General features: G+C 43.8%; 48 protein-coding genes (2 of these 48 cut by a window edge). 14 read left to right on the forward strand and 34 right to left on the reverse strand.

Annotation, left to right across the window (positions count from 1 at the left end):
• Together R7070_RS15785 and R7070_RS15790 are read right to left on the reverse strand one after the other, a co-directional pair.
• A protein-coding gene (locus R7070_RS15785) for a 3'-5' exonuclease (protein WP_213891665.1) crosses the window boundary here: on the reverse strand, nt 1–203 show its start. Its footprint begins 328 nt before the window's first position; the window shows 203 of its 531 coding nt (coding positions 1–203); the start codon lies at nt 201–203; its stop codon lies off the left edge, out of view.
• A gap of 83 nt (nt 204–286) precedes the next feature.
• The gene (locus R7070_RS15790; RefSeq protein ID WP_005377686.1) at nt 287–1828 is read right to left on the reverse strand and encodes a sensor domain-containing diguanylate cyclase; all 1542 of its coding nucleotides are present in this window, start codon (nt 1826–1828) and stop codon (nt 287–289) included.
• 291 nt (nt 1829–2119) lie between these two features.
• On the opposite strand from R7070_RS15790, the gene R7070_RS15795 reads away from it, so the two are divergent.
• Genes R7070_RS15795 through R7070_RS15805 form a run of 3 tightly spaced genes read left to right on the forward strand, consistent with a single transcriptional unit; the run spans nt 2120 to nt 7582 of the window.
• Complete coding sequence (locus R7070_RS15795; RefSeq protein WP_017634945.1) at nt 2120–2752, forward strand: DUF2760 domain-containing protein; 633 nt, start codon at nt 2120–2122, stop codon at nt 2750–2752.
• Nucleotides 2752–4716: an Hsp70 family protein gene (locus tag R7070_RS15800; protein ID WP_256900577.1), complete on the forward strand. Its 1965-nt coding sequence runs from the start codon at nt 2752–2754 to the stop codon at nt 4714–4716. Before R7070_RS15795 ends, R7070_RS15800 begins: the two co-directional genes overlap by 1 nt.
• Before the next feature lie 55 nt (nt 4717–4771).
• On the forward strand, nt 4772–7582 hold the full coding sequence (locus R7070_RS15805) for an Hsp70 family protein (RefSeq protein ID WP_213909935.1): 2811 nt from the start codon (nt 4772–4774) through the stop codon (nt 7580–7582).
• A gap of 85 nt (nt 7583–7667) precedes the next feature.
• Here R7070_RS15805 and R7070_RS15810 read toward each other — a convergent pair whose 3' ends face one another.
• Nucleotides 7668–7862, reverse strand: a complete 195-nt coding sequence (locus tag R7070_RS15810) for a hypothetical protein (RefSeq protein WP_005377692.1) — start codon at nt 7860–7862, stop codon at nt 7668–7670.
• An 86-nt stretch (nt 7863–7948) separates the two neighbouring features.
• On the opposite strand from R7070_RS15810, the gene R7070_RS15815 reads away from it, so the two are divergent.
• Nucleotides 7949–8635, forward strand: coding sequence for a DNA-3-methyladenine glycosylase I (locus R7070_RS15815; protein ID WP_005377694.1), 687 nt, complete (start codon nt 7949–7951; stop codon nt 8633–8635).
• An 84-nt stretch (nt 8636–8719) separates the two neighbouring features.
• Here the strand turns inward: R7070_RS15815 and R7070_RS15820 are convergent, their stop codons facing one another.
• Nucleotides 8720–9697: a Gfo/Idh/MocA family protein gene (locus R7070_RS15820; protein ID WP_149191810.1), complete on the reverse strand. Its 978-nt coding sequence runs from the start codon at nt 9695–9697 to the stop codon at nt 8720–8722.
• An 11-nt stretch (nt 9698–9708) separates the two neighbouring features.
• Nucleotides 9709–9996 carry a putative quinol monooxygenase gene (locus R7070_RS15825; protein ID WP_005389066.1) on the reverse strand — a complete coding sequence of 96 codons (288 nt, stop codon included), beginning with the start codon at nt 9994–9996 and terminating at the stop codon, nt 9709–9711.
• Between the two features lie 103 nt (nt 9997–10099).
• Between R7070_RS15825 and R7070_RS15830 the strand changes: the two genes are divergently transcribed.
• The 6 genes from R7070_RS15830 (at nt 10100) to R7070_RS15855 (ending at nt 18032) form a co-directional block, all read left to right on the forward strand.
• Complete coding sequence (locus tag R7070_RS15830; protein ID WP_054579469.1) at nt 10100–10978, forward strand: LysR family transcriptional regulator; 879 nt, start codon at nt 10100–10102, stop codon at nt 10976–10978.
• Between the two features lie 425 nt (nt 10979–11403).
• Nucleotides 11404–12747: a sodium/glutamate symporter gene (locus R7070_RS15835; protein ID WP_086046743.1), complete on the forward strand. Its 1344-nt coding sequence runs from the start codon at nt 11404–11406 to the stop codon at nt 12745–12747.
• A gap of 204 nt (nt 12748–12951) precedes the next feature.
• Nucleotides 12952–13443, forward strand: coding sequence for a type II secretion system protein (locus tag R7070_RS15840; RefSeq protein WP_005377704.1), 492 nt, complete (start codon nt 12952–12954; stop codon nt 13441–13443).
• Between the two features lie 271 nt (nt 13444–13714).
• Nucleotides 13715–15454, forward strand: a complete 1740-nt coding sequence (locus tag R7070_RS15845) for an ABC transporter transmembrane domain-containing protein (protein ID WP_132936644.1) — start codon at nt 13715–13717, stop codon at nt 15452–15454.
• Nucleotides 15455–15457: 3 nt separating this feature from the next.
• Nucleotides 15458–17233 carry an ABC transporter transmembrane domain-containing protein gene (locus R7070_RS15850; RefSeq protein ID WP_256900578.1) on the forward strand — a complete coding sequence of 592 codons (1776 nt, stop codon included), beginning with the start codon at nt 15458–15460 and terminating at the stop codon, nt 17231–17233.
• Between the two features lie 250 nt (nt 17234–17483).
• Nucleotides 17484–18032 carry a hypothetical protein gene (locus R7070_RS15855; protein WP_017820633.1) on the forward strand — a complete coding sequence of 183 codons (549 nt, stop codon included), beginning with the start codon at nt 17484–17486 and terminating at the stop codon, nt 18030–18032.
• Nucleotides 18033–18074: 42 nt separating this feature from the next.
• On the opposite strand, the gene R7070_RS15860 is transcribed toward R7070_RS15855, so the two are convergent.
• From R7070_RS15860 to R7070_RS15895, 8 genes are all read right to left on the reverse strand, one after another.
• The gene (locus tag R7070_RS15860; protein ID WP_256900579.1) at nt 18075–20297 is read right to left on the reverse strand and encodes a TonB-dependent siderophore receptor; all 2223 of its coding nucleotides are present in this window, start codon (nt 20295–20297) and stop codon (nt 18075–18077) included.
• 199 nt (nt 20298–20496) lie between these two features.
• On the reverse strand, nt 20497–22473 hold the full coding sequence (gene fhuB / locus R7070_RS15865; RefSeq protein WP_005389078.1) for a Fe(3+)-hydroxamate ABC transporter permease FhuB: 1977 nt from the start codon (nt 22471–22473) through the stop codon (nt 20497–20499).
• Nucleotides 22470–23354: an iron-siderophore ABC transporter substrate-binding protein gene (locus tag R7070_RS15870; protein ID WP_005377718.1), complete on the reverse strand. Its 885-nt coding sequence runs from the start codon at nt 23352–23354 to the stop codon at nt 22470–22472. The genes fhuB and R7070_RS15870 overlap by 4 nt, the downstream gene beginning before the upstream one ends.
• An 11-nt stretch (nt 23355–23365) precedes the next feature.
• Nucleotides 23366–24130 (reverse strand): ABC transporter ATP-binding protein, encoded by a 765-nt coding sequence (locus R7070_RS15875; protein WP_005377721.1) that lies wholly within the window; start codon nt 24128–24130, stop codon nt 23366–23368.
• 324 nt (nt 24131–24454) lie between these two features.
• Nucleotides 24455–24673, reverse strand: a complete 219-nt coding sequence (locus tag R7070_RS15880; RefSeq protein ID WP_256900580.1) for a hypothetical protein — start codon at nt 24671–24673, stop codon at nt 24455–24457.
• Between the two features lie 87 nt (nt 24674–24760).
• Nucleotides 24761–25885, reverse strand: coding sequence for an HD-GYP domain-containing protein (locus R7070_RS15885; protein ID WP_064368381.1), 1125 nt, complete (start codon nt 25883–25885; stop codon nt 24761–24763).
• 274 nt (nt 25886–26159) lie between these two features.
• A complete protein-coding gene (locus R7070_RS15890; protein WP_256900581.1) occupies nt 26160–27365 on the reverse strand; it encodes an aromatic amino acid transport family protein in 1206 nt (401 codons plus the stop codon).
• 161 nt (nt 27366–27526) lie between these two features.
• Complete coding sequence (locus R7070_RS15895) at nt 27527–28720, reverse strand: iron-containing alcohol dehydrogenase (protein WP_170890611.1); 1194 nt, start codon at nt 28718–28720, stop codon at nt 27527–27529.
• Nucleotides 28721–29349: 629 nt separating this feature from the next.
• On the opposite strand from R7070_RS15895, the gene R7070_RS15900 reads away from it, so the two are divergent.
• Nucleotides 29350–30615, forward strand: a complete 1266-nt coding sequence (locus R7070_RS15900; protein ID WP_256900583.1) for an HD domain-containing phosphohydrolase — start codon at nt 29350–29352, stop codon at nt 30613–30615.
• A 54-nt stretch (nt 30616–30669) separates the two neighbouring features.
• On the opposite strand, the gene R7070_RS15905 is transcribed toward R7070_RS15900, so the two are convergent.
• Entirely contained in the window at nt 30670–31272 is a 603-nt protein-coding gene (locus R7070_RS15905; RefSeq protein ID WP_005377733.1) for a 2OG-Fe(II) oxygenase, read from the reverse strand.
• 160 nt (nt 31273–31432) lie between these two features.
• Complete coding sequence (locus tag R7070_RS15910) at nt 31433–32203, reverse strand: TerC family protein (RefSeq protein WP_005377734.1); 771 nt, start codon at nt 32201–32203, stop codon at nt 31433–31435.
• Between the two features lie 411 nt (nt 32204–32614).
• Here R7070_RS15910 and R7070_RS15915 point away from each other — a divergent pair, with 411 nt between their 5' ends.
• Nucleotides 32615–33553 carry a LysR family transcriptional regulator gene (locus R7070_RS15915; RefSeq protein ID WP_005377737.1) on the forward strand — a complete coding sequence of 313 codons (939 nt, stop codon included), beginning with the start codon at nt 32615–32617 and terminating at the stop codon, nt 33551–33553.
• Between the two features lie 19 nt (nt 33554–33572).
• Here R7070_RS15915 and R7070_RS15920 read toward each other — a convergent pair whose 3' ends face one another.
• The 4 genes from R7070_RS15920 to R7070_RS15935 form a co-directional block, all read right to left on the reverse strand.
• Nucleotides 33573–34454: a YjjW family glycine radical enzyme activase gene (locus R7070_RS15920; protein WP_213886717.1), complete on the reverse strand. Its 882-nt coding sequence runs from the start codon at nt 34452–34454 to the stop codon at nt 33573–33575.
• Between the two features lie 22 nt (nt 34455–34476).
• Nucleotides 34477–36021, reverse strand: a complete 1545-nt coding sequence (locus R7070_RS15925) for a YjjI family glycine radical enzyme (protein WP_256900584.1) — start codon at nt 36019–36021, stop codon at nt 34477–34479.
• Nucleotides 36022–36233: 212 nt separating this feature from the next.
• Nucleotides 36234–36857 carry a LysE family translocator gene (locus R7070_RS15930; RefSeq protein ID WP_017634019.1) on the reverse strand — a complete coding sequence of 208 codons (624 nt, stop codon included), beginning with the start codon at nt 36855–36857 and terminating at the stop codon, nt 36234–36236.
• A 202-nt stretch (nt 36858–37059) separates the two neighbouring features.
• Nucleotides 37060–38277: an HD-GYP domain-containing protein gene (locus R7070_RS15935; protein ID WP_025766705.1), complete on the reverse strand. Its 1218-nt coding sequence runs from the start codon at nt 38275–38277 to the stop codon at nt 37060–37062.
• Nucleotides 38278–38764: 487 nt separating this feature from the next.
• Between R7070_RS15935 and R7070_RS15940 the strand changes: the two genes are divergently transcribed.
• Nucleotides 38765–40468 (forward strand): putative bifunctional diguanylate cyclase/phosphodiesterase, encoded by a 1704-nt coding sequence (locus tag R7070_RS15940; protein ID WP_005377743.1) that lies wholly within the window; start codon nt 38765–38767, stop codon nt 40466–40468.
• A gap of 107 nt (nt 40469–40575) precedes the next feature.
• On the opposite strand, the gene R7070_RS15945 is transcribed toward R7070_RS15940, so the two are convergent.
• The 5 genes from R7070_RS15945 to R7070_RS15965 form a co-directional block, all read right to left on the reverse strand.
• Nucleotides 40576–41049 (reverse strand): response regulator, encoded by a 474-nt coding sequence (locus R7070_RS15945; RefSeq protein ID WP_053303110.1) that lies wholly within the window; start codon nt 41047–41049, stop codon nt 40576–40578.
• Nucleotides 41036–42373 (reverse strand): ATP-binding protein, encoded by a 1338-nt coding sequence (locus R7070_RS15950; protein ID WP_256900585.1) that lies wholly within the window; start codon nt 42371–42373, stop codon nt 41036–41038. Before R7070_RS15950 ends, R7070_RS15945 begins: the two co-directional genes overlap by 14 nt.
• Before the next feature lie 3 nt (nt 42374–42376).
• Nucleotides 42377–43795 carry an SLC13 family permease gene (locus tag R7070_RS15955; RefSeq protein WP_017634015.1) on the reverse strand — a complete coding sequence of 473 codons (1419 nt, stop codon included), beginning with the start codon at nt 43793–43795 and terminating at the stop codon, nt 42377–42379.
• A 249-nt stretch (nt 43796–44044) separates the two neighbouring features.
• Nucleotides 44045–44509: a GNAT family N-acetyltransferase gene (locus R7070_RS15960; protein WP_017820619.1), complete on the reverse strand. Its 465-nt coding sequence runs from the start codon at nt 44507–44509 to the stop codon at nt 44045–44047.
• A gap of 35 nt (nt 44510–44544) precedes the next feature.
• Nucleotides 44545–44907 (reverse strand): hypothetical protein, encoded by a 363-nt coding sequence (locus R7070_RS15965; protein ID WP_017634013.1) that lies wholly within the window; start codon nt 44905–44907, stop codon nt 44545–44547.
• Nucleotides 44908–45386: 479 nt separating this feature from the next.
• Here R7070_RS15965 and R7070_RS15970 point away from each other — a divergent pair, with 479 nt between their 5' ends.
• A complete protein-coding gene (locus R7070_RS15970) occupies nt 45387–45944 on the forward strand; it encodes a DUF3750 domain-containing protein (protein WP_064353879.1) in 558 nt (185 codons plus the stop codon).
• A gap of 51 nt (nt 45945–45995) precedes the next feature.
• Here R7070_RS15970 and R7070_RS15975 read toward each other — a convergent pair whose 3' ends face one another.
• The 10 genes from R7070_RS15975 to R7070_RS16020 all read right to left on the reverse strand — a co-directional run.
• Nucleotides 45996–47573: a sensor domain-containing diguanylate cyclase gene (locus R7070_RS15975; RefSeq protein WP_256900586.1), complete on the reverse strand. Its 1578-nt coding sequence runs from the start codon at nt 47571–47573 to the stop codon at nt 45996–45998.
• Nucleotides 47574–47757: 184 nt separating this feature from the next.
• The gene (locus R7070_RS15980; RefSeq protein WP_005389124.1) at nt 47758–48228 is read right to left on the reverse strand and encodes a heme-degrading domain-containing protein; all 471 of its coding nucleotides are present in this window, start codon (nt 48226–48228) and stop codon (nt 47758–47760) included.
• Nucleotides 48225–49265 (reverse strand): oxidoreductase, encoded by a 1041-nt coding sequence (locus tag R7070_RS15985; RefSeq protein ID WP_005377752.1) that lies wholly within the window; start codon nt 49263–49265, stop codon nt 48225–48227. The genes R7070_RS15980 and R7070_RS15985 overlap by 4 nt, the downstream gene beginning before the upstream one ends.
• A gap of 11 nt (nt 49266–49276) precedes the next feature.
• Nucleotides 49277–50050: a DeoR/GlpR family DNA-binding transcription regulator gene (locus R7070_RS15990; protein ID WP_253656898.1), complete on the reverse strand. Its 774-nt coding sequence runs from the start codon at nt 50048–50050 to the stop codon at nt 49277–49279.
• A gap of 178 nt (nt 50051–50228) precedes the next feature.
• Nucleotides 50229–51071, reverse strand: coding sequence for a phosphate ABC transporter substrate-binding protein (locus tag R7070_RS15995; protein ID WP_256900587.1), 843 nt, complete (start codon nt 51069–51071; stop codon nt 50229–50231).
• Nucleotides 51061–51681, reverse strand: a complete 621-nt coding sequence (locus R7070_RS16000) for an OmpA family protein (protein WP_053303115.1) — start codon at nt 51679–51681, stop codon at nt 51061–51063. Before R7070_RS16000 ends, R7070_RS15995 begins: the two co-directional genes overlap by 11 nt.
• The gene (locus R7070_RS16005) at nt 51674–52951 is read right to left on the reverse strand and encodes a TolC family outer membrane protein (protein WP_318141247.1); all 1278 of its coding nucleotides are present in this window, start codon (nt 52949–52951) and stop codon (nt 51674–51676) included. Before R7070_RS16005 ends, R7070_RS16000 begins: the two co-directional genes overlap by 8 nt.
• 15 nt (nt 52952–52966) lie before the next feature.
• A complete protein-coding gene (locus R7070_RS16010) occupies nt 52967–54280 on the reverse strand; it encodes an HlyD family type I secretion periplasmic adaptor subunit (RefSeq protein ID WP_172563288.1) in 1314 nt (437 codons plus the stop codon).
• Complete coding sequence (locus tag R7070_RS16015) at nt 54277–56448, reverse strand: type I secretion system permease/ATPase (RefSeq protein WP_151514743.1); 2172 nt, start codon at nt 56446–56448, stop codon at nt 54277–54279. The genes R7070_RS16010 and R7070_RS16015 overlap by 4 nt, the downstream gene beginning before the upstream one ends.
• Nucleotides 56445–57671, reverse strand: partial view of an Ig-like domain-containing protein gene (locus tag R7070_RS16020; RefSeq protein WP_318141248.1) — the 3' portion only. The gene runs 8076 nt beyond the window's last position; the window shows 1227 of its 9303 coding nt (coding positions 8077–9303); its start codon lies off the right edge, out of view; it ends in the stop codon at nt 56445–56447. The genes R7070_RS16015 and R7070_RS16020 overlap by 4 nt, the downstream gene beginning before the upstream one ends.

Here is a 57671-nt window from a genome sequence, read left to right on the forward strand (position 1 = left end):
GTGATGCCCGTTAACTCAGCGCAAAATAGAGAGACTTCATCGTGTTCTGGTTTCACGTAGTATTGAGCACGCTTGACTATCTCACCTTTAGACAAATCTATTTCAGCTAACCCCACTTCGATAATTTCACCCGTGCTGCCGACGCCATTTTCGTTCCAGCAACACATTTCTAAATCGAAGCATACAATACGGTTATGGTTCATAGTTTGCCTTGGTTCCTAACATAAAAATTTAAAGCGTGCGATTCTATCGTAACACGGCGTAAAACTCGAATTTGTGCGCCCATTTAATCGCCGATCGACACATTATTACGGCCGTTTTTTTTACTCAAATAGAGTTGACTATCCATTTTGTGATACAAGCTCTCAGGATCTTCTTCTTTATGGATAACCGCACCGATACTCAACGTACAGATAATTGACGCATCACCATAATCAAAAGCCGTACTTGCCACAACACTCCGTAATTTTTCTAGGTAAGCTTCTAGCACTGCTCTATCAATGACTTTAGAAATAATACAAAACTCGTCACCACCAGCTCGGTAAAACTTATCTCCCGGTTTTAAATTAGCACTGACCAGCTTAGTGACATGTTGTAACGCTTCATCTCCACCTAAATGGCCGTGTTTGTCATTAATCACTTTGAAGTGGTCGATATCAAAACCAACCAAGGCGAAGTTAACACCTTTGTTTATCTGATTAAGCAAATGATCGTTGAATGCTCGGCGATTCAGTAGTTGAGTTAGAGGGTCTCGCTCTGCCATTCTTTTTAATTCAACGGTTTTGAGCTCCAACATGACCGCTAAGCGCTCTTTTTCTCGAGACTGTAAATTCACAATCCAACTGATCAAAAAGGCGATTACCAATCCGGCTAGTGTCGTGCCCGCTAAAATAGAACGCTCCCAAGCTGAGACTGCGTCAGAAAGCTTAAAGTCAATACGCCATTCACGGTTAGGCAGTTGAATGGTCCGGCTTATAACCGTTCCTCGAATGTTGTCCCAGCTCGCACTTTGAAAGAGAACAGGGTCATCTGCTGCGTCGAATCCCAAATCTTCTACGCGCACCGACATATCGAGCTCCGTCGCGGTTTTCGTAATCAAATCCTCAAAGTAAACCGTACTTCGGATAACACCGGTCACTACTCCTAATAAATATTTGTTCTCGAAGTCGAACACTGGATGGAACACCAGCAACCCAGTCTTAGGTATGGACTTGTCATAACCATCTTGCAGTAAGCGAACTTTATCCGAGACATTCGCTCGCCCATTTTCGGAAATATCATCCAAGATTAAATCGAAGCGTTTGCGCGAAAAATAGAAACCCAATAGAGAAAGGTTTTCCGGTGTTCTTGGGTAGATATCCGACGCGATGAAAATTGGCTCATTGTGTTCAAAAATGTACCCGTAGGTTTTGGGACCATCTTTAGGAACGGTAAACGGTTGGAAGTTTGGAAATTTTTGACGGGTCTTTAAAATATGTTCATCAAGATCTTCAAATTCGACCTTTTGCATCCATTGAAGTCCAATGAGACTTCGCGAGCTATTAATCACTTGTTCCGCATACATGGGAAACGATGGCCAATAGCTTCGCTCAATCGAATGGAAAAAGTTTGCGCCCGCACCAATGAACTTTAGATCATTCTCGACGTTTGCTTTAAGTGATTCTGCTTGTCGGTCGGCTAAAGTATCAAACGTCGTCTGTGTATACCGTTGCTGCATTGTATAAGCAGCACCGACTACACCAGCAGTGACACATAAAGTCGCCAAAAAAGCTAAAATAGAGTCTGAATGTCGTTTTATAAAGCTCTTATGAGCGGTGCTTTGTGTCATATCGTAATTTTTGATACTTCCGTAAGTTAAACTTCGGGATCTATTGAAATACCGCGTTAGCAATGCACAAACATCAAGCAACAACCTATATTGGGGAGTCTGATCGTCGATTTTTCACTCTGTTCGTACGGTATAGTCACGAATTATTACAGCCTTAAGCCTTGAATATGCTACCATCCGTCATCATTTTAATGTCTAAACTTGGTGCAAGATCGCAAAGACGATCGTTTTAGTGAACAAATATGAGCCAATACTGAGCACCAATAAATCAATAGAAAGAGAAAAAACGTCATGAACATTGATTTGAACCTAATTCCTCAAACGTTCGATATGCTTCACGCAGGCCTAACCGCATCGAGCGTTTTGCTTCTTCTAGTTGCAGTGTCGCGCAAATCAAAAGTGGTCGAGAAAGTGGTAGAAAAACCAGTCGAGAAAATCGTCGAGGTTGAGAAACCAGTTGAGAAGATCGTTGAAGTAGAAAAAGTAGTGGAAGTAGAGAAAGTCGTAGAGCGTGTTGTAGAAGTTGAATCAAAACTTGCAACCGCATCAACGGACTCTGCAATGCAGCTGCTTTCTATCATGCAACAAGAAGCACGTCTGATTGACTTCCTAAAAGAAGACCTAACGTCATTCTCTGATGAAGAAGTAGGCGCAGCCGCTCGCGTAATCCACACTGGCGGTCAGAAAGTACTGAACGACTACGTGACGCTAGCGCACGTTCGTAACGAAGACGAAGAAACTCGCATTACGGTTGAAGAAGGCTTCAACCCACAAGAAATCCGCCTAACTGGCAACGTAACAGGCAGCGCGCCATTCAACGGCACGCTAGTTCACAAAGGTTGGAAAGCAACATCAATGACGTTGCCTAAACTGGCTGAGAACTACGATGCATCTGTGATCGCTCCAGCTGAGGTTGAGCTGTAATGGAACACATGAACCAAGAAAACCATTCTCAAGAAGCGTCTGTTGAAACTCAACAGACACCTAAATTCAGTGTTGGTATCGACTTAGGTACAACACACTGTGTCATGTCTTTTGTTGATACACACAACGAAGACGCTCGCGTTGAAGTGATGCCAATCCCGCAGTTAACTGCGCCGGGTACGGTAGAGACTCGTAGCCAATTAGGCTCTTTCCTTTACCAACCACACGAACACGAAATGAACCCGCAATCACGCGTTCTTCCGTGGTCGAGCGAGCCAAAAGCTCTGGTTGGTGCGATTGCACGTAACCTAGGTTCGAAAACGCCAATTCGTCTTGTTGCAAGTGCGAAATCTTGGCTTTGCCACGCTGGTGTAAACCGTCGTGATGCTTTCCTGCCAGCAGGTAGCCCAGAAGAAGTGGAAAAAGTATCCCCTCTTCGCGCGACAGAGCTTTACCTAGAGCATCTAAAAGACGCTTGGAATCACGCGAATCCAAATCACAACCTTGCCGATCAAGACGTAACTATTACGGTTCCTGCTTCTTTTGATCCTGCTGCTCGCGATCTAACTGCAGAAGCTGCACGCAACGTTGGTTTTGTGCACCTAACGCTTCTAGAAGAGCCACAAGCTGCGCTTTACAACTGGATTGATAACAGCAACGACAAATGGCGCGACGAAGTTGAAGTTGGCGACATCGTGCTTGTGGTCGATATCGGTGGTGGTACAACCGACCTTTCTTTGGTTGAAGTAACTGAAGACGACGGCAACCTAACTCTGAACCGCATCGCGGTAGGTGAACACATCCTACTTGGCGGTGACAACATGGATCTTGCACTTGCGTACCGCTTGAAAATGAAGCTAGCGCAAGAAGGCAAAGAGCTACAGCCATGGCAAGTTCAGGCAATGACACACGCATGTCGTGACGCGAAAGAAGCGTTATTGAACGACAGCGAACTTCAGTCAGTGCCAATCGTAGTACCAAGCCGTGGTTCTAAACTGCTTGGCGCAACGCTGAAAACAGAACTGACTCAAGAAGAAGTACAACAAACACTGGTTGATGGCTTCTTCCCTCAAGTTGCAATTACTGACCACCCTGTTCAACGTAACCGTGGTGCACTAACGCAAATGGGTCTGCCTTACGCACAAGATGCAGGCATTACTCGTCACATTGCAGCGTTCTTGTCTAAACAAGCCAATGCACTTTCTGCTTCAGGAAGTGGCGCAGAAGCAGCAGCTCAAGATTTCAACCCGTTCGCTAACATGCCTGGTATGCCAGGTGCGGATGCAGCGCAATCAGCTGACTTCATCAAGCCAACCGCAATCCTATTCAACGGTGGTGTTCTGAAATCGAAACTTCTAGCAACTCGTCTAGAAGACACGATCAACGAATGGCTAATTGAAGCAGATGCAGAAATGGCGAAGCGCCTAACAGGTGTGGATTTAGACCTTGCAGTTGCTAGCGGTGCGGCTTACTACGGCTCTGTACGTCGTGGTCAAGGCGTTCGTATCCGTGGTGGTATTGCTTCGGCTTACTACGTAGGTATCGAAAGTGCAATGCCTGCGATTCCGGGCATGGCGCCGCCAATGGAAGCACTTTGTGTTGCACCATTTGGTATGGAAGAAGGCTCAAGCGTTGACGTACCAAGCCAAGAGTTTGGTTTGATCATCGGTCAGCCTGTTAACTTCCAATTCTTCGGCTCAACGGTTCGTCGTGATGACCTAGCAGGTACTCACCTAGACTACTGGGCACCAGAAGAGCTTGAAGAGCTTCCAGAAATCCAAGTAACGCTACCTGTATCTGAAGGTCGTCGTGAAGGTGAAGTGGTTCCGGTAACCCTAGCCTCTCGCGTCACAGAGCTTGGTACGCTTTACTTAGAAGCCATTGCCGCTGATAACGGTCAAAAATGGCATGTTGAGTTCGATGTGCGCGAAGACGCGAAAAGCAACTCAAACGAAGAAGAATAAATAGAAATCAAACGGCATCCAATCGGGTGCCGTTTTTAAATACACGAAGGTTTGTATGGCATCTCCTCGTTTTCTTGTTGGTATTGACCTTGGCACCACAAACACTGTGGTGGCGTATTGTGAAATCACCGACAACCTTGAACAATCCGAAGTATCCCTATTTGACATCGACCAACTGATTGGTCCCGGTGAAGTGGTTCGTAAACCATTGCTGCCCTCTTTCCGCTATCACCCTGCGGTTGGTCAAATCTCCCCTTCTGACCTAACACTCCCTTGGGAAAACGAACCTGTCTCTGGCGACATTAGTAATGTGATCGTGGGTGAATGGGCTCGTGAATTAGGCGCTAAGGTGGAAGGACGTCAGGTATCCAGTGCTAAAAGCTGGCTATCGCACCAAGCAGTGGATCGTAGTTCAGACATTCTTCCTTGGGCCGGTGCGCAAGACGTAGATAAAGTCTCACCCGTTATTGCCAGCGCAAGCTACCTCAACCACATTCGTCAAGCATGGAACTACCGTCATCCTAGCAATAAGTTAGAAGACCAAGATGTGGTTGTGACCGTTCCAGCTTCGTTCGATGAAACCGCTCGTAAGCTCACGCTTGAAGCGGCACAGCTAGCTGGTTTAAAGAAAATCGTCCTGCTCGAAGAACCACAAGCCGTATGTTACGACTGGTACGCACGCCACCAGCAAACCGCAGCTGATGAACTCAAAGAGTTACCGCTGATTCTGGTGTGTGATGTGGGCGGTGGTACTACCGACTTGAGCTTGATTGAAGCCAGTTTCTCTTCTCAAGATGAGCTAGCCCTTGACCGCATTGGCGTTGGCGAACACTTGATGCTTGGTGGTGATAACCTCGATTTAGCATTAGCACACCTTGCAGAAAGCCGCTTCAACCAAAGTAAGAAGCTCACTGCCGCAAGCCTGACTAAGTTGATTCAGCAAACGCGTAAAGCGAAAGAAAACCTGCTTTCAGCGAATGCACCTGAAGAAGTGAAAATCACCATGCTGGGCAGCGGCTCGAAACTTCTTGGCGGAACAAAGAGTATTGGGCTGAGCAAACAAGAAGTGCACCAAATCGCTTTAGATGGCTTCTTCCCGCTTTCTGATTTCAGTGAAGTACCAGATAAACGCCGCAGCGCGGTTGTCGAGTTTGGTCTTCCATACGTTGCCGACCCAGCAGTGAGCAAACACGTTGCCGAGTTCTTAACGACGCATCAGCAAGTCTCTCGTGCCGCACTTGGCATTGAAGACGACAAACAAAATGCCATTCCAGTCGGTTTGCTACTCAATGGTGGTGTGTTCAACAGTGAGCTTGTGACTGAGCGTGTCACTACCCTACTTTCCGATTGGCGCGGCGCACCAGTTACGGTATTAGACAACCCACATCCAGACTGGTCGGTTGCACTGGGTGCTGTTGCATTTGGTAAAGCGCGTCGTGGCGCACAACTTAAAATTGGTGGTGGCGCAGCGCGTTCTTACTTCTTGCATCTTCAAGAAAAGAACAAGATGGGCAAAGCTCTCTGTTTGCTTGCAAAAGGCACAGAAGAAGGACACGAGATCCGATTAAGTGGTCGCCGCTTCTCGCTTACCCTAGGTGAGCCCGTTCGCTTTAACCTGCTGACTTCTACCCACGACACCTTAACCAATAACACCGCCATTCAAAACGGTGTAATGGTTGACGTTGATCCGGACTTGTTTGCTCCCCTGCCGCCTTATATCACCACCCTTGAAGGTGAAGGTGCCGAACTGCAAGCCAACCAGAAAGAGCGCGTAGAAGTGCAACTGGCGTGTCAGTTGACTGAAGTCGGCACACTTAAGATGGAATGTGTCAGCGCAGAAGATGACAGCAAACGTTGGGAGCTGGAATTCGAAGTTCGTAACAAGCAAACCGACGACAGTGAACAAGTTAAACTTCACCCTAAGTTGAACGAATGTAAGGAGCTGATCGCTCGCCTTTACAGCGGTAACAAGAAAAGCGCAGAAGGCAAAGAGATCAAAACCTTAGCCAAAGACCTTGAGAAGAAGCTCGGCAAACGTGACGCATGGGACTTCACCACACTCCGTCAACTTTTCGATACTTTTGCACAAGGTCGTAAGCGTCGCCGTCGTTCTGAACAGCACGAGAAAAACTGGCTTCGTTTGGCGGGCTTTGCACTGCGTCCGGGCTTTGGCGATCCAACAGACTCTTGGCGTATTGAGCAAGTTTGGGGACTGTATCAACAAAATATTCAGTTCAAAAACCATCAAGGTTGGACAGACTGGTGGGTATTCTGGCGACGTATCGCAGGTGGTTTGAGCCAAGAGCAACAAGAGACCATCTTGGCGGACATCGCGAAATACCTACACCCTGGCGCGATGAAAAACCCACAATCCGCCAAAGCAGCGCAAGATATGGGTTACGAGTCAATGGTGCGCTTGTCTGCCTCTCTGGAGCATTTAGAAGTCGAAGACAAAGTTCTATTGGTAACGTGGTTCTTGAGCAAAGCCATCAACCAAAACCAGTTTGAACAAGCGCACTGGTGGGCATTGGGACGCTTGGCATCGCGAACGCCACTTTATGGCAGCCAGCACAACGTCATTCCTCGTGAACAAGCGGAACAGTGGCTACCTAAATTACTGGAACAAAACTGGCAGAAAGAACCAATGATCGCGTTCGCAGCCGTAATGATTTGTCGTAAGACGGGCGACCGCCTATTTGATATCTCAGACGACTACCGTGAGCAGGTACTGGCTAAGTTGAAGCAAAGCAAGGTGCCTGAATCTTGGGTATCACTGGTTGAAGAAGTCAAAGAGCTATCTGAGAGCGAATCGAAGCGTATCTTCGGTGATGCACTCCCAAGCGGCCTGACGCTGGTAAATAACTAAGCTCCCATGCTCATAAAAGCAACAAAGCCCTTCTCGTGAAGGGCTTTGTTTTATCTGGTTCTAATAGCTGACGATAGTCGACTCGTTAGTTCATTTCCGTATTGATTACCACATCACGCGTTTCATTATCCATATCACTGATGCCGACCACTGAGATTTCACGGTCAGATAAATTCTCAATCATGCTGTCTTCTAACCCACCATCCGTCATCCACGCATAGAATTTTTCTGCAATACGATCCGAACCTTCTCCGACAAACGTTAATGTGACCTTCTTCATTTGTGACACTCCATCAATTTACGATTCAGCCACTTAAGCGTAGTATGTTTCACAAATATCGACATAAACTAGGACTAACTTCTTTTATGAGTATCGAAAAATTTGACGCGATTTATCAGCGCGCTGCCGAGCGTAAAGGTGGTGAAGATCAACTTGAAGCGCTTTTGTCTCATCCACTAAGCAAAGAAGAATTGGCAGCGATTCCCGACGACCGTTGGCTAGCCGCTTTTTCGATGAAGGTATTCCAAAGTGGGATTTCGTGGAGCGTGGTTCGCAACAAGTGGCCGAACTTCGAAGAAGTGTTCTTTGGGTTTAAGATTGAGCCGCTATTGATGCTGTCAGATGAGCAATGGGAAACCAAAGCAACCGACAAACGCATCATTCGCCACCTCACTAAAGTCATGTCGATTCCTGCCAACGCTCGTATGATCCACGAAGCAAAAATCGAATATGGCTCGTTTGGCAAAATGGTTGCTGATTGGCCGCAAGAGAAAATCACCGACCTATGGGCGTATTTGAAGAAACGCGGCAATCGCCTAGGCGGAAATACTGGCCCTTACACACTTCGTCAAATGGGCGTTGATACCTTTATCTTGTCTAGCGACGTGGAAGCTTACCTGCGTAATTGCAAGATCATTGAAGGTGGCAAAGATACGAAAAAATCGCTCGATGCAACCAACAAAGCGTTTGTTCAATGGCAGCAAGAAAGTGGTAGAAGCCTGTCTGAGATCAGCCAAATCATTGCGTTCAGTACCGGCGATAATCGCATTTAATCCAGACTGAACCCAAAATACAAACGGTGCACTGATCATTGGATTTAGTGCGCCGTTTTTATGTTCATTGGTTCAAGTACACACTTACTTTGAAGCCAGTGATTCCCACTCAGTCAGTAGCTGCATAATACGGTGAGAGTCTTCCCATGTTGCACAAGGGTTTTCTAACGAGGTACGCCCCTCTTCAACCGCTTGGCGAATATTGCGCACTTGATAGAAGAAAGCGTCCCCAGTTGCCGGTACAGACACTTCCCGCTTCGACGTCTCGTAAATTTCCACACTAAACTGGTTATCTTGCGTTGGTAGCCATGGGTTTGAATCTAAGGTAATACAGCCTTTGCTACCCAGAATGGTGAACTGGTGTTTCAATCCATGATCTTCGGCAGTATGTACGCTCACCGTTTGTTGCTCACCAAATTGCATCATCAAGCTCGACTCGCAGATATTCCCATCATTACCTCGTCGGCCAATCGCTTTCATTGAACGGTTCTCAAAGGTTTGTTCACCCAACATGGTTTTAACCACCAAATGCACTAATGACATTGGATAGCAACCTAAGTTATACAAAGCACCTTTGCTGTCTGGATTAACAAACTGCGCAATCGACGCAATATAAGACGTATGGATGGAGCGAAGTTCACCAATCTCTCCCGATTCAAGCACCGAAACCAACTCGCTGATCAACGGGTGATGTAAATACATTAAGCCTTCAGCAAAGAACACCTTGTGTGCTTCTACTGCTTGAAGTGCCAGCTCGGTTTTTTCCATATCGACAGAAAGCGACTTTTCACACAGAATCGCTTTGCCCTGCTCAGCCGCTTTGACGATAAAGTCATGATGAAGGTGATTTGGCAATGCGATGTAAATAATGTCGACTTGCTCATCGGCAATCAACGCATCGTAATCGTTGAACGTATTCTCGATGCCATATTGCTCAGTGAATGTCTTTAAGTTCTGCTCCGAACGCCCAGCAACCGCGTACAGTTCACTCTTGTCATCGCCTTGGATTGCCTCAGCCATGACACCTGAGATAAAGCTTGTGCCTAAAATACCCCATTTCATGTTCGCCTCTCCTATTGAGCTTGGGTTTCGAATGCTTGAACTAACTCCGCCATTTCAGCCGCAATAAACGCTTGTGTATGCGGCATAGCAAAATGCGCTTCAATCGCGGCTCGGTTTTCATATCGCTCCCAAAGAATCACACGTTGTGGGTCTTTCGAATCGTAGGTCGCATTCGCTTGCAAGCACCCCGCTTCGCTTTGCATATCAAGGCAAAATTGTTCAATGGCTTCAACCACTTGTTGTCTTGGCTTATCAGCATTCATTTTCAGTTCGGCGGTAACAAAAATCGTCTCGCTCATGATGGCTCTCTTTCTCCATTCTTAATCATACGCCCACTGTAATTAACCTCATTTGATTGATAAACTCTGCTTTAGTTCTTTCTTTATCAACTCTGGGTGTGCAATGGATAAATTAACAAGCATGAAAGTTTTCGCTTACGTGGTCGAACACGGCAGCTTTCGTAATGCAGCACACCACTTTGATATTTCACCGACCATGGTTGGCAAGCACATGAGCTTTCTTGAGCAAAGCTTAGGTACGCAGCTGATTCATCGCACCACGCGCAAACAGTCCTTGACCGAAGCTGGCAGACTCTACTATCAAGAGTGCCACCGCATTATTGAAGACATCACCAACGCAGAGAACCTAATCCAGACGCTGATCAACCGCCCAACTGGAACAGTAAAAGTTAACTGCCCAGTTACCTATGGTAAAAAGGTGATTGCGCCCATCGTGGCTGACTTCTTAGCAGAATTTCCCGAACTGAACGTTGAGTTAATGTTGGATAACAGTTTGATTGACCCATATCGAAGCGAAGCAGACGTGATTATTCGTATTGGTGAGTTGGTCGATTCATCGTTAGTTGCAAGAAAACTCGGGCAATACGACATGACTTACTGCGCCTCACCCTCTTATCTTAAGCTGCATGCCCCTATCCAATCGCTTGATGACCTTGAACATCATCATTGTTTGGGATTTCAGTACCACCAAGGGGAAAGCCAACAGGTGGTGAACATGCCATCTAATACCTTTGGAAACAGCAACACCCGATTAACGTCTAATAATGGTGATGTGCTTAAGTTTGCCGCGTTAAAAGGCTCTGGTGTTCTTCTTCAACCAAAGATCTTAGTTGAACAGGAAATTCAATCTGGTGCCTTGGTAGAAATTCTCCAGCAACATACTCCCAAGCCAAAACCGATCCACCTGCTTTACCGTTCAAAACAGCTTTCCCTTAAAAACCGCACCTTGGTTGATTTTGTTCTTTCGCATGTGAATCCGTAACACCACCTCATAAAGCGGCGACAATTTAACCACTCAATCAACTTTTATTGTCGATATGACAAATATTATTGCTTGTTAATTGTCTTTATTTTTCAGGCCGTTAGTATAGAACGCTCACTTAGTGAACACTATTTGTTGATTCCCATCAATTGCATTGCTCTGACAAAGTGACTAGGATTGCCGCCTTTCCTGAGTGAACTATCAAAAAATATCGAGAAATTTAATCTAATTTCTCTTCCTGTTCGTGTGCAATCACAACATTTACACTCATTTCAAATTGCATAAGCACATTCCTTTGCTTATGAAAACGACATTGATTTCTCAACGCTTTTAGTCACGTATGTGGCTTTTTGGCTTGAGAGAGATTTTTATTCAAGGTAGGTCACAAGGACGCTACCCCTTGACTGCATTTACTGGAGGATAAGATGCCTAAAGGTCTAATGCTGACTGACTTAGCCATCGCTGGCTTACTATTGATTTTGGCAAAAGTCATTCGCGTTCACGCGCCATTACTACAGCGTATGTACATTCCATCGGCGGTTCTCGCAGGATTATTCGGTCTAATTTTTGGACCAGCCCTGTTAGACGTACTGCCTTGGACCGATACGTTTACCGCTAACGCAAGCCTATTAACTGCTGCACTTTTTTCTGCGTTAGGTCTGGCAACGGATGTTCCATCACCTAAAACCGTCGCACAGCGTGCTGGCTCATTGTGGGCGTTTAACCAAATCGCTTCTGTTTCTCAGTGGTTGTTTGCGGCAATGTTTGGTCTAGTTCTCACAACCTTCTTCTGGCCAGAGATTAATCCCGGCTTTGGTGTGACAATGTCTGCGGGCTTTATGGGTGGTCACGGGTCTGCCTCTGTTGTTGGTGAAATCTTCACGGGGCTTGGCTGGGAAGATGGCTTCACACTTGGCTTAACATTCGCAACCGTGGGTATTTTCATTTCAATTTCTGTCGGCATGCTCATGCTGCAATTCGCATTGAAGATGGGTTGGATTCGTAGCTTTACGACCTTCGATAGCATGGATGAACACGAACGCAAGGGGCTCGTTAAGCCTGATGATCAAGCGCCGGTAATGAAAGACACCATGTCTTCCCTGTCGGTTGATTCTTTTGCGATTCACGCGGCGTTGGTTGTAGTGGTAACGGCTTTCTCGTATGTAGCGGCTAACTACTTATCTTCTTTCCACGATAAGGTACAAATTCCTACGTTCGTAACCGGCTTCCTTGGCGGCATGCTTGTGCGAATCATCGCGAAACAAACGAAGGCTTCACGCTATCTTTGTGACGGTGCATTCAAACACGCTGCGGGCATCAGTACCGATTATTTGATTATCTTTGGTATCTCAGCCATCAAGATTACCGTCTTAGCCCAGTATTTAATGCCGATGGTAGTGCTTGCAATCGGCGGTATCGCCTTCACACTATGGCTAATCTTCTGGGTTGCCCCACGTATCATGGGAGAAGATTGGTTCGAGAAAGGCATTTTCTCTTGGGGTTGGTTAACCGGTACGGTTGCCATGGGTATTGCGTTGCTTCGTATTGTTGATCCAAAAATGCGTAGCAAGGTGCTTGATGATTACGCCATCGCTTATGTCCCTGGCTCAATCACTGACATCTTCATCATCTCTTTGATGCCAATCGCGATGTATAACGGCATGCACTGGCAAGCGCTTGGGGTAGGATTAGGTTACATCGCAATTGTCTTATTTATTTGGCGATTCATTTTTAAACGTAACCGCAGTGCTCTGACACACGAATCTTAGTCGCTTTACTCGGGAGGATTTTATCCTCTCGAGTTCATTCCTTGGTTTTTATCAAAATCACTCCTCATTCCGAAAATAAGCAACTTGTTTTATATTTGAGATTTGCAATCCCGATCTCTTACTATCATTCTTTTTTAATACTTGACCTGAAAGTTTCTATATCAGAATAGCCGCCTATTCGTTTCTAAAACATGGAGAAAAGCTGTGCGTCGCTCTCAAGGATTTACTCTTATTGAACTCATTGTGTGCATCATCATTCTTGGTATTGTAAGCGTCGTTGCATTTCCTAAATTTCTTGGCTTACAAAAAGATGCCAGAGTGGCGGTTCTATATGGAGCCAGAGAAGCACTCATGACCGCCAACAACTTTGTCTACACCAAAGCAGTGATTCAATCTCAAGAGACAGTAGATGGCGGCATACAATATAACATTGATCTAGATAATGACGGCCATAACGACCTAATTGGTTACTTTGGATTTATCAAAAATGTTATTCCAGCAAAAGAGCTAGCAGGCTTTGATCCGCAACTCACTATCAACACTTGGTATGGGGTAGACAGCCCAGACGAGCCCTACTTCCTTATTGGTTTTGCAAACAAGCCTGTTGGTCCAGAACATATGTGTTATGTCGAAGTTTACTACCCAGAAACTCCAGGTGGCCAAGTGAAATACAAAATACAAACTGACGATTGCTAATTCCCATATAGAGTGGCAGTAACACTTTTACTTTTGGTGTCTTCATCGTTATTGCAAGGTAATGGCTCCAAAACAACCATTAACAACTATTTCACATAATGTCGTCGCACAGTTAGCTCATAGAGATAAAACCAGTAATTTGCGCCGACACATGGCTATAATTGAAACAATCTATCGTTTTTAAACCCGCCTATAACTTGTGCTTGTAAACTCATCATTTCGCTCAATAATAGTTCTATAACAAATTCAATAATTTAAAGCGGGAGGCGTAATGAGAATATTCTGGCAGCTACGTTGGTATTTCCAACAAAAGTGGAGGCACTATGTCGGATCCATTCTGCTTTTCGCTGTGATATCAGCACTACAGCTTGTTCCGCCCAAAGCAGTTGGCATCATAGTTGACGGCGTCGTAGACAACACTTTAGATACAAATACGCTGATTCTATGGCTCTCAGGGTTAACTGTACTGATCTTTACCATTTATGGGTGTCGCATCTTATGGCGAATTTGGCTTTTCGGCGCAAGCTGGGAGCTCGGGACCATTCTACGTAACCGTCTATATAGGCATTTATCGACACAGCCACCTCGTTTTTTTGAACGTTACAAGACGGGGGATCTGATGGCTCGTGGCACTAATGATGTGCGTAATATCGTTATGACAGCCGGCGAAGGGGTTTTAACCGCCGCAGACTCTTTGATCACTGGTATTGCGGTTTTAATCATTATGGTAACGCAAGTAAGCTGGAAGCTCACCGTAATGGCGCTTCTTCCAATGCCATTTCTTGCCATCATCATCTTCTTTATTGTGCGCATCCTACATCAACGCTTTCGTGTCGCTCAGGAAGCCTTTTCTACCATGTCAGACATGACACAAGAGTCACTTAATGGCGTGCGAATGCTGCGTGCTTTCGGATTAGAAAACCAAGAGCAGCAACGTTTTGAAGAGGTTGTGGATGATACTGGCGAAAAGAACATCGCTGTTGCAAGAGTCGATGCTAGATTTGACCCGGCAATTCAGTTAACCATCGGTCTTTCTTTCCTTCTTAGTGTCGCTGCTGGTGCTTACCTTGTTGATAAAGGTGAGATCACGCTTGGTGATCTGACCGCATTTACGATGTATTTAGGGTTGATGATATGGCCGATGCTGGCATTCGCATTCCTATTTAACATTTTAGAAAGAGGCTCTGCTGCATGGAACCGATTACAAGAGATCTTTGATGAAAAGCCAGCAATTATCAGTGGCAATAAGCCAATAGAAAATAAACCACTTCCGTTGAAAATTGATATCGACGATTTCCATTGGTCTAGTGATTTACCGCCCGCTTTGACGGAAGTAAACATCGAACTGGAACCCGGAAAAATGTTGGGAGTTGCAGGGCCGGTAGGAAGCGGAAAATCGACCCTGTTAACACTACTTTTGCGTCAACATGATTTAGAAAACGGCTCAATTAAATTCGGTGATGTCGAGATCAAGGATGCCCTACTTCCACAGTGGCGCAACCGTTTTGCTGTCGTTAACCAAAGTCCGTTTCTATTCTCCAAATCTATCTTCGACAATATTGCCTTAGGCAACCCTAATGCAGAGAAAGAAGAAGTCTATAGAGCAGCAAAGTTAGCCTGTATACATGACGATATTGAGAAGTTTCCTGAAGGCTACCAAACAGAAGTTGGTGAAAAAGGCATTACACTCTCCGGCGGGCAAAAACAACGTATTGCGATAGCACGCGCTATGCTGCTGAATGCCCAAGTGTTGGTTTTGGACGATGCACTTTCCGCTGTTGATGGACGGACCGAACATCAAATCCTTAAGAATTTGGAAACACACTACCGTGATCAAGCCCTAATCGTTATTGCACACCGCCTCACCGCATTGGAAGCAGCAGACGAGATCATTGTCTTGAATCACGGCCACATTACTGAACGTGGGCAACATAGCGCTTTATTAGCGCATCAGGGATGGTACGCCGAAATGTTAGAGTACCAAAAACTAGAGCAGGCGATGGAGGAATAATGAATGAACCAGACCAGCACGTTTAAACGGTTAATGTCTTACCCATTATCTCAACCAAAGCCAATGATTAAAGGACTCGCCTTGCTGTTTATTGCAGCGTTAGCTAGCGCCGGCGGCCCTTGGTTGATTCAATATTTCATTGATGAGCACATCGCTAAAGGTGACTATTCACAAAGTGTTCTGATTTCGCTAGCAGTAGGTTATATCGCTCTTCAGATCGTATCGGCAACATTCCAGTATTTTCAGTCATTGCAATTTAGCATTGTCGCGGCTAACACGATCAAAGCGATTCGTAAGCAAGTATTTTCTGGCGTGATTAAGCAGCCGTTATCTGCGTTTGATTACACTCCTGCTGGAAAATTGGTGTCGCGAATCACCAACGATACGGAATCTTTACAGCAATTTTATGAGCTTTTGATCGCGACCGTGGTGAAAAACGTGGTCATGATTGTCGTAATGCTTGGCGTTATGTTTTTCATGAGCTGGAAGCTCACACTCGTTGTGCTTGTATTGCTGCCGATCGTCATCGGCTTTATGTACTTGTTTAAGCAGCTAAGTACAGAAAGCTACCGAAAGATGCGTGACCTATTGACCGATATAAATGCGAATCTGAGTGAATCCATTCAAGGGATGAGTGTCATTCAATTAATGCAACAAGAAGAGCGTTTTAATAAACAGTTCAACGAGCTAACCGCAGAGCATCTGGTGGCATCTAAACGAGTGATTCGGCTAAACGGCTATCTGCTAAGACCATTAATGGACTTACTCGCTGGTCTAGCGTTGCTTTGCTTGGTTGCGATCTTTGGTTTTAATGGTATTGAGTTGATTGGTGTGGGGGTACTGTATGCATTTATCAGTTATCTTGCGCGAGTTACTGAACCACTAATTGAGATGACTCAGCAACTTGCTCTACTTCAGCAAGCGTTAGTATCAAGCGAACGTGTTTTTGAATTAATTGACGCGAAAGAACAAACTTACGGGGACAATCATCAACCATTAAGGTCAGGTGCTATCGAACTTAGAGATCTCACATTTAGCTACGATGGTAAACAGGACGTCCTAAAAGACATTTCGTTGAAGGCCAACCACCAAGACTTTATCGCGCTTGTCGGGCATACAGGAAGCGGTAAAAGCACATTAGCGTCACTGTTAATGGGCTTTTATCCAACGCAATGTGGCGAACTGCTCATAGATGGTCGTCCACTTAAAACATTAGGGAAAGACGTACTTCACAAAGATGTGGCAATGGTCCAACAAGATCCACATATTCTCCCTGCTTCAGTCAGAGAAAACATCTCTCTCAGTCGGGCGGTTGATGACAATCAAATATGGGATGCGTTAGACAAGGTAGGTTTGGCAGAACAAATTCATCGTTACCCTAACGGGCTAGACACGCAGTTAGGTCAAGGCGAAACTAATTTATCTGCGGGTCAGAAACAGCTTTTGGCGTTAGCACGTGTGCTTGTGGTAAAACCTAAGATATTGATATTAGATGAAGCAACCGCAAATATTGACTCAGGAACAGAGGCTTTAATCCAAAAGAGCTTGGCGGTACTCAGACAAGACATGACGCTCGTTGTTATTGCTCATCGGCTGTCAACTATCCTAGATGCAGACCAAATCATTGTTCTTCATCATGGGGAGTTAGTCGAGAAAGGCACACACAAAGCACTCTTAACGCAAAATGGTCGTTATGCTCAAATGTATCAGTTACAGCAAGCAAACCGACACCTACAACAGATTGAAGAAGACACCAAGCAACTCGAAGAAGCGGTGTGATTTTATGCCCGTGCCTTCTTTTATTTAGTCGGCATGGGCATAATTGGTGTAACTTCAAAATTTAGCCTTGTAAGCTTCCAATTTCTTCATAATGTGAACTAATTTTCTATTTCTTACCTATTATTGACATAACCCCTCGCTATATCACGCAAGGTCGTTGTAAAATCGTACGGTACTTAAGTCTACTGCCTGTGGCATTGGGCTGAATTCCGCTTTCTAATTATGCACATTAATCTCATGACACAAGTCCATGGACAAAGATAAGTTTACTAACATCTATCGCTTGCCTGGTTCGATTCAAATTCGTATCGGTAAATGGCAAAAGACGTTCCGCGGCACCTCTGATTTAGTTTTACATCAGGCGCTAATGGAGCGTAATAAGCAATTTAAGAAGCCAGACTTTTTACCTAAAGGCTGGTGTGTCACTCCTGTTGATGAAAACGACATTACCATTACGCATCACGGTAAATATATCCAAACCGTTATGCGCACAATGCTGGACAGAAAGGTCTCATACAAGCGACTGTTCCTATCTCGAATGAGTCTCGAAGATGGTGAAAAAGTGCTCCACAATTACAAGCTGGAGTGGGTAAGAAAACATAACCAGATCGCCAAAAAGTACAATCAAATTAAAAAGAAACAATATATGAACTTTGCAAGAGAAGAAGAGGAAACCCTCTACCCTTCGATTCCAAAGGGTGAGTTTGACAAAACATTATGGAACAAACTTGTCGTATCATCGTTTGGTCCGCAGAAAAAGTACAAAAACCCGCACTTTGTCCGTAAAGCCGATTTCTAAATAAACACCCCTAAAGTGAGGGGTGTTTATTTATACGTTAACTCACCAGTCGTAAGTTAAACTTGCAATAACATTTTGTCGGTCGCCATACCAACAAAAGCCATCACATGTCGCTATGTACTTTTTATCCGCGATGTTTTTAGCTGCGACTTGTAGCTTGTAATCGCCGATTCGATAACTGACCGTCGCATCCATTAAGAAATAACTTGGTACTTTTAGTCTCTCTTCATTGTCTCCGTATGACTCACCTGTATAGCGCGCGCCTAAGCCAACAGCAAAGCCATCAAGAGGTCCATCAAAGAAACGATAATGTGCCCAAGCTGATGATACGGTATTCGCCACTTGGGAAGGTGTTTTGCCAACCCATGCCTTATTGATGTCTTCTTTTATCTCTGCATCAACGTACGCAATGTTCCCGATCAATGTTAAGGATGGTGTCACATTAGCTACAGCTTCAAACTCAACGCCGTTATTTTCTATTTTTCCTATTTGCGTTAATTCACTCAAGTAGATACGAGCCAAGTTTTCTTTTGTTGCCCGATACGTTGCAATATTGAAATAACCATCAAATGAATCCGGTTGGTATTTCATACCGATTTCAAATTGATCACCGCTTTCAGGCTTCGCTGGCTTACCATTGCTGTCTTCTTGAATAATTGGATCAAAGTACTGAGAGTAACTAAAGTATGGCGTGAAGCCAGAATCAGAAATATAAGCCGTTCCCACGCTAAACGTCCACTCTCCATTATCGACTTTCGTGCGAGCACCCGTGGTAACATTATGTACTTCATTACTTGTATCGTCGTAACGTGCGCCCAATAACATCGCCCATTTATCGTTGATCAGCATATGATCTTGAAAGTAGACGCCGAGCTGCTGATTATCGATTTTCGTTCTTTGCTTATCGGTTTCGCTCAATGGTTGTAGCGTATTCGGATCGAGTAACATTATGTTATCCGAATAAGTAGGATTAAATACATTAAACCTAGGATCGGGCAAAGCTCCCATTGGTGTGTTTAATAATGCATTACCATTAGCAACTATAGGGTCATTGGCAAAATCTTTACCATCGATACTGATCATTTGAAAATCTATCCCCAACATCAAGTTATGCTCAACACTTCCCCAATTTACTTGGTGCATCAAACGATTATCGATATTAAAAGCATCAGATGACCCATCTTCTGTTGAAGCACCCCGAAGTATGGTTTTGCGTTCATTTGATGGGTCCAAAGCCGGCCCCAACGCAGGCACGTCAGCCGAGTAAACGTACGAATACATTTGTCTTAGCTTAACATCCATTTCGCTGTAACGAGCTGCTTGAACAAATGAAGTGGTATCATTAAATGCATGAGAAAACTCATAGCCTAAAGACACCTGCTCACGCTCAAACGTCTCCCAGTTAGGATTGCCTATCGCTAAACTATCACTGATCTTTCCATTTTTGTTTGGCGTTAACGTTCCTTCAACTGGCAAAAATTGCAGATAAGGATCTGAGTCGTCTTTTTGATAGCTCGTTAGAAAGGTAATTTCAGACGTCTCATTAAATTTGTACGTCATCGATGGAGAGAGAAGAATGCGCTCTGCTTCTACCCCACTAATTCTCGTCCCATTTTTTCTCGCTAACCCTTGAAAGCGGAAAGCTAGCTGCTCACTCACCTCAGAGTTTACGTCAAGAGAAAGTTGTTTACGGTCTTCAGAACCGTACTCCAAAGATACAAGTCCTGACCCCCCATCAAATTGAGGTCGCTTACTGACAACATTGATGACCCCACCAGGAGGGTTTTGCCCATAAAGAACAGACGCTGCACCACGTAAAACTTCAACCCTCTCTAACGCAAACGGATCTATTTGCCAACTATAGAAGCCAGAAGAATATAAACGGGTACCATCTTGATACAACCCACTGTTCGCCTGCTTAAAACCACGAATAATAAACCAATCTTGCTTGTTATCTTCGCCGAAATAATTAGTTTGAATGCTTGGTGTGTACTGTAGTGCGTCAGAAATGCTAATAGAGGCACGATCATCCATTTGCTCTCGCGTAACAACAGACACCGCTCTTGGAGTCTCATTGATAGCAATATCAGTTTTCGTCGCTGCCCGACTCTTCGCTCCGAGATAACTAAAATCTGGACCAACTGCACTGTCTTGCTGCTGTCCAATCACAACTATATTTTCATCTTCCTGAGCCAAGACATTTGTCGTTGATACAGCTAATACAACCGCCATCGACGTTGGTGTCAGCATAAACTGCCGAGTCATATTCTCTCCTTTTTGTCGGCAGCCAAACCAACCCTTCATGACTTCAGCGACCGCTGAAAGAAAAGCGAGTTACGGCATCGCCAGTTGTTTCCGTAAAAGACAAACCAGAGGTTTTGCATAAAGCACTCGCATAGGTTACGAATGCCACTACGAGTGCTTATTTGTATAAGTACTTTCTTGGTTGAGGCTTAGCTCATTTCTATAAGCGGCGTAAACCCCACATTAAATACAAACCGCCAATGAGAGACGCCATAAGCCCTGTTGGTATTTCTTGCGGGTAAAGGACCTGTCGTCCCAACCAATCAGCCAACAACATCACCCCTGCCCCCAGTATCGCGGCGCATAACATGTGTTGTGACGCTTTGTTAAAACCAAATAAGCGAGCTAAATGCGGAGCCAACAACCCAACAAAGCTAATCGGGCCAACAACCAATGTCGCACTGACCGTGAGACAAGCAACTAAAAGAAGCAGTATTGCGCGTGAACGGTCAACTCGAATTCCAAGTGCTTTAGAGGAAGCGGCACCGACAGGAAGAATATCTAGCCATCTTACGCAGAGAAAACTCAACCCTATAAAGACAAGCGCAGATAAAGACAATGGGAGTAACGTTTCAACCGAGACATAGTAGGTAGACCCAGACAACCAAGCCAATGCTTGATAACTTCTTGGGTCACCAGTGGCTAGAATAAAGCTCTGTATTGCATTCATCAGTGCGGTTATCGCAATACCAGTCAATAAAATACGCTCCGGCTGAAAGCCTGACTTACGGTTTAGCAGCACAATGACTAATACCGTCGCTAATGCACCTACGAGCCCGCCTAGAGAAAGAGTGAAAATTGACGAACCAAACCCAGTAAACATCGCGATGATCAATCCCATCGCTGTCCCTGAACTGATACCGATCACTTCAGGACTTGCCATTGGGTTTCCACTTAGGCGTTGAATCATGGTTCCAGCAATCGCTAACATTGCCCCCGCAATTGCTGCTGCAAATAATCTAGGTGCGCGCCACTCCAAAAAAATCCAATTTTGGCTAGCAAATAAGTTTGCCCACCCTTCATTTTGCACAGCAACCGTGGCAAAAAGAACAACAGAAATTAACGTGCCGATCAACGCCAATGAGATCGCTTTAGGGTTTAGCTTGTAAACATGTTCACGATGTCGAGTTAACACTGTTTGAGTATGGCCCTGCGTCTTTTGTGATAAACGAGGTAACAGCCATAACAGTAACGGAGCGCCCAATGCAGCCGTTGCTGCTCCCGTTGGTATAAAACTCGCCATTAGCCCTGGCAGTTGCTGAATAACCAAATCGGTTAAAGTCAATAACATGGCACCAATTAGCATTGATACCCAAAGCTTATGCTGGACTTTATTGATACCTATCAATCGAGTAATCGCTGGCGCCGCTAACCCGATGAAACCGATGATTCCTACGGCAGAAACCACCCAAGAAGTGATTAACACCGCAAGCCCAAGACAGACAAAACGCAACTTAGCTAGCGAGACACCTAAACTCTTGGCACCTTGCTCGGAGAGTTCCAACAGACTTAACGGCTTTGCAATCACAAATGCAACGACCGTAGCAAGTGCGATTCGAGGGGCAAGATACGAGAAATCTCCCCATCCACTCTGAACAAGCGAACCGGCTCCCCATATCATTAACCCATTCAGCTTTTCGGTATTCATCATCAGAATAACCGTACTTAATGATGCAAAGTACAGGTTTATCACTAACCCAGAAACGACGACAACCGTTGGAGATAACGCTCGTCGCCATGACAACAGCATCACCAACCCCATCGATATCACACCGCCGATGAGAGCAACCAAATTAGGCGCGATATCCAACATCCAAGGTGCGAATAGCGTTGCTAACATCAAAGCAAAACTTGAACCGCTCGCCACACCAAGTGTCGTGGGTGAAGCGAGAGGGTTACGCAGCACTTGCTGCATCAATACCCCAGCAACCGCTAATCCAGCACCAGATATAATCGTGGTGAAGACTCGAGGCCACCAGCTAAAGTGAAGTAAAACAGAATCGATAGATTGAAAGTTAGGCTCCCATAAACTGCTTAGAGCTAACGAAAATGAGCTTACTTGGTACAATTGGAAAGCACCAATAGAAAAGGTAAATGCCGAAAGTAACACCACAAAGCTTAAAGGCATCGTTTTCATTGTGTTAACTCCTCGACCTTACTCGCCGTAACTAACTCTGCGAAACGGAGGGCTGAAGGCATAGAACCAAAACTCCAAACGGGCGCGACTTGCATGACCTTTTCACCAGATTGTTGAACAACATATTGCCAAAATGGGTCTTGAGAGAGCTGCTCCGCTCCACCATAAGGTAATGGCTCTACGATAACGATTTGAGCTTTTATGCCAGCTAACTTGTCGATGCCAACTAGGCTGAAGCCCCAGCTATTCGTCTTTTCATTCCATGCATTACTCAGCCCAATCTTTTCGATAGCCTGGGAGTAAAGACTATTTTGACCAAAAACACGTACGTGCTTTGTATCCATAAACTGAATCATTAGAAGTGGCGGCTGGCCTTTATTTATACGCTGTTTTAATAAAGACAAACGTTTTTCATATTGTTGGATAAGCGCCTCTGCTTCCGCCTCTCTTCCCAGCTCTTCACCAAACCTCCGAGTGAAACTGGTAAGTACCGACCAATCCGTAATCCCGCTTTCATATAAGTCAATGGTGGTAACCGGGGCGATATCAACTAAGCGATGCTTCATTGAGGAGAAGTACGGGGCAATAAAAATACGATCAGGTCTGAGCTCGTAAATGCGCTCTATATTGGGTTGAGTTCTTAACCCTACATCCTTCGTTTGAGGTGGTAACGGTGGCGATTTTACCCAAGCATCGTAATCTTGCCCTTGAGCAACGCCTACGGGCACAACCCCTAACGCCAACATCGTTTCAGTTTGTGTCCAATCAACCGACATCACCCGAGGTGATGCGTCAGCTAGTGCTTGAAAAGAACTGACCAAAAGCGCACTAAGTGAGAGAGCGAAAGAGAAATGTTTAAGTCGAGTGTTTGTACTGCTCATTATTCCAACCTTTAGCTTGGCATCGCCACCGGATAACCCGCAGGGTGGTCAGAGATCATCATCTCTATCCCATATATGTCCCTCAACTTAGGTTCAGTAAACACCTGTTCAACATTGCCTTGTGCAATCAAATCACCTTGATGTAATGCAACGATGTAGTCGCAAAATCGTGCAGCCAAGTTGATGTCGTGTAATACGATAATAACGCCCAAACCCAGTTCTTGACTGAGTTTAGAGATAAGCTTCAACATATCGACTTGATGGCTGATATCTAGCGCAGACAAAGGCTCATCAAGAAGCAAATACTCGGTTTTTTGGGCTAACAGCATAGCTAGCCACACACGTTGACGCTCTCCTCCAGATAACGTGTCCACTAAGCGATCTGCGTATTTTAGTGTGCCTGTCATCGCCATTGCTTCTTCAACAATGTCGTGATCTTTCTTACTCAAACGTCCAAGTAAACCATGCCATGGATAACGACCAAAACCGACTAAATCTCGACCTAAAATACTGTCGGTCACTGGAAGATGCTGAGGCAAGTAGGCAATGTGTTGGGCGAATTTTTTCGCTGAGAGATCGTTAATGCTCGTTCCATGCAGAACCACGTCACCAGCGGTGTATGGCTGTTGCTGTGCCAGCAACTTTAACAATGTGGATTTTCCTGAACCATTGTGTCCAACAAGAGCGTATGTTTTTCCGGGTTCAAATGTCACATCAAACGCTTTTAGCAATGACTTGCCTTCAATCTCAAACTGGAGTGCTTTAGCTTCCAACATCCCTACTTCACCTAATAGCCATTTACGAATAACAGTTATTCAGAGCTCTCATTCGTTGATCACGTTTGCCGTTCTTATTCAACAGAACGATTAATAAGGGAGGTTTTATATAACAACAAAGATACAAATGCAAACCGTTGTCATTATCATTACATCAACAAGATCATTGAGAGAATTGCTAAGTGTTAGTGATAATTTGCTCTGCTGAACTTCATTAGTAAATTATAGGCAGGTCAACGAGAGCAGCGGTCTCCCACTGCTCTCGCATAAATTTGAACGAATACTGCAGCGTATGAAGAAATGAAAAATGCCGCAGTGAATACATTAATGACGAGCGTCAGCGCCAAACTCTACTTCTTTATAGATATCGGCCAGCGACTTTTTACCTTGTTTGTCTTTGGCTGAACGCTTTTTCTTAGTTTGATAATAGTATTCTTGCTCCTGAAGTGCTTGTTCGTGCTCTTTTGCTGACTCAACAAACTCAGGATTTGCAAGTGCTTGTTGGCGTAAGCGGTTTACTCTTTCAAGGGTTTCCCACAACATACTTCACCTCCAAACTTATTACTGTATATAAAAACAGTATTGTTTAAATATTCCTCCTCGTCAACATTTCAACTTTGTTACTGCTCTTCACATTAACCCCAAGCCAGTATAGTGCTCGGGATATTTGTGGATGATTTGCTTTATATAACCTTGATGCTCTCGCAGAGCATCAACACATTCTCGAGATAACCATCCCTGATATACCCATTTTTCAAGTTCTAACAATGCGTATGGGATGGACCAAGCTTGTCTATACGGATGGTGCGTTGTCATAAAATCAAAGGCATTTGCGGCAGCCGTAATTTGGGCGGCTATTGGTATATCATCACTGGTTAAACCATACGGATAACCAGTGCCATTTAAATTTTCGTACTGATAAATAATCATCTGCAAAAACAAAGTCACACTCGGGTGAACCGGATTTCCGATACGGGCAACTATGTCATCCGCTGAATCGATACAACGCTCAATATGTTGAATCAATATCGCCTCTTGTTCTTGAGAGTAATTTGTTCGGCGGCTAGCAATTTCAACTGGCAGCTGACTATCACCGAGCGCATGGAACTGAGCAAAAATACCAATATCTTCGACCATTTCGTCATTCAGGTGATAACGATCCGCTAACTGCGTTGCGATAATTTGACTGTAGTACTTCATGCGTTTGGTATGCGCGTAATACTCAGGTGAATAGCCTGGCATCATACATTGCATTCGGTTAGCTAGCGTTTCTATCGCATTGACTACTTGAGTTTCTGATTCAACCGCAAATCGAATCATTTCGAAATAAGGTTTAAGACCATTCAGCGCTTCTAAACTAAACGCATCACGTTGAGTGGAGTTCAAAAATACAAAACCAGTAAAAGCTTTATTGTCATAACAAGGAATAGCAGCCGACGACTGATATCCGTGTTTGAGTAAAATTTGAACCCGAGGACAGTGCTTAATATCATGAAGGTCTTCGACGATACGAGGAACCGCGTTTTTAGAGGCAATATTGAGGTGGTGGAGTTTACGGAATGCTGATTCGTGATGGGCTAAACACCAAGTGTCGAACTCACTTTCTGCAAATGATTTGAGCACATCTTGGTCTGGGTGATATTTTGCAAATGACACCCTATCAATACATGGCAAATGCGCCTGCATCCTGCCTTTTAGCGTTTGCAGTTGCTCGTTAAGCGGTTTTGCAAACGGGTAAAAACTCCGGTGCGCCATGCTTCACCTCCACACCAAAGCAGAGAAACAAGAAAAGCTCATTGTGTTGCAAATTCAATGGTATTTTGAGCGGTTTTCTCCACTTAAATTATCGATATACCACAACTTAAGTGTACGAAATAAAAGCACATTTCTACCAATTTTTTCACCGGATATCTTACGGTAATTTGATCCAGATTAAAAAAGCCAACGAGCGAAACTCGTTGGCCTAACAATACAGATTGATTACGATGGATTCAGTAACTAGAGGTTATTCAAAGAACGTTCTAAACAACTAGCCTAGAGCAGGAAGCACACCCAGCGTAATTAACACCTGAGCGAATACGATGCCAGTGCCAGCGATGCCCGTTATCACTAGCGCACCTTGACCACCAGCGACGCGGTACTCCCCAGTAAAATCATCCGATTTACGAACCTTGATCACCATAACCAAAGGCAAAAAGATGGCTAAAATCGCTAAGGCAATCGCTGCATAGCCCAAAGCCATAATAAAGCCTTGAGGATAGAAAAGTGCGAAGCCTAGCGGTGGAGTAAACGTCACTAGTGCCGCAATCAAACGATTAGGCTTATCGTTACTTCCTTTGATGGTATCACCCAAAAATTCGAATAGACCCAAACTCACGCCAAGGAACGATGTCAACAATGCCAAGTCAGCAAACACACCAACAATGCTACCCAAATTTGATTGGTGTACTGTCTGAGATAGTTGACCAATCAGCGCGCTCAACCCTCCGTTTTCAATAAGAGTACTTTGGCTAACCACACCCAACGTCACGATTTGCCAAAAGATATAAATAACGAGTGGAATCGTCGAACCAATAATAACGGCTTTGCGTAAAGAAGAAGTGTCACCGTCTAAGTAATTCACAATTGCAGGTATACTTCCGTGGAAACCAAACGAAGTAAAGATCACCGGAATCGCCGCTACAACAAGGCCTTGTTCGATTGGCATACTTAACAAGTAAGATTCCGTAACGTTTGGAGCAAGAAAAGAAAGCACCGCAACCATCGCAATGAGCTTCATCGCGAACAGGACTCGGTTTACTTTATCGACCGTACCGGTACCCACTGTCACAACTAAAGTCACAATCAAGGTAAAGATTATCGTTGATGTAGGCCCTGAAATATCGAGGTCAAACCATTGTGCAAGGCGGTCTCCGAACTGAGCACCACCGCCAGCGATATACGCTGCACATAATGAGTAGAAAAGAAACAACATCGCAAAACTTGCCACCCACTTGCCTTTTTGACCTAGGATCTGTTTCGCCAAAGTATGAAGTGTAGCACTACTCTCCGCATGTTGATGAAGCTCAAGCATAAGCAAGGCAGTGAAAGCCATCAGAGCCCATAAGCCTAGCATGATGATAATAGAAGTTGAAAAACCAATGCCGGCAGAGGCAAGTGGAAGCGCTAGCATACCAGCGCCTATTGTAGTGCCCGCAATAATTAGCGTACTACCGAATACTTTAGAACGACTCATTGTATATTAATCTTTACACTTTATTGGAAATTATCAGTATTAGATCGGGCAACGGCGGACCGAAACCAACACCATATTTGTATTGCCGTCGATATTGTAGGATCTTTAGCAGAAGATCAAGCAAAGTGTAAGGATAAAAAACCACACATGTAAACTAAAATTTACACCTTACTGATATTTAACAATAACTGTGTGCATTCTTCCCTATTCATGAACTTGGGAACAGGGTAATTCCAGTGCGCCTCTTTCAGAATTAAATCAACAAGCGCATCAGCATCTTCACGTTGAATGAGCGCACTGGTTTGCTCAATATCAATAGTTGAAAACAAGGACTCCAGATTCGCCAAAAAATGCTGAGCACTTGCGTTACCTAACTGCCCCTCGGCCGTCAACTCATCGAGCTTTCTTAGTTGAGGCTCAATCTCTGATAATGAAAAGCGCAGCACAGGCAACAAGGCTAATCCGTTTGCCATACCATGAGGTATTCCATATCTCGCACCGAATGTGTGAGCAAAGGCATGAACATAACCCAAACTCGCTTTGGTAAATGCTAAACCCGCGTAATAGGATGCCATAGCCATTTTATGACGAGCTTCGACATCATCCCCTTGCATCACAGCCCTAGGAAGATATTTAAAAATGAGTTTAATAGCGGCAACCGAATAAGCCATCGTTTCTTGAGTAGCGTTTTTCGATACATAGGCCTCAATAGCGTGGGTTAATGCATCAACGCCAGTATCAGCCGTGATCTTAGGAGGTAAACCAATCATTAAATTCGCATCTAAAGCTGCCATTAGTGGCACCAACTTTGGATCCATTAAAGGGGTTTTAATGTGTGAGGAGGGATCTGACACGACCGCAGCGATAGTAACTTCACTTCCGGTTCCAGCCGTTGTTGGAATAGCAAAAAGCGGCGCTGGCATTCGCCATACCTTCAATAGTCCAGCTAATTTTTTTATTGGCCGTTTATTGGTAACTTTCGCAGCGATGACTTTTGCACAATCCATTGCAGAGCCGCCACCCAAAGCTAATATGCCCTCACAATGAAAACGATGATAAGCCTCTAGACCGCTCTCAACCTGATCATAGGTAGGATCGGGCTTAACTTGCGAGAATACATCTAACTGTAAATCGAGTTGTGCTGCTGCCTCAAGCACCTTATCTACAATACCGACTTGGACTAACCCTTCGTCGGTAACTAACAAGACGCGTTTAAATCCCAGCTCGGTCATCGATTCTAATAGCTCATTCATCGAACCAGGGCCGGAAAACAAGGTTGGTCTCGGCATAGGAAGGATAAGGGCTGCTATTTTTAACCCTGCGGTGTAACTCCGATATAAACGATGCTTCAACATACGAAATCCTTTTCATTTAGGGCTATCATTCTAGCTACTTTTACTACCTATGCTTACTTTGCAATCACACATTTTCAATAAACTTATCTCACTAAAAGGGCTAGCATCGCTGGGAAACCGTACCATTTTATTATCTTTCCTCAACGACATGAGCTACAGAGAAAATGTTTTCAACGACGCTCTATTGTCATGTAGTTAACAAGCTGCTTTCCCTATTACTCTGTTAGTTACAGAGCAAGCCTCGAAGAAGTCCTCTTATTTTTTGCCTTCAAAAGCAACAATATGAATTCTGTTAATCACACATCAATACCGTGTGTCTCTGGTTAAGCCCGAACACGATTTACAAAAATAAAAATAAGAATGCGTTACATCATGATTTATTGTCGTTTTCAAATAAGTCAACAAGAGCAACAATAATCTTTCAAAACTTATACTTAGTTCAAATATCTGACTCTTAACCATGAGCTTCAGGTGATATTATTATGCAACTAGGATTATTATCCCGCCCATAATCAAAACTATGTCTAAACGCCCACCTTTTTGGGGTCTATTCGCTGTCGTACCCAATTTTTCCTATCACCTTCTGATTTGGGTTTAGCGTGGGCTAATTAGCAATGTCGGTATAAACCATGAATCATTCTTGCCATTCCCATACGGACATGGGCTTTGAAGTCGATCTGAAACAAGCACTTATCTGGGTTGCTCGAGCACTCGACTATGTCGGTGTTGATGATACGCACCATAGCCATCGTGTCGCTTACATCGCTTACCAATGTGCTCGGGTCATGAACTGGGAACCAGAAAAAGCGGAGTTTTGCTACTTCGCAGGGATGATCCACGATTGTGGGGTCTCCGAAACACAAGAACATAAAATGTTACTTGAGGAGTTGGTGCCACAAGGTGTAAAAACACATTGCTTAAGAGGATACCGAAGCCTCAAGCAGTGTCGTTTGTTACGTCAGTTTGCGACACCTGTTCTTTACCACCATACACATTGGAGTGAACTAAAATATCTTGATTTACCGCCTTTTGAAAAAGAGGTCGCTGCCCTACTCTATTTAGCCGATCGTCTCGATTTTATGCGTTCCAAATACGTCATGAACTGCCACTGTGACATTGTCACACTTCATGAAGAACTAATTGCAGAATGCATCATGGCAAACGCTGGAACTTTGTTTAATCCAGACATGGCTAAGGCAATGGTTAAGCTCGTTATGACCGACGCATTTTGGTTCGCGATGGAGTCTGAAAATATAGAAACCATCGGATTAAACTTTAAAAGCATTGATTGGCTTCAAAAACAGCTCACCATCCAAGATATGAATAGTTTGGGAATGTTTATCGCTCGAATTGTTGACGCAAAAAGCCCATTTACTTATCAACATTCGCAAAAAGTGGCGGAGTTATCTCGGTATCTAGCCATCAAGCTTGGGTTCTGTGAGCACGACCAAGAGATGTTATTTATTGCTGGGTTGGTGCATGATATCGGAAAGTTAAAAACACCAGATGAGATTCTTCATAAAGAAGGCTCTCTTAATAAACAAGAGTATACGCGTATTAAACGCCATACAATTGATACTCAGCTCGCATTACACAAAGTGTTTCCCAACGCTAAAATAGCGGAGTGGGCCTCTAATCATCACGAGCGTTTGGACGGTTCTGGCTATCCTTATCATAAAACAGGAGACGAACTCGATGTACCATCGCGTATTGTCGCGGTTGCCGATGTTTTTCAAGCTCTGTCTCAGGACCGTCCCTACCGAGGACGAATGGCTCAAGCACAAATCGCCGCGATTATGGGCGAGCAAGTCGCTAAACAAGAACTTTGTTCTGACGTCTATGCAGTGCTAGAGCGAAACATGACCGAGTGTTACGAGCTATCAACTAATGTTTAATCGATAAAGGGCGTATCTACGCCCTTTGCTGATTTTGTGCAGGTTGCAAACCAATCATTTTGCAATATCAAGTACATTGTCTCGCACACCATTGATTCTGAACCAACCTGCAATACTGAAACGCTCAGCATTGGTCGGTAAAACCTCATGCGGGAATTGCTCAGATAAGAATAAAAGTAAGCGTCCCGATTGAGGAGGGATGGTTGCTATCTTATTATCATTTAGATCGTAAACCACCAATTCACCTGCATCCTTTTCCGTCCAAGATTCGTTCATGTAAAAAACGGTTGTCAATCGACGGTTTTCATTGCCCTTAAAACAATCTAGATGCTTTTGGTAGAAATCCCCTTCCTCGTACTTGGCAAAGTGAGCTTCATACTCAAAAAGCCCCAGAAACAAGTGACGGTTCACTTCTTGGCGTATTTCTTCCATCTTATCTAAGTAAGAAGTAACCGCGTGCCCCATATTGGGCGATAACCATTGAATTTTGTCACTTCGAATTGACTCAATACGTGTCACATCGTCATTACGACCAATACGCGCTTTTTTCCAGTTACTTGGAATGCAGTCTCGTAATTGAGCCACTTCTTGTTCAGAAAGAAAATCATCCCAGATGTAGTAGCCATGGGTTGCTAACGCATCGATCATTTTATCCATTATTGTCGTTCACTCATATTAGTTGGGCGGTCTATATAAAAAATCTTCAACCCCACAACAAATGCGATTTTTTGTCGAAACGACAACAAAATAAAAAGAGAGTAAAAATAGGTGATGACGAATATAAAAATGCCGCTCATATGAGCGGCAATATCTTTTATTATTGACGAGCTTCTAATCTGGTTGGATGAACTCGCAACGGACTAAGACGTTTAATAGTCGGGCGTTGTTTGTTTTTTAACTGGATATGGCAAAGTTCCAGAATTAAGCCGAATGCCATCGCAAAGTACACATAACCTTTGTTGATATGAATTTCGAAGCCTTCTGCCATCAATAAACCACCTAACAAAACGAGGAATAACAAAGCAAGTGTCTTAAAACCAGGGTAACACGACACCAGGTTATTGATTTTTTCTGCTGTCATGACCATCACGATAGCAGAAGAAACAATCGCTGCGACCATAAGTGGGACATCACTTGTCAAACCAACGGCGGTTATCACCGAGTCCATCGAGAATACAGCATCCACGGCAACAATCTGCAACAGAACTACCGCTAAACCAGTACGGGCGTGAGTTGAGTGAGCCGACTCGTTGTGATTTAACCAACTCCACAACTCTTTCAGGCTTTTAGCCAAGAGGAATGCACCACCCGCAATCATGATAACGTCTCTTCCGGTAAACGCTTGGTTCGCCAAAGAAAATAGCGGTTGAGTCAATTGCATGATCCAAGAGATTGAAAACACTAAACCAATACGAGCAATAACAGCAAGACCAATACCAAGGTTTCTTGCCAGTTTACGTTGGTGCAGCGGCAGTCTTTCACATAAGACAGAGATAAAAACGACGTTATCAACGCCTAAGACAACTTCAAGCGCAAACAAAGTGGCGAAAATAGCCCAAGCTTCTGGTTGCATAAAAAGTTCTAGCATGAGCATGTCTCCAATAATAAGAAGACATATGGTGAAGGGTTTTGTCGACTAAAGGGGTCGTCCATTAATTATTTATACCTTTGTTACTGAGGGATCATGAGTAAATCACCAAACAATCAACAAAACAATATCTATTTTAATTAACAAGGAACAAGTTTAATTCGTGTACAAATCAATCAACTCCTCCAAATTGATTAAAATTACATAGAAGCTTTAGAATTGAATAAATGAAAGCATTAAAGTCCAACAAAACTAAGATAAATTTCTAGACTTATAAGCACCATCAATCCTTATGCAACCCATTAAATGCATTGAGCTCAAAGAGAAACAGGCGTGTTTCCGAGATAAACAATAGTAAAAATTTGTTTCATGCTGATATACTGCCAAAAATCATAAGAAACCATGCTATTTATGGACTACATTGCTCTTTCGCGTATAAGCCTTAAACATCTAACTGTTTTACATATGTTGTTAACCACTCACAGCGTCACACTTGCGGCAGAACGCTTGTGTGTAACACCATCGAGCGTCAGTAAAACGCTCGGACAGTTGCGCGAAACGCTAAAGGATGACCTTTTTTACCGTGATGGCACTCGCTTAGTGCCGACAGCATTTGCGCTGCATATAGGCCCGTCAATCCATGGCATACTCTCCAGTATGAATGGGTTATTACATCAAGGCTCTTTTAATCCGGCTTACTATCAAGGTAGTTTTTCATTAGCAATGCGTGAAAGTTCATTTGAGCTCTTTGCGCCAGTTCTACAGCACTTGTCCCAGCAACTGAGCAATCACGCGCACTTGAATGTCCATGCGAAAGAGGAAATGAGCTTCGATGCATTAGCAAGAGGTCAAGTAGATTTTTTGTTGCTTCCTCACGATCTCAGCCAACCACCCACACAAAATAAAGACTTGGTCTGGAAAACCATTTTGAAAGACGAAATGGTTTGCTTAATGAGAGCATCGAACCCACTCGCTGAGCAACCCTTATCTGTTGAAAGTTACCTTTGTGCAAGACACATCGGTATTCATGATAAAGATCTGTCACAACCTTATTTTGAGCAAAATCTCACCCAAAGGCATTCAAAACGAAACTTGGCCATGCGTGTAGCCGACTTTGGTTCAGCTGCGGTGATGTGTCAGCACTCGGATTACTTGTTCACATGCTCCAAGCTTTGGGCAAGAGCGGCAATGCAAGCAAAAGGTTTGGTAGAGCAAGCTCTTCCATTCGATTACGGGCAAGTAGCCTACAGCCTCGTTTGGAACAAAGCGAGCTTAAACGATCCCGCTTTAAAATGGTTACAGCAACAATTACTCGACGCCTGCGCCATGTTAGATGCCTGTGATGCTTAAGCATAGGTAAACAACGGTACTACGTGAGTACTGTCGGCACTGTGATAGGGTTACTCACGTAGCGTCGGAGCTCTGACTTTAAGCGTTCGATATCATGATGAGAGCACGTATCCCAAGTTAACGCCTCCCCCACAACTCCGTGATGTTGAAAGGCATTTAAACGGATAAGCACCGATTTAGGAAGAGTACTCAAGTAACGTCCAATTGCTACGATTTCTATATCTAAATCACTTTTTTGGGGAATATGCAGTAAGCGGACCTCGTACAATTTTTCGTGTTCAGCTAGGTATTGAAGGGTTTTAAATACACGATGATTATCACGCCCAGTTAGCCACTGATGCGTCTCCGTCTGCCACGCTTTCAAATCGATCATTGCGCCATCCAGAAAAGGTAGAATACGCTGCCAACCAGCAACCGCTAAAGAACCGTTACTGTCGATGAAACAAGAGAGGTGCCGTAATTCAGGATCTTGTTTTATCCCTTTAAACAGCTCAATAATGAAAGGAAGTTGTAAGGTAGATTCCCCACCGGATACAGTAACACCACTGATGAAAAAGCGATGTTTGCGTATCAAATCGAGCATTGTTACTACAGAGTAGTCAGTAATTTTTGGATTAGATTGGTTCTGACATATCTCTATACAATGATCGCAGTGGGTGCACTCCTCTTTAAGCCAAACAACGTTGTTGTTTTCGTCGAACTTCAATGCGCCTTCTGAACATTCACTTACACACTCACCACAATGATTACAATGGTTTATCGTGTGAGGATTGTGGCAGTTCAAACACTGATAGTTACAACCCTGTAGAAAGATGACTAGACGATTTCCTGGCCCATCAACACAAGAGAAAGGAAGGATACGAGTGACTTTTGCCAAAAGGCTTCCACTTCGTCTAGACATCTTGTTCTTTCCTAAACCGAACTTATGCCTGCGTGTAAGTCGGTGTTACTTCATGACTCACCACACGTGGCGAGCGTTCTAAAATTTTGGTATTTTTTGCTGCTTCTGCACCTAGAAACGTCGTGTTGGTTCTCGAACCTTCTTTATCATATTTCGCGACATCTGAAAGTTTGATCATGTAGCCTGTCACGCGAATTAAGTCATTTGAAGTGACATTCGCGGTAAACTCACGATAACCAGCATTTAGTGCCCCTTTACATAAATTGAACATCGCTTCTGGGTTAGATTTCACCGTTTCATCAATCGTCAAAATATCGCTGATACCCGCACGATAATACTGATGATGCTTCGCCGTTGCTTGTACATAAGTGACAGGGTCTGGCTCTGCACCATAAGGCAGACGTACACCTGGCGTAACATCATGATCTAAGCTAATGCCGCCTTGTGCATGTAAGAGCGCTTTACCATCTAAACCATATTTCACCGGGGTTGAGTCCACCAGTTTAGCCAGTGTTGCTGAAACATCATGAGCAAAAGTATTTGCTCGATCATTTTTTCCGTATCGCCCTATTTGCCCTTCTTTTTCAAATAGAAGGTTTACCGCTTCGGCCATGCCGTAAACGCCATACATTGGCGCGAAATAGGACTCTTTTATCAACCCTTCTTGCGTCAAAAAGCCTTGAAAGAAGTTCGATTTTTCATGCAAGTGCGTGCTTCTTGCGTTTATGAGCTCGACCATTAATCGATGGTAAGAAGGCAACGCACTGTTTAAGAAGTCGTTACAGTCTGATGCTCGTTTTGCAACTTCTTTTAAATTCATTCGCACCAATGTGTTCGAGCCACCTGCTAATGGAAGCGAGTTGTAGCAACTTACAATACCAAAGCGTGAGCCGTTGTAGGCTTTCGTGTGCATTGGGTAATTGGCGATATGCGGTTTACTGCATTCACAAATGTTCTGTGTCGCTTGACGAAGTAAATCATCAGGTGTAACTGTCTCGTCGTACATAAAGGTGAGATTCGGTGCGATCTGCTTGAGCTCCGCATCTACTTTTAAAACAGTGCGACAAATAATGTTGTCTGTCGGTCCGACATTCACATGCATAAACGCATCTGGCAATGTGCGATCCAGCATGACCCAAAAATGTTTTAACTTTTTGTAAATCTGGCTCTCTGTTAGGTCGCCTATGTAAGGCAACAAGACATCATCTAACTGGCCTAAGTAAACCGGAATGTTCGTTACCGAAGGAACATGATGGTAAATGATGGTCAGCATGTTCAACGCATCATCGAAATCATCAGCCGGAGACAACTCTAAATAGTCTGAGCCTTGCGATAGAAATTTAGCGTAATCAGGCAACACATAGCGAGGTTTAAACGGTGCATGACCTTCAAACATATCGCAGATGATGCCTTCATCCATTGCTTGTCTCAGTGATGGAGATACGGTCATGTAAGGAATGCACGCTTCAGCCTCTAAAGCTAAAAAACTCGACTTCTGTTTTGGAGAAAGACGGACGTCGGTCGCGATATCTAGAAAACGTTGTTGTAGTTTAGAAAGGCTTGTCATCTAAGATATTCCTACAAAGTAACCACAAGCCCACAAGACAAAATACGAGCTCTACCCCTAAAGAGTAACGTGATTTTACTCCTGCTTGGCTGTTGCCACTAATGAAAATAAACAAAACGTCTATTTCCATTCTGGAAATAAGACAAAGCTAAATTAGCGCATTCCAACTTACTATATGGGAAAACCTAACTGCGTACCGAAGTCTGTCTTATTTATCGGTTTGCCGTCGACAACATCACGCCTGCACCAATAAATACTCCCCCAGTCAAACGATTGAACAACTTCGCTCTTCCAGCGACAAACAACCAATCGGAGGCTTTTACCCCTAACAATGCATAAAATGTTAGCCAGCTAAGCTCAAAAACCACAAATGTAGACGCGAAAATCGCGAATTGAGACAGTAGCGGTGCGGAAGGTTCAATGAATTGAGGAAACAAAGCGGTGAAAAAGACTATCGCTTTGGGGTTACTAGCGCCAACAATGAAACCACTAGTGAACGCGCTGAACGCTGTCGCGGAACTTTGAGTCGTTGCCGTTTTATTAAAATCTGTCTGAGATGAGCGCAACGCTTGAATACCTAACCAGATTAAATAAGCGGCACCACACCATTTGATAATATTAAAAACTAACTCAGATGAAGCAATGACAACTCCCAGCCCGGTAAATGAGAGCGTAAGGATGATCGTAATCGCAGACAAACTGCCAAGTGCAGTCATGAAAGCAATACGAAACCCACTACTCACTCCTTTACTTAAACACAACAGTGAGCTTGGCCCTGGTGAAGCTGTGAGCACGAGAATGGCAAGAGTGTAAAAAATCCATGTATCTATTTGCATTGGCATCCCTTCCAGCAAAATGAGGTTTATAGCCCATTGTGTATAGAACTATTTTATCGACCGGTTTCTATCCATGAAGCCGAGGTCTTAATAACCATCTTGCATCTAAATAACTTAGAAAAAATTAATAGATAGTTATGCAAATAAAATACGATCTACATGCAAGGATGTAAAGCCTGTTGTATAAGCTTATCTATTTCTCTTAATCATAAAAAGGCTTAGGATCGATCTCTAACGATGAAGGCGCTATCGCTCTTTCAATTTTGTACGCACTCGTTTTTAAGTCCACCATCGTGACATCAATGTATCGTTTATACTTGCGGGAGTAAAAACATTTCACTTCTGGCTTTAATGCTTGAGATTCATTTGAAGACCAAACAATACCAACACGCCCATCGTTCAACTCGACAATGGAGCCTACGGGATACATCCCAATGCAATTAATGAATTTGTAAACTAAGTCGGCGTCTAAATGAAATGGCGTTAGACTCAACAAGATTTTAAACGCTTCCGCAGAACTCATGCCTTTTTTGTAACAGCGATCAGCCGTTAGCGCATCGTAGATATCTACAATACAGCTCATACGGCCGTGAATTGGAATCTCCTCCCCCTTCAAGCCTCTAGGATAACCATTGCCATCTAACTTCTCGTGGTGCATCAAACAAACATCACGGCTTACGTCACTAAGTCCTTTTACGTGAAGGATAATCTCACCTGCGAACACTTGATGTAGCTTCATATGTTCAAATTCTTCAGGCGTTAGCTTCGCTGGCTTGTGCAAGATCTTATCATCGACTTTAATTTTACCTACATCATGAATAATGCCACCTACAGCAAGCTGTTTTAGCGTTGGCTTATCCAAGCCCAAGTACTTACCGAATGACACTAAAAGACAAGCGACATTGACGGAGTGTTCCAATAAATAAGAGTCTTTTTTTCGGAGTGCAGAGACACACTGCAACGCATCTGAGTCAATCAAAACACTTTCAATGACATCGTCAGCCCAAGCTTCTACTTCATCAACTTCAATGATTTTTCCTTCAAAAGTTTGATTCAATAGTTTCTGCGCCAAATCTTTTGCTTCGGCGATCAGCTTTTTGGCTCGCTTGTGTTGGATGTCTCTCGAACGATAAGTTCGTTGACCCCTCTTAAAATCTGAGTGTTTCTGCTCTCTCGTCTCTTTAGTGGCATCAGTTGATTCATCTACAGGCTTGAAGACACACTGCTGCGAAGATAATGTTTGATCTACCCAAACATACTTTACGCCACTTGTAGCAAGCTTCTTAATGCCTTCAGGGCTAGATATTCGCCCCGCATTGGCTAAATTGACGCGCTTGTTGTGCTCTATCGCGGTGACAAACATACCAACGCCGATATCAGCGAGCGCAATTTTGATTGAATTTTTCGGATCGTACTGCATATAAAGAAGGCTTACTCGATATTAACGTCCGCATTATAAGAGATTTGATTACTTGGCGTGATAATAAATTTGAATTGATTACAATTAATGAGCATCCTGTCAATTAATAATCGGTCGCGCTCATTAAGTCCTTTTTGTTATTATGGTTTTATCCAAGATAACATATATACAAATGACGTTAGAAAACAGCACATTGATACCGACACAACTGAAAATAACTTTAGGATAATTATTCATAAATATTTATAGATTGCGGACGGCATCAATAACTGTATTTTATAAATGATTTTTACTGTTGACTATTTTTTATAAATGTCGATGATTAGCCGCCTAATCTTAGTATGTTATTAACCTAGTAGCGCATAAAATGATAGCCAAACAATTTGAACTGACACTTTTGTGATTGTAATGTACGCCAGCAGATCAACTCTATGTTATCAACCCCAACACTCATCTCTGATGCTAAAAGGCTCGAGGAGGAAATATCTTGACCACCATATTTGACCAACAAGTCTCAGATAGTGACCGAGAGTTCCTAAAAATCGTCGAAGAACGATTCATTCATATCTTCGATGTATTTAACGAAGGCCTCTTTTACATGGATGAGTTTGGCACCATGGTATTTTATAACAAGGGCTTTTATGAGCAGCTTGGTATCAACGCTGGTCGAATCAGCTTAGAGCAATGGTTAGACCTTGTTCACCCTCTCGATCGAGAAAGACTCTCCACTCGGGTCGATGCTCACATCATTACCAACAACACGAGGGTCACAACGACCTACCGCGTGCGTAAACCCAATGGACAGTACGTCTGGATTGAAGGCGTAGCCATGACCAAAGAAACAGAACATGGTCATTATATGGTTGGTAGCCACCGTGATATTTCTGAACGCAAGCTGATGGAAAGCTACATTCATCAAGTCGCATTTCATGACAATGCGTCAGGTATGGCTAATCGCGCCCATCTCTTGCTGGATATTGAAGATAGTGTGCGAGCCACTGATTCTTGTGCATCTATCTGTTACATTCAGATAGAAGAGATTAAATCTTACTTAAATCAATATGGCAGCGAGTTGGTCGATGGGTTAGTGGAAAAATTGCTACAAACTCTCAGTCACCTACCTTCTCCAAATAGTTCTGTATATCGCGTACATGATGATGACTTTGCGATTTTGATTCACGATGAATGCTCGGTAGAAACGCTGCAAAGTTACGCCGAAAGTTTAAAGGAAACCTACCACGAGGCAGTGATTGAAGAGGGCCAATACTTAGGAAGTAACATTAGTATTGGTTTGTATCCTTGCATAGATCCAAGTCACTCAGCAGAGGAAATATTGCGTAAAGCAGCACGAACTTGTCAGTACGCAAGCGAGCAGAATAAAGACCGTGTTGCGGTTTACAGTGAGAAAACTCAGCATGCCGTAGACCGTTATTTCTTTATTGAACAAGGTCTAAAAAGTGCATTAGAAAAACAGACATTAAGCGTTAAGTTTCAGCCAATTATTGACGCCAAAAGCTCAAAAGTAGTGAGCTTCGAATCTCTGGTTCGCTGGCGTAGCAAAGAGTTTGGCGAAATTTATCCAGACGAATTCATCCCCGTCGCAGAGAACAAAGGTTTGATTGTCGAGCTCGGATATCAAGTCTTTGCCAAAGCGTGTGAATTTATCAAAAACTACCGTGAGCGTTACCAAAACCAAGTTCGTGTAAACGTGAATGTTTCTGTACTTCAGTTAATGAATAGTGAATTCCCTGCGCGAATTAAAGCCATGGCGGATGAGGTTGGTGTCGATCCTGAGTCTATTGTGTTGGAACTAACAGAAACGTTTATTTTGGATAATAATCAGACAGCCATTGCCCCTCTGAATACCCTCAGGGAACTAGGATTTGCACTCTCTCTGGATGACTTTGGATCGGGTTACAGTTCATTAAATAGCTTCTTCGACCTCCCGATGACACAAATCAAAATTGATAGGTCGATGGCGTGGAAAACACTAACCAACCGCTCTTCACAAGAATATCTGAAGTTTCTTATCACTATGTGCCAGGAAAATAATATTGAAGTAGTGATTGAGGGAATTGAAGACGCCAAAATGTGTGAATTTTTTACCGAAATGGGCGTCGATTATCTGCAAGGTTATTGGTTCTCTAAGCCACTTTCTGTTGCCAGTGCAAGCCGCTATTCGTTGAGTTAAGCATACTAGAGCAATATTCCGCACGGCCACGTTAAACATGCTGAACTATTCACTATAGATTTCAGACACTAACTGGCCGTGACGAAAACAAAGCTTAATGCCCCCTATTAACGTAGGCGTTCAAACACCACACTCTGATCTAAATGTTCGTGATACTGAGTGTAATCTAAGCCCACATCAAAGATATATTGGGTCACCAGGTTTCTAACGCACTCTATTAATTGGCTTGCTTGCCATGGTTTTTCAAAGTAGCGGTCAATGCCTGCGGAGTTGATCGCATTAATCGTATCGGTGTGCGTCGCTTGCCCGGTAAGAAGCACTTTCCTCGTAAAGCCAAAACGACCGTCTTTTGATACATCGGTCAGCAGCTCTACTCCCGTTTTACCTGGCATCACATGATCGGAAATAATCAATGCGATCATCTCGCCTTCTGCATCAAATTCATCCATCAGTTCTAGAGCCTCACCTGCTGATTCGCAGTCTTCGATATTCAACCACTGATTTAACGGCTCTAAATCTTGTAGAACCGCGCTTAGTACCTCTCGTTGGTCATCAACGCAAATTACATTAAGCTTCTCCATGTTCACCCTCTACTGGTAACTTGATTCTAAAAATCGTTTTTTCACTGTCGCTCTTTACTATAATAGAGCCGTTATATCCGGCGATAATGCGCTTCACAATCGACAGACCTAACCCTAAACCAAACGACAATCCCCCCTTTTTAGTGGTGAAGTTTGGCCGGAAAATTTTTCTACGTGTCGCTTCATCAATTTCTGGTCCATTGTTAGCAATCGTGACCAAAATTTTACCCTTACTCTCCCGAGTATGTATTTCGATACCGGGTTTCTCCGTTTCACCAAGTGCATCGCACGCATTCTTTAATATATTTACCCAAACTTGGACGAGTTCGGTTTGAGAACCAATAAAAGCAGGTAAATCCGCAGGGCTAAAACGAACACTCACTCGTCTTAAGTCACTTTGCAATAGAGCCAAGGCGCGATTGATTGAATCATTGATGTTAATCGCTTCATCCAAGTCGATATCCGTGCGCCCCAATTGTTTTACGGATCGCACAATGCCAACGGTATGTTTAGAAGCGATGCGTAAGTCATGGAGATCTCGCCCCATTTGCCAGAAACGTATCGCTTCTTCTGGTCTTTTTAGCCAATGTTCCGAAAGGAAATTATTTGGAACGGCACGTGCAAGATCACGAGCAACCTCCTTGGTTAAACCGTAGTATTTTTCGAAGTGGCGCCCCCGCTTTCTCGCTTCGCTAGAAGAGACTTTCTGCCCTTGCATTAAACCAAAATCAAAAAATTGACTCGCTTCCGGATGAACTTCTTCAAGCAGTTCCATGATAACTGTCTCTAGCCGTTCTGATTTACTGCTTACAACGCCTATCGCATTGTTCAACTCATGACCAATACCCGCTGCAAGCTGCCCCAACGTTGTCATTTGCTCTGCGGTATGAAGCTTTTGTAGTGCTTTTTCTTTAGCCAATGCCTCTTGCATTGCGCGCCGTTGACGACGAGATAATTCGTTAACCATCACAGGCATAAATTGTGTCGTCAATGGTCCGTATGTCGCCTCTTCCACGGCGGGCGTATCGCGCTGTATCCAAGCCAATTCAACATCGGTTTGAGCAATCACTGTCGAAGAGGCAGTCCACGTACCAGAAAAGAAACTGTGTACGCCAATAAACGCACCTTGAGACGCAGAAAATACCTGAATCGGTTTCTTGTCATCTTCCGCGTAATACCCCGCCAGTTCTCCCGACAGCACATAGTACAAGCGATCGTTGTAGCCAGCTTGCTCAATAAGCACCGACCCGGATAAAACCGTTAATCGGCGTTCAAGGTGATTAAAGTAGCGTTGTACTAACGCGTCTAACTTCGTTTCGTACATGGGTTATCCAATATGCCCAACAGTATGTAAAATCCACACCATCACAAAACTGAGTAATACGCCAATCACGCCTAGCACGGCACCGATACGAGCCATTTGGCCACTCTCGACATGCCCTGTTGCATGAGCTAACGCGTTTGGTGGCGTACTGATTGGTAACGACATACCGAGTGAAGCAGCAAATGTCACGACTAAGATCAGAGTAACTTCACCGCCGAGAGGCGTTAGCGAAGCCATAGAAGTACCCAGCGCAGCCATAATCGGCATCAGCAAGTTTGCGGTGGCTGTATGCGACATAAAGTTTGCCATTAACAAGCACAAGAAAGCCGCACCAAACAAGACAACATATGGCGAGAACTGATCAAACGGAATGCTGTGTACCACCAGCTTCGCAAGCCCGGTTTTATCTAGAGCAAGGCCCAGAGCAATACCGCCTGACACCAACCAAAGCACATCCCAAGAGATTTTCTTCAAGTCTTCTTTGTTAATGATGCCCGTCAATGAGAACACTGCGACCGGAATTAATGCTACTGTGTAAGAATTCATTCCATGTGCAGACCCCATCAACCAAAGAATAATCGTGCCGGCAAAGGTGACGTAAACCATTATTGCTTTGGGTGTTTTCAAAAACTTGCTTTTAATGTTCAGATCGATGGTGGTTTGTTCGGCTTTATATAAAAAGCCAATCAGAAACCAGGCTAACGCCATCATCACAATAACGAATGGCACACCAAATACCATCCATTCACCAAACGTAATTAAGTTGTCACCAACCAAATATTTTAGGGCGATGGCATTCGGTGGCGTGCCGATTGGAGTACCAATGCCACCAATGTTGGCTGCAACAGGAATACACAAGGCGAATGCAATTCGACCTGGGTCTTTAGGCCCGAAAACCGCTATCACAGGGGTTAAAATGGACAACATCATCGCTGTTGTTGCGGTGTTTGACATAAACATGGAAAAAACAGCGGTGATCAGCATCAACCCCAGCATAACGAACTTCGGTTTTTGTCCAAATGGTTTGAGTAACACTCGGGCTAAGTTGACATCTAACCTGTACTTTGTCGCCGCCATAGCCAAAAAGAAACCGCCGAGGAAGAGCATAATAATCGGACTAGCGAAGGTCGCCATTATCTCGTTGTATTGTAATAGTTCACCAAAATGTGGCTGCCCCTCTTGCAAACGAAAGAGCACAATACCTTTATTTGATACAAGCAATAGCTCTAGGACAATGATCACAACCGAAGTGGCGTAGATTGGAATTGGCTCGAATACCCAGCAAAGTGCGGCAAGCAAGAAGATTGCAATCACTCTTTGCTGGACGATAGTAATGCCATCAAATGGGAACGCAGAGAGAGGCATTAACCAAACAAGCAATGGTATCAATGTTGGAACAACGTATTTGAGATAAGGGCGCATAGTACTACTTCTCTTCCTGAGATGGTTAGCCAGACACATTTGGCGTTTGGAACGCTATTACCCGCCGCAAAACCAAAACTTTCAGACTGTTTTTTAAGCCTTCAGAGACGAAATGCGGTAATGGCGTTCCAGAGAAGATTATGTACACTGTTTTCAAACAAAACGTTGGTGCGAGATCAATGAACTCGCTTTCACATTGGAAAACATTTTATATCTGTGTTCAAGCTCACTAAATGCTCACTATTTAAGTTAAATATACTTTTCCATCATAAAGTTAGTTAAGGTTTCTCCCCTAACCTCAACACGTTGTCGAGACTTAACTGTGAAACCCATTTTCTCGTAAAAAGGTCGGGCGGTAATACTCACTTCAGAATACAGTCGTTTTATCCCCTGTACTTTCGCCTGTGAAAAAAGAAAAGACATCAAATCACGACCAACACCTTGTCCTTGGTATTCATGATGGCAAAAGAAATGATCAATCAAGCCGTCACCTTGCAAATCACAATAGCCAACGACCTGCCCTTCTATCTCCGCGACGTACGGTTGAATATCGTCCATTTTTCGTTGCCACACATCGAGGTCAAAATCTGATGGTGCCCAAGCGGAAACTTGTGATTCCGTATAATCGCGACGATTAATGATTCGCACAGTATGGTAAAAGAGTGCCCACAGTGTTGGGGCATCCTCGGTGCGATAGCAGCGTATTGAGAGCATCAATTTCCTCATTCCTATTCAATAAATACTAAGCATTAACGCAAAGTGATACTAGTGAACTCATCATTTTCAATGCCAATCACTAAAGGCTTCCCAATCTGATCACTGTTCATCAATACGGTTGTATTCAGCTCTCGGCTTGATCTGCGTATATTGCTTTTTCTTATGATATGAATATTCACAATATAATCGGAATACTCCTTTGTGATTCCGCCGGAAAATTCTACGTGCTCACTTTCATTGTCTCGGACAACATGAAATTTTCGATTGGCTTGAATATCAGTACTGATGGAGGAGTCACCATAGTTCAGCACAACGGACGTTGGTTCGCTATCTTGATTGGCAAAACAGCCAAATGCGAACATGCTTAATGCGAGTATACTTTTTGATTTAAACATTAATTATTCTATTTCTAGTTATTTTTCTGCTATTTGCATGACCAAACAGCACTTGTTCTGTGAGCGCCTATTGTGCCATAGCTGAACGCTGACTCTAAACGCGCAAAAAGATGAGCGATGAAAATTCCGTCCAAAACAAGCAAATGTGAGACAATGTGAGGGTCCCAAACTCACTCAACCAGTCAAAGGCCACTGTAAATCTCTGTTTTTTTATGCTTTTAATTCATGTGACCGTGTAAGGAATACATACAACCTCTTACTTTTTCATACGCAACTAGATGAATCGTTCGAGAAATACGGCATCGTCTATGCCACATGTTACAAATCGGCTTACCTTATTATTACGTATGAACTGGAATTATGGCACTAACTTCCCTCTCTCTTTTAATAAGGAGAGGATTTCAACAATCAGGCTTGCCACGTTTTTATAGCTAAAATCAGTAGAGCGTTACCAACATCGGTTGGTCTAGGAGCAATAAATGAAAGACCCTCTCAACTTTACTCACCTTGTAAAAATTTGGCTCATGTCAATCGCGGTTATGCTGGGTGGATGCACTCAAGGAGATTGGCGTACCGCTAGCAGAGAACCTGCGGGTATCGCACCCGATCCTTCCAATGTTAAGCATGCTGTGATTGAGTTTTACGCCGCAGACGCGTTTGGTTGGCGAGGCTGGTTTGCCGTTCATACATGGTTTGCAATAAAGCCTGAAAATGCGAACGAATATACAGTGTATGAAGTAGTCGGCTGGAGAGTGAATCGCGGACAACCCGCTCTATATCAGTACCAAACTGGGACGCCAGATCGATATTGGTATGGTGCAAAACCAGAAAAGATCCTCTCCATACAAGGTGAAAAGGCCCGCCAGCTTATCCCTAAAATACAAAGTGTTATTAACCAATACCCTTGGGCTGAAGAATATACGCTGTTTCCAGGGCCAAATAGCAATACATTTCCGGCTTGGGTGGGTAAACAAATTCCAGAATTAGAGCTGAACTTGCCGTTTCGCGCAATTGGTAGCGGTTACGCCAGCGATTAACAGCAAAGATTAGTCACTGGCTCGTTTTATGTTCAGCATAAAGCGCAATATCTATTGTGCGTCGTCACCCAACTCCGTTCTATTTCTTCCATTATGTTTCGCTTTATACAGTGCATTATCGGCGTCTTTCATTACCGCTTCAATTGGTGTGTCATTGCCTTTCCAGTGAGAAACGCCCAACGAAACCGTGACCTTACCAACCACCTGAAAGTCATGTTGTTCCACGTTGTGTCTAATACGCTCTGCAACATCCATAGCGTGGTTTACGTCTGTTTTTTCCAAAAACATCATAAACTCTTCACCGCCAGAACGACACAGGTGATCATTAGAGCGAGCTTGGTCTTTCATTAACTGCGCAAACTCTCTAAGTAAGTTGTCACCCACGTCATGGCCATAGTTATCGTTTACGCTCTTAAAGTGGTCAATATCTAGCGCCAAAACAGAGAACGCGGTATTTTCCTGCTTAAACAAACCAAGAACTTTATCTAATCCACGTCGATTCAATAATCCAGTCATCGAATCTGTTAATGTATCCAGTTGCAGCTTATCAATGGTTTTTGACACGATACCAAATGCTTTAAGAAAACTAAGCTTCAAATGTGAGACCTCAAAATACCAAGACTTAACCAGTTTGAGATCATCGATAGATGATGAATGTTCTTCGACACCTCGCACAGCACCCGCTAACTGCCAAAGTGGTCTAGAAATAAGAAGGGACAAGAACCAAATTAGCAACAAAGTTAATAAACCAATTGGAATCGACTTAAGGAAAACATTCCACATCTGTTCATCTAGCACAGATAACGTCATCGATTTCGGGCGCTGAGCAACAATTCCCCATCCTGATGACTTTACTGGTGCATAACCAGCAAGCATTTCGACGCCGCGAGAGTTAACAATTTCTTTGTTACCGCTCAGCCCCATCGTCACCGCTTTGATTGCCTCATTATCGTCGATTACTTCACCAACTCTCGATTGATCTGGGTGATAAATCAGAGTGTTACTCTCATCGACAACGTAAAGGAAAGAACCATCTTTGTATGCGTGCTGGCTGAGTAACTCTGCAAGAATATTTTCTTTTTCTAGATAAATAGTGCCGCCGATATAACCTAAATATTCATTAGATTGTGAAAATATAGGGTATGAGATGGTTAACAAGTAATTTCCAGCTGGCGATATAAATGGTTCAGTAACAACCGGTGCTTGAGCGTTTAAAGACTGGCGTTTTCTTTCACCCACTAACCTTACACCTTTCACCTGAAGTGTTTCAGGGGATACAGAAATAATAACCCCTTTTGCATTAACGACAACCACAGAGTTAAATGATTTGGTTTGCGTTCTTAATCTCTCAGCCTCTTTATCAAGAAGCTGAGCGTCATGCATCTTGTCTTTTAGCACGTTCGCACTGTATTTTAGCTGCGACATTGAGCTTTCTATGAAAGAGTCTGTCATTTCAGACATTTTTTGGGCGTAAACACGGTTTGATTCTAACGTGTTATTGATGATGAGATCCCTTTGAACACGATAAATCGAGTAGAATGCGTTGATCAAAGTGACAAGCACACTGAACACACATAGGGTGACAATAAGATTTCTAAGATTGAGTTTTTCTTTTCTTCTAAAAGACATTGCCAATGGCCAACTTTGAAGGCTTTCTGTATAAATGAGCGTATAGGTTATATGAAATTGATTTGATTTTCAGGTAGTAAGTTGGGATCAATGTTAATATTTGCTCACATTAAAGAACACTTTATGAGCTAAAAAGAGAATTCAGTAGCACGATAAAGAACCGTGCTACTTTCATATTTGGCGTTTAAGAGGGTTTTGTCTCTGTCATCGTTTTTAATATATCCACAACTAGCTGATGATCATCTAACTGCGGTAAACCCGATACCGTCACAACCCCAACCAAACCAGACCCAGAAAGCCGAATTGGGAACGCGCCACCATGAGCACAGTACTCACGAGCATCGAGATGAGGCTGATTTTCGAAATCACGTTGCTTTTGCTTGTTGTACAGAGAAAGATAGTAAGAGCTGTGGCCATACCTTAATACTGAGTTTCGCTTCCTACGGACCCAATCTAAATGATCAGCACAGGTTCCTGCCATCGCGTATTGAAATAGCGTTTGTCCAAAGCCGTAAACCTCAATAGCAACAGCCGCGCCGCGAGCTTCAGCCTCTTCTTTTAGAGCGAGGCCGATAGACCACGCAATATGATGATTAAATTCCGCCAACTGAAGTTCATGCTCTTGCCGGGCCACGAGTTCAAGCGTCAAACTCATGGTTTCACCTGAATCGTTTTACCCGTTTTACTGCTTTCCAATGCCATCTCAATCAGAGCGATATTCTGTACTGCTTGAGCGGCAGGGACCGGGTTATCAGTGCCCAAACGAATGGCGTCTGCCACACCAACAAAGTAAGCTTGGTACGCGCCTCTCTCCGTTTTGATAGTTTGCGCACCGTCTTCGTCGTAACGGACTCCGTATAACGCCTCATCTTCTTCCGACCAAGCATCGTTTTCCGGCAAACGGCCTTCTTTTAAGTAGCCCTCTTGAGGATCTAATCCGAACTTTTCATATTTAGCTTCCGTACCCAATACTTTGTATCGGAGATTCGGCTCTGGGCTATACAAGTTTGAATGCAAGTGCACAATATGCTCAGGGTAATGAAGTATCAAGTTGTAATAATCAATCGTCGTCGCGCCCGGACGCATCATTCGACATTGTGCGTCTATCGCATCTGGCAAGCCAAACAACACCAATGCTTGATCGAGAAGATGAGGAGCAAGGTCGAATAGAATACCACCACCATCTTGAGCTAGCTCTCGCCATCGTTGACGAACTTCAGGGCGGTAACGGTCAAAGTGTGACTCAAACAGCTTTATATCACCTAACTTACCTTGTTCGATAAGAGATTTAACCGTGAGAAAATCTCCATCCCAACGTCTATTGTGAAAAACGCTCAGCACTAGACCTTTCTCTTCCGCCAAGGCGATAAGTTCATTACCGTCTTCTATACGAGTAACAAACGGTTTCTCGACGATGACGTGTTTCCCATTGTTCAACGCACGCTTTGCAAGTTCGTAATGTACGTCATTTGGCGCAGTAATGATTACGAGTTCTGCATCACTATCATCGAGTAAAGTATTCGCATCAGAAAACCACTTGGCATCTGGCCAATCATTTTGAACCGCCTCCTGTTGACGAGAGCTTATCGCGCTCAGCGTTAAATTTGGTAGCGCTTTAATGAAGGGTAAATGAAACGTTTTTGCTGAATATCCGTAACCAATCACAGCGGTTTTTACGGGATCGTAAGCCATTCTAAGATTCCTTATTTCGGTGACACAACAATACATTCAATATCATTGTGATCGAGGAGTTGTTGAAAATCTGATTGAGGGGGATGATCGGTAATAATGATGTCGATCTTTGACAAATCACATACGTGGTGGAAATTGTCGCTACCAATTTTTCGGGATTCACAAACGACGATGACCTGCTGAGCTTGAGCAATCATCGCTTGTTTCATTGTAGCTTCTAACAAACTATTTGTTGTCAGCCCTCGGGATGTCAATGCACACACGCCAATGAACGCTTTGTTCACGTGATACTGCTGCATTTGCTGCTCTGCTTGCGCCCCTAAAACTGCTCTGGCATAAGGGTCAAAGTGTCCGCCTAAGAAATGAACGTCCATTGTGTCGTTTGTTTCAGCAGCGGTCAGTACATCAATGCTGTTAGTAACGACGTTGAGCTTGTTTTCTCCACAACGCGCTTTTCCTGCATAGAGTGGGAGCAGAGACAAAATGGTGCTGGTATCAATAACAAGATGGTCGCGCTCATCCAACAACGCTGCGGCAGCTTGAGCTAGTCGATGTTTAACGTCACTCACGGGTCGACTCGCGTATGCCTCGGTATGGGAAGAGATCGGCGCAAGCATGACACCACCTCGTATTCTTTGTAACCCAGGTTGCTGACTCAACTTAACTAAGTCTCGACGAGCTGAATCTCGCGAGATACCAAAGTACTCACAAACTTCAGACAACGTTACTTTATTTTGCTGATCCAGCTTCGCTCTGAGCGCTACGAGTCTTTCTTCTTGTGTCATAACTTAAATTCACTTAAGTGATTTTAAGTAAACTTGCCACAATGATAGAAAAATTACCAACAAAACCACTTACAACCAACTCAATTGACCAAAAGTTAACCAAAGATAAATGAGCAGCAAGGCAAAACTTCCTAGGACGGTACGTTCACTCAAGCCCACATAGTTAGGCGTATGAAGTTTATTTATACCCGTTTAAAACAACTGGCTCATCTAGGCCTAACTTCACTCTATTTATTTTAATAAGCGCTTTTGGTAGTGGAATAAACCCAGCATTTCGTACCTGTTGTGTATTGTTGTCGGTTGTAAGGAGTTCAAATAGTTTTGATTTTGTGATTTTCTGATTGGTGTCGAATTGTTTATTTATATAAACGTAATAGACCACGGAAAATGGATAGCGAAGAGAATAGATGCAATCTGTGCTCAAAGAGCATGAGTCATCGTTATGATGAACAGAGAGAGCCTTGTAGCTCGACCACTGTTCTGAGTATTTAAAATCGGAGTATCGCATATAAGCTTTGGCTGACAAGTCGTCGCTTAAAGCCCGTTTCAATCGGTCTTCATCAAGCATTTGAATCGATAATTGACAACCATTAGAGCTCACATCTGGGTTACTTAAACGCATCTCCCCGAAAGCATACGTATTTGCATCACAGCGTTTCAATTCACTAACGGAAACACTATCTACCGTACTCTTTTGACTATTGATTACGACAATAGCGTTTGCCATTAAAAACAAACGTGTAGGCCTGTGGCCTCTTTCTCGTTGAAATCGGGAGATGTTTTCATCTGACCATTTCTTAGATGTGATCGCAATAGAGGTTCCGTCATTTAGCATGTCGTTAAAACCAACAGACTGAGATGCAAGCGCTACATTTACACTTGGCTCATCTATCAATGTTTCTATCGTTTCTAGTATCTCTGGCTCGACAAAAATCGATGTTCGAGCCTCAGAGTCAGAAAATGCCAGCGGTGAAATCAAACATGAAGTTAGAGCAAGGAAAGGCAAGACTTTAATTTTCATAATTCAGCTCCAACTTCGAATTAGGTGTCAACTCGCTGTCCGAACTAAATATAGTCCACGCTTGTTCAGTACTTTCAGCTTTCGTGTTTACAACAGCAATTGTGCGCCTTTCCCGTTTTTTTAGTTGTACCGTCAATGCCGTATTCTGATAAAACTCTTGCTCTTCAATTCGATTATCTTGAATGCCGTTTCTCACTAGCAATTCTCGTATAGCTGCCGTCCTTTTCTTTGCCAACGCTTTGTTGTATTCGAGTGACGCTTCAGGGCTTGTGTCTCCTATCAGTATGACTTGCGCATTTGGGTTACTCTGAAGCAGTGCTTTCAACTCGCTTAGCGGCATATCATGAGATGGCGTTACCTGATGCTCATCCATCGCAAAGAAAAAGCTGATCAGGTGTGTCTGCGAGTCGTTGACCCAATTCGCACAGCCTTCACTGTCAACAACCACACCTTTTGGCGTATCTGCGCAGTTATCTCGTTGGTTTATCACGCCATCACTATCATTATCTTTAAGGTCGTTGTACTGGTATGTGGTCAACGTCGTATTCGGTGATTCAGCACAGCCTGCTAACATGAAAACTAGAAGACTCGTCACTGCGAATTTATCCATTATTGTTCTCCTTCCAGTTCTCTGGATACTCAACTCGCAACGCATAAGTCAGAATCCCCATCGAGTTGAATAAACGGTAAGTGGCAACCAAATGATCGTACTTTGTTCGGGTGTAGTTCCGTCTCGCAACAAACGTTTCAACTTTGGCATCTAATACATCTAACAAACTGCGTCGCCCTACATTGAACTGCTGGATGTACCCTAATTCAGTTACTTTCGCCGCATCAACGTTGACTTTTAAAAACTCCATTTGCTGTTGAAGCAATGTATGTGCGTCCCATGCCAGCCTTACACCTTCATTCGCATCTAGTTCTGCATTTGCTCGAATAGCCCTCGCCTCCTCTACTCGCCAGGCAGATGACTCCACTCGGGAGTCTGTAGAAAAGCCGTTAAAAAGATCGTAGTTGACCGTCAGCATAACCTTTGCATCTTCGTTAATGCCTTCAATATTATCCACGTTGTCTGTTTTGTTGGCTGACAGCTCAAGCTTGAGCTCTGGGTAGTAATCCCCCTTTTCTCTTTTTACTTCATGTCGAGCCGCCTCTAAATCTTTCATCGCCGACTGTATGGATGGGTGCAACCTAACCGCTTGTTTGAGTGCTTCGTCAAGCTTATTCGGAAGCAATTCCTGCGGGTAAACAGGCTCAACTAAGTTTTGCGGCGCTCGACCAACTAAACGTACAAATCTTGTTCTAGCATCGGAAAGATTGTTTTGGGCGGCAATCAATGAGGACTGTGTTGTCGCGACACGCGAAGAAACCTGTGCTAAATCGGAGTTGCTGGTTAAACCTTTTTCTTTTTTATCTAGAATGAAACGGTAGATCTCTTGGTGTTCACTTAGGTTTCTTTCTGTCAGTTTCATCAACTCTCGGGCATGTAAAACGTCCGCAGATGCCAATAAGCCTAAGCGTTCAGCTTCAGCCTCGTAAGATAGGCGATCAACATCAGCACTTGTTTTAAATCCATCAAATAACAGTTGGGAGATTCTTACGCCCATCTCCGTTCTTTCTAATGTTCTATCTTCACTGTCGATGTAGTTTCCGTTGTTATATCGAGTACCTTCGTACCCTGCTGCTGCATACAAATTAACCTGAGGAAGAAATGAACCATTTATGGCATTTCGGTCTCGTACCATCGACTCATAGCGAGAATAGCGAGCAAGCAAACTGGGGGAGCTATCGAGAGATAACGTAACTGACTCTTCTAAAGTCAAAGCGTTTGGCGACGATGATACTGCAAACAAGACCAATAACGTTGATTTAAGCCGCATCTTATATCCTTATGTCTATCTTTCTCTGAGCGAATTCTCTTTCGCACGTAATATAGGTTTTAACCAATAATTCAGTACTGTTTTTTCTCCTGTAAGAATGTCTACCACAACCTGCATTCCCGGGATGATCGTAAACTTATCATCAACCTTGAAAGTAACGTTGGCACGGTAGTAGGCATTGCCCTCTTCATTTTGAAGTGCATCGGCGCTTACGTAGGTCACTTCTCCTTCTAGGCCTCCGTAAATGACAAAGTCATAGGCAGACAACTTTACCGTTGCCGGCAGGCCAGGCCTTATGAAGGCGATATTCTGAGGAGAAATTCTCGCTTCAACGATTAACGTGCTATTACGAGGGACTATTTCTAAAATAGGCTCACCCGGCTTAACCACACCTCCGATGGTTCTGACAAAAACATCTTTGATGGTTCCATCGACCGGAGAAAGTAACTGCGTTCGATTCAACTGATCCGCAATCGCCTGACGACTTTCATTGAGCTGCGCTAGTTGCGTCACAACTTCATTGAGCTGCCCTTGTGCCTCTGCCCTAAAAGCAAGCGCAGTACCACGATAATCTGCGATGGATTCAGAATACACAGCCCTTTGCTTTTGGGCAGCAGCTTGTGAACTCGCGATGTCTCCTTTGAGCTTTATAACGTCTCTATTCAGTTTTAATAATTCCACTTCAGCCACCGCGCCACTAGAAACCACCTCTCTCAACATATCTCGCTCTTTCGAGACAATAACCAGACTGCTTTTTAGTGTTTGAATGGTATTCAAGGTATCTAGATAAGCTTGCGATTGTTGCTCAATTCGCAATTTAGCCTCCTCCAGCTCAGACTCCAGTTGGCTCAACCGCTCAAGATAGTTTGCTTTGGCATTCAGATAGGCAGAGTGGCCGGTCATCGAAATATCAAATGTCTGAGGCTCGATACTCACTTGTTGTTTCCAATCCAGTTGGAGGCTATTCACTTTTACCGTTTCTAATTCAATTTGAAGCCTCTGCTTTCTGGCGAGCAAAGATTCAACTTGTTCAGAGGTCTCCGAATAGGTCGACTTAAACCTTGTATCATCCAGAATAGCGATGGTTTGCCCCTTAGTGACGCTTTCACCAGCCATGACAAGTAACTCCTTTAGAATGCCTCCCTCTAAGCTCTGAATCGTCTGAACAGACAAAGTAGGAACAACCTTTCCTTCGCCGACAACCACTTCGTCTAACCTCGCCCACGAGGCCCAAATAATCACACTTAGCACTAACGCGGCAGACAACCAAATCAACGTTCTCGAACGGTTTGCTAAATGAGCATTACTCCAACGAACTGTGCTCATCATTGACCTCCTTCGCGTACAATTGATACTGCGCGTACTCTGTTCGTCTTCGCGTTAGACTGTTGTTTAGCAAAAATTTCTTGGGGCGCTCCTTCCCTCAAAATTGTGCCTTTATCAAGCACAACAATTCGATCACAAAGCGATAATAAGGAATGTTTATGAGAGCTAATAATCATCGTCGTCGAGTGCGGCAACGATTTGAGAGCATTAAACAACGCATTCTCAGCTGGCTGGTCTAAGGAACTGGTTGGCTCGTCTAAAATTAATGCTGCTGGGTTTCGATAAAAAGCTCTTGAAATCGCTACAGCTTGCCTTTGCCCCCCCGACAAATAACGCCCTCCTTCTCCGACTTGCGTTTCTAGACCATGAGGAAGGCGACTCATGTACTGGTTCAAACCCGATAATTCTATCGCACGGCGTAATCGTTCTTGATCAATAACATGATGTCCTAATACTATGTTTTCCATAATACTGCCGTATATAAGATGCGAATCTTGGCCAACCCAACCCGTTTTCTCTCTTATCAATTCGGCAGGCCAAAGCTGACTGTCAATGTCATCGAAATAAACGCTGCCCTGTGAGGCACTTAGTTGATTGGTCATAATGGAAAGGAGTGTTGACTTTCCTGCTCCTGCACTACCAATAACGCCAACGCGTTCGCCTTGCTTGATAGTAAGATTAATATCTCTCAAACATGGCATATCAACATCTGGGTATTGGAAGCTCACGTTTTCTAAACGTATATTCCCTGTAAATTCGGCAGACGTAATGACCTGACTGCGTTGCGCCTCCTGAGGTAAAGACATGATAGAATTTAAGCCTTCAACCGCTGTTTTTGTCTGTTGATAGCGAAGTAACAACATAGCTAACTGGTTAATCGCCCCTGCAGCACGACCGCTAAGCATGACAATAGCAATGAGCCCCCCCATGCTGAGCAATCCCTCAGAAATTCTGTACACACCTGTTACAAGTAACATTACGGTAATTATCTGCTGGCTAGATTGAATGGAGTAAGCAACGATATTCGAATAGTTTCGCGATTGATTTTGCCAATCAGAAAGCATGGATACCGTTTGCTCCCAACGCTTTTGTGCTTCTCCCGTAGCGTTATTTTGCTTAATCTCTTTTAAAGAGGACAATGAATCAAACAAGTGAGCTTGTCGCTTCATGGATAGTGCAGCACTTTCCGTATGTGATTGTTCTATTTTTGCTTTTACCGCAAAGCCAAGGATCAGCAGGATAAACATGACGGCAATAGGTATGAACATCATTGCCCCACCTAGCCAACCTATTAAGACTAAAAATAATAACGTAAATGGGAGATCAACTAAGGTCACAAGAGATGCAGAAGTAAAAAAATCGCGAACACTATCAAAATCTTGTAGTTGTCGAGCGAATGCACCGACTGATGCAGGACGGTGTTCAAGTTTCATCCCCATAACTTTAGAAAAAAGTATCGAAGAAAGCTTGTTATCGATGTACTTACCCGCGGTATCAGTGACAACTCCCCTTGCTTTACGCAATAGCCAATCAAAAATAATGATGACGGAGACACCAGCGACCAAAACCCATAATGTACTGAAAGCTTGATTAGGCACTACACGATCGTAAACGTTCATAGTGAAAAGCGGAATAACTAGCGCTAGCGTATTGATAAGGAAAGAGGCAATCAAAAGATCTCGATACCACGGAGACATTTCTTTCACTACTGCGAAAAGCCAATGTTCATTATAATCCGCTTGAATAGAACTTATCCGTTTGTCCAGCTCTGGACGCATAGAAACTTGCCATGCTTGAGGCTGGAATTGATTATGCAGTTCCTCGCTCGTGACGTATTGCGTTTCACCTTGATCTTCACTAAATAACGTGACTTGATAATCGCTGTTATGTCGCTCAGATATAATAGCGGGTTGTAACGTCTTCCTATTGATTACCACCAATGGAAAGCTCAACATTGCGGTGGATTTTAAATCGATTAATGTGAGTTCAAGATCGGCTCGCTCAGCCGCTCTGATGAATAAGTCACTATCCAATCTACCCTCAACAAGAGGTAATCCAGAAAGCACCTTTTTTGTATGGTGTCTAACCTCAAAATAACGCATCAACCAAGTTAACGATTGCCCCCAAGGATCGTTAGTCAGCTCACTTGATGAGGATGAGTGATGCTTCATGACATACCACCTACTAGCAAGTTGTTGTCATCAATCATCTTCTGTAAGACATTTTCTTCGGCTACGCCAGTCGAGTCACCTTTGTATAGCTGATCAAGAGTGACGCCCTGCATAAGAATCTGTTGTTTTGTCCCCGTCTCTTCTGGTTTTATGTGAAGCGTTACGCCATCATCATTCTCTGTTAAATCGAGCTTATTATCGACTTCTGTTATCGAGGTAGCGGTGATTATCGAGGCGATGTCAATTGTGTCATTATCATCACCAATAACGGATATTTGGAAATCGTTGATCACATCGTACGAGGGCTTTAACTCGTTACCGAGCCCTGAACTGTCAAACTGGAATACATCGCTGCCACTTCCTCCAATAAGCAAATCATTAGCATCTGTCGCAAGTAATGTTTGGCCCCCTTCTTCCACTAAGGTAACATTGACTGTCTGAGCAGCACCTTCTGCGACTGTAGCACCCAGTGTTGCAATCGGTTTTATCGACAACGTAAAATCACTTGCACCGCTAAACCCGCCAACGATGGAAAGATCAGCGACATCCTCTTGATCAACAGTATAAATGCCGTTCAATCTTTCACCATGACTCAACTCTAGATCTGTTGGTAATCCGCGAATCTCCACACTTCCAAACTCTTCGGGTGCAGGATTGACTAAATTCATGCTCAACCCCAAAGGAATACTCCCAGACGCTTCAGACACAATAGACTGATAATCGGCCGTTAGTGTTGGCTCATCAGCTTCAGGGGTAACAACAATGGTTAGATCGGTAGTTTGCACATCTCCAAAATCGGTTTCGAGTGTCTCTGACACTATCGCTTGATCAAACGTTCTAACATTGAGAGCAACATCCATCGTTCCAAATGCATCCTTCGGAATGAACTCCAAACCTGACACTTCATTTGCTCGCACTAATACCGTCGCCACGGCATTGCCCGCGTCATCGAAGGTAAAGGATGAGAATTGAGTTCCAATACGAATCCTACCTAAGCCTTCCAATGCAGAGGGTTCAGAGCTTGCTTTGATCAACATCGACACTTCTATATATTCGTTGCTATTTGTTTCAAAACCGCTCGCTAAAAAGTCAATCGAAATGGAATCACCTTCATCTCCAGTGAACGTGTTAGAGGTTGTATTCAACGATACATCATCGCCAATCGGTTTTACGCCGACGTTGAACTGAGAAGTGGTATAGTTATAGTCGTTTGATCCAGACTC

It is taken from the genome of Vibrio sp. 1557, assembly GCF_033340175.1.
In the GTDB taxonomy this organism is placed as follows: domain Bacteria; phylum Pseudomonadota; class Gammaproteobacteria; order Enterobacterales; family Vibrionaceae; genus Vibrio; species Vibrio alginolyticus.

Coding starts and splice junctions, on each gene's coding strand:
- R7070_RS15790 (WP_005377686.1), bottom strand. CDS start 1,828: ATGACACAAAGCACCGCTCATAAGAGCTTTATAAAACGACATTCAGAC.
- R7070_RS15795 (WP_017634945.1), top strand. CDS start 2,120: ATGAACATTGATTTGAACCTAATTCCTCAAACGTTCGATATGCTTCAC.
- R7070_RS15800 (WP_256900577.1), top strand. CDS start 2,752: ATGGAACACATGAACCAAGAAAACCATTCTCAAGAAGCGTCTGTTGAA.
- R7070_RS15805 (WP_213909935.1), top strand. CDS start 4,772: ATGGCATCTCCTCGTTTTCTTGTTGGTATTGACCTTGGCACCACAAAC.
- R7070_RS15810 (WP_005377692.1), bottom strand. CDS start 7,862: ATGAAGAAGGTCACATTAACGTTTGTCGGAGAAGGTTCGGATCGTATT.
- R7070_RS15815 (WP_005377694.1), top strand. CDS start 7,949: ATGAGTATCGAAAAATTTGACGCGATTTATCAGCGCGCTGCCGAGCGT.
- R7070_RS15820 (WP_149191810.1), bottom strand. CDS start 9,697: ATGAAATGGGGTATTTTAGGCACAAGCTTTATCTCAGGTGTCATGGCT.
- R7070_RS15825 (WP_005389066.1), bottom strand. CDS start 9,996: ATGAGCGAGACGATTTTTGTTACCGCCGAACTGAAAATGAATGCTGAT.
- R7070_RS15830 (WP_054579469.1), top strand. CDS start 10,100: ATGGATAAATTAACAAGCATGAAAGTTTTCGCTTACGTGGTCGAACAC.
- R7070_RS15835 (WP_086046743.1), top strand. CDS start 11,404: ATGCCTAAAGGTCTAATGCTGACTGACTTAGCCATCGCTGGCTTACTA.
- R7070_RS15845 (WP_132936644.1), top strand. CDS start 13,715: ATGAGAATATTCTGGCAGCTACGTTGGTATTTCCAACAAAAGTGGAGG.
- R7070_RS15850 (WP_256900578.1), top strand. CDS start 15,458: ATGAACCAGACCAGCACGTTTAAACGGTTAATGTCTTACCCATTATCT.
- R7070_RS15855 (WP_017820633.1), top strand. CDS start 17,484: ATGGACAAAGATAAGTTTACTAACATCTATCGCTTGCCTGGTTCGATT.
- R7070_RS15860 (WP_256900579.1), bottom strand. CDS start 20,297: ATGACTCGGCAGTTTATGCTGACACCAACGTCGATGGCGGTTGTATTA.
- fhuB (WP_005389078.1), bottom strand. CDS start 22,473: ATGAAAACGATGCCTTTAAGCTTTGTGGTGTTACTTTCGGCATTTACC.
- R7070_RS15870 (WP_005377718.1), bottom strand. CDS start 23,354: ATGAGCAGTACAAACACTCGACTTAAACATTTCTCTTTCGCTCTCTCA.
- R7070_RS15875 (WP_005377721.1), bottom strand. CDS start 24,130: ATGTTGGAAGCTAAAGCACTCCAGTTTGAGATTGAAGGCAAGTCATTG.
- R7070_RS15880 (WP_256900580.1), bottom strand. CDS start 24,673: ATGTTGTGGGAAACCCTTGAAAGAGTAAACCGCTTACGCCAACAAGCA.
- R7070_RS15885 (WP_064368381.1), bottom strand. CDS start 25,885: ATGGCGCACCGGAGTTTTTACCCGTTTGCAAAACCGCTTAACGAGCAA.
- R7070_RS15890 (WP_256900581.1), bottom strand. CDS start 27,365: ATGAGTCGTTCTAAAGTATTCGGTAGTACGCTAATTATTGCGGGCACT.
- R7070_RS15895 (WP_170890611.1), bottom strand. CDS start 28,720: ATGTTGAAGCATCGTTTATATCGGAGTTACACCGCAGGGTTAAAAATA.
- R7070_RS15900 (WP_256900583.1), top strand. CDS start 29,350: ATGAATCATTCTTGCCATTCCCATACGGACATGGGCTTTGAAGTCGAT.
- R7070_RS15905 (WP_005377733.1), bottom strand. CDS start 31,272: ATGGATAAAATGATCGATGCGTTAGCAACCCATGGCTACTACATCTGG.
- R7070_RS15910 (WP_005377734.1), bottom strand. CDS start 32,203: ATGCTAGAACTTTTTATGCAACCAGAAGCTTGGGCTATTTTCGCCACT.
- R7070_RS15915 (WP_005377737.1), top strand. CDS start 32,615: ATGGACTACATTGCTCTTTCGCGTATAAGCCTTAAACATCTAACTGTT.
- R7070_RS15920 (WP_213886717.1), bottom strand. CDS start 34,454: ATGTCTAGACGAAGTGGAAGCCTTTTGGCAAAAGTCACTCGTATCCTT.
- R7070_RS15925 (WP_256900584.1), bottom strand. CDS start 36,021: ATGACAAGCCTTTCTAAACTACAACAACGTTTTCTAGATATCGCGACC.
- R7070_RS15930 (WP_017634019.1), bottom strand. CDS start 36,857: ATGCAAATAGATACATGGATTTTTTACACTCTTGCCATTCTCGTGCTC.
- R7070_RS15935 (WP_025766705.1), bottom strand. CDS start 38,277: ATGCAGTACGATCCGAAAAATTCAATCAAAATTGCGCTCGCTGATATC.
- R7070_RS15945 (WP_053303110.1), bottom strand. CDS start 41,049: ATGGAGAAGCTTAATGTAATTTGCGTTGATGACCAACGAGAGGTACTA.
- R7070_RS15950 (WP_256900585.1), bottom strand. CDS start 42,373: ATGTACGAAACGAAGTTAGACGCGTTAGTACAACGCTACTTTAATCAC.
- R7070_RS15955 (WP_017634015.1), bottom strand. CDS start 43,795: ATGCGCCCTTATCTCAAATACGTTGTTCCAACATTGATACCATTGCTT.
- R7070_RS15960 (WP_017820619.1), bottom strand. CDS start 44,509: ATGCTCTCAATACGCTGCTATCGCACCGAGGATGCCCCAACACTGTGG.
- R7070_RS15965 (WP_017634013.1), bottom strand. CDS start 44,907: ATGTTTAAATCAAAAAGTATACTCGCATTAAGCATGTTCGCATTTGGC.
- R7070_RS15970 (WP_064353879.1), top strand. CDS start 45,387: ATGAAAGACCCTCTCAACTTTACTCACCTTGTAAAAATTTGGCTCATG.
- R7070_RS15975 (WP_256900586.1), bottom strand. CDS start 47,573: ATGTCTTTTAGAAGAAAAGAAAAACTCAATCTTAGAAATCTTATTGTC.
- R7070_RS15980 (WP_005389124.1), bottom strand. CDS start 48,228: ATGAGTTTGACGCTTGAACTCGTGGCCCGGCAAGAGCATGAACTTCAG.
- R7070_RS15985 (WP_005377752.1), bottom strand. CDS start 49,265: ATGGCTTACGATCCCGTAAAAACCGCTGTGATTGGTTACGGATATTCA.
- R7070_RS15990 (WP_253656898.1), bottom strand. CDS start 50,050: ATGACACAAGAAGAAAGACTCGTAGCGCTCAGAGCGAAGCTGGATCAG.
- R7070_RS15995 (WP_256900587.1), bottom strand. CDS start 51,071: ATGAAAATTAAAGTCTTGCCTTTCCTTGCTCTAACTTCATGTTTGATT.
- R7070_RS16000 (WP_053303115.1), bottom strand. CDS start 51,681: ATGGATAAATTCGCAGTGACGAGTCTTCTAGTTTTCATGTTAGCAGGC.
- R7070_RS16005 (WP_318141247.1), bottom strand. CDS start 52,951: ATGCGGCTTAAATCAACGTTATTGGTCTTGTTTGCAGTATCATCGTCG.
- R7070_RS16010 (WP_172563288.1), bottom strand. CDS start 54,280: ATGATGAGCACAGTTCGTTGGAGTAATGCTCATTTAGCAAACCGTTCG.
- R7070_RS16015 (WP_151514743.1), bottom strand. CDS start 56,448: ATGAAGCATCACTCATCCTCATCAAGTGAGCTGACTAACGATCCTTGG.